At 48.3% G+C, this 57,671-nt stretch carries 54 protein-coding genes and 2 pseudogenes (2 of these 56 running past the window's edge); 14 read left to right on the top strand and 42 right to left on the bottom strand.

Annotated elements, in window-relative coordinates:
• From frr to I8U19_RS08895, 12 genes are all read right to left on the bottom strand, one after another.
• Positions 1 to 417, bottom strand: partial view of a ribosome recycling factor gene (frr, locus tag I8U19_RS08950; protein ID WP_052154455.1) — the 5' portion only. The gene continues 105 nt to the left of window position 1, outside the view; only the first 417 of its 522 coding nucleotides appear in the window; the start codon lies at positions 415 to 417; the stop codon falls past the left edge of the window.
• A gap of 37 nt (positions 418 to 454) precedes the next feature.
• On the bottom strand, positions 455 to 1,180 hold the full coding sequence (pyrH, locus tag I8U19_RS08945; protein ID WP_033102347.1) for a UMP kinase: 726 nt from the start codon (positions 1,178 to 1,180) through the stop codon (positions 455 to 457).
• 70 nt (positions 1,181 to 1,250) lie between these two features.
• Positions 1,251 to 1,904 (bottom strand): translation elongation factor Ts, encoded by a 654-nt coding sequence (tsf, locus tag I8U19_RS08940; RefSeq protein WP_033102346.1) that lies wholly within the window; start codon positions 1,902 to 1,904, stop codon positions 1,251 to 1,253.
• Between the two features lie 92 nt (positions 1,905 to 1,996).
• A complete protein-coding gene (gene rpsB, locus I8U19_RS08935; RefSeq protein ID WP_033102345.1) occupies positions 1,997 to 2,704 on the bottom strand; it encodes a 30S ribosomal protein S2 in 708 nt (235 codons plus the stop codon).
• 164 nt (positions 2,705 to 2,868) lie between these two features.
• Positions 2,869 to 4,278 carry an ATP-dependent protease ATPase subunit HslU gene (gene hslU, locus I8U19_RS08930; RefSeq protein ID WP_198055721.1) on the bottom strand — a complete coding sequence of 470 codons (1,410 nt, stop codon included), beginning with the start codon at positions 4,276 to 4,278 and terminating at the stop codon, positions 2,869 to 2,871.
• A gap of 1 nt (position 4,279) precedes the next feature.
• Positions 4,280 to 4,819 carry an ATP-dependent protease subunit HslV gene (gene hslV, locus I8U19_RS08925; RefSeq protein ID WP_033102343.1) on the bottom strand — a complete coding sequence of 180 codons (540 nt, stop codon included), beginning with the start codon at positions 4,817 to 4,819 and terminating at the stop codon, positions 4,280 to 4,282.
• Between the two features lie 135 nt (positions 4,820 to 4,954).
• Positions 4,955 to 6,265, bottom strand: coding sequence for an FADH(2)-oxidizing methylenetetrahydrofolate--tRNA-(uracil(54)-C(5))-methyltransferase TrmFO (trmFO, locus tag I8U19_RS08920; protein WP_033102342.1), 1,311 nt, complete (start codon positions 6,263 to 6,265; stop codon positions 4,955 to 4,957).
• 21 nt (positions 6,266 to 6,286) lie between these two features.
• A complete protein-coding gene (topA, locus tag I8U19_RS08915; RefSeq protein ID WP_198055720.1) occupies positions 6,287 to 8,359 on the bottom strand; it encodes a type I DNA topoisomerase in 2,073 nt (690 codons plus the stop codon).
• A gap of 125 nt (positions 8,360 to 8,484) precedes the next feature.
• Positions 8,485 to 9,603, bottom strand: coding sequence for a DNA-processing protein DprA (dprA, locus tag I8U19_RS08910; protein ID WP_198055719.1), 1,119 nt, complete (start codon positions 9,601 to 9,603; stop codon positions 8,485 to 8,487).
• Positions 9,604 to 9,681: 78 nt separating this feature from the next.
• Positions 9,682 to 10,587: a succinate--CoA ligase subunit alpha gene (gene sucD / locus I8U19_RS08905; protein ID WP_198055718.1), complete on the bottom strand. Its 906-nt coding sequence runs from the start codon at positions 10,585 to 10,587 to the stop codon at positions 9,682 to 9,684.
• 43 nt (positions 10,588 to 10,630) lie between these two features.
• Entirely contained in the window at positions 10,631 to 11,791 is a 1,161-nt protein-coding gene (sucC, locus tag I8U19_RS08900; protein WP_198055717.1) for an ADP-forming succinate--CoA ligase subunit beta, read from the bottom strand.
• 305 nt (positions 11,792 to 12,096) lie between these two features.
• On the bottom strand, positions 12,097 to 12,228 hold the full coding sequence (locus I8U19_RS08895) for a YqzM family protein (RefSeq protein WP_160173936.1): 132 nt from the start codon (positions 12,226 to 12,228) through the stop codon (positions 12,097 to 12,099).
• 263 nt (positions 12,229 to 12,491) lie between these two features.
• On the opposite strand from I8U19_RS08895, the gene I8U19_RS08890 reads away from it, so the two are divergent.
• Positions 12,492 to 12,971: a cupredoxin domain-containing protein gene (locus I8U19_RS08890; RefSeq protein WP_052154452.1), complete on the top strand. Its 480-nt coding sequence runs from the start codon at positions 12,492 to 12,494 to the stop codon at positions 12,969 to 12,971.
• 230 nt (positions 12,972 to 13,201) lie between these two features.
• A complete protein-coding gene (locus I8U19_RS08885; protein WP_033102337.1) occupies positions 13,202 to 13,624 on the top strand; it encodes a hypothetical protein in 423 nt (140 codons plus the stop codon).
• A 611-nt stretch (positions 13,625 to 14,235) separates the two neighbouring features.
• On the opposite strand, the gene I8U19_RS08880 is transcribed toward I8U19_RS08885, so the two are convergent.
• Positions 14,236 to 14,412, bottom strand: coding sequence for a hypothetical protein (locus I8U19_RS08880; protein WP_198055716.1), 177 nt, complete (start codon positions 14,410 to 14,412; stop codon positions 14,236 to 14,238).
• Positions 14,413 to 14,601: 189 nt separating this feature from the next.
• Here I8U19_RS08880 and I8U19_RS08875 point away from each other — a divergent pair, with 189 nt between their 5' ends.
• Positions 14,602 to 14,964: a hypothetical protein gene (locus I8U19_RS08875; protein WP_033102335.1), complete on the top strand. Its 363-nt coding sequence runs from the start codon at positions 14,602 to 14,604 to the stop codon at positions 14,962 to 14,964.
• A gap of 520 nt (positions 14,965 to 15,484) precedes the next feature.
• The gene (locus I8U19_RS08870) at positions 15,485 to 15,853 is read left to right on the top strand and encodes a hypothetical protein (protein ID WP_033102334.1); all 369 of its coding nucleotides are present in this window, start codon (positions 15,485 to 15,487) and stop codon (positions 15,851 to 15,853) included.
• A 418-nt stretch (positions 15,854 to 16,271) separates the two neighbouring features.
• Here I8U19_RS08870 and I8U19_RS08865 read toward each other — a convergent pair whose 3' ends face one another.
• Entirely contained in the window at positions 16,272 to 17,777 is a 1,506-nt protein-coding gene (locus I8U19_RS08865; RefSeq protein WP_198055731.1) for a coproporphyrinogen III oxidase, read from the bottom strand.
• 228 nt (positions 17,778 to 18,005) lie between these two features.
• On the opposite strand from I8U19_RS08865, the gene I8U19_RS08860 reads away from it, so the two are divergent.
• Complete coding sequence (locus I8U19_RS08860) at positions 18,006 to 18,965, top strand: TolB family protein (protein ID WP_198055715.1); 960 nt, start codon at positions 18,006 to 18,008, stop codon at positions 18,963 to 18,965.
• A gap of 41 nt (positions 18,966 to 19,006) precedes the next feature.
• Here I8U19_RS08860 and I8U19_RS08855 read toward each other — a convergent pair whose 3' ends face one another.
• Entirely contained in the window at positions 19,007 to 19,759 is a 753-nt protein-coding gene (locus I8U19_RS08855) for a hypothetical protein (RefSeq protein ID WP_033102332.1), read from the bottom strand.
• Positions 19,760 to 20,088: 329 nt separating this feature from the next.
• Between I8U19_RS08855 and I8U19_RS08850 the strand changes: the two genes are divergently transcribed.
• On the top strand, positions 20,089 to 24,390 hold the full coding sequence (locus tag I8U19_RS08850) for a PolC-type DNA polymerase III (protein ID WP_198055714.1): 4,302 nt from the start codon (positions 20,089 to 20,091) through the stop codon (positions 24,388 to 24,390).
• A 24-nt stretch (positions 24,391 to 24,414) separates the two neighbouring features.
• Here I8U19_RS08850 and I8U19_RS08845 read toward each other — a convergent pair whose 3' ends face one another.
• Complete coding sequence (locus I8U19_RS08845) at positions 24,415 to 25,035, bottom strand: trimeric intracellular cation channel family protein (protein WP_033102330.1); 621 nt, start codon at positions 25,033 to 25,035, stop codon at positions 24,415 to 24,417.
• Between the two features lie 191 nt (positions 25,036 to 25,226).
• Between I8U19_RS08845 and I8U19_RS08840 the strand changes: the two genes are divergently transcribed.
• Together I8U19_RS08840 and I8U19_RS08835 are read left to right on the top strand one after the other, a co-directional pair.
• Positions 25,227 to 25,796: a YkoP family protein gene (locus tag I8U19_RS08840; RefSeq protein WP_033102329.1), complete on the top strand. Its 570-nt coding sequence runs from the start codon at positions 25,227 to 25,229 to the stop codon at positions 25,794 to 25,796.
• Between the two features lie 2 nt (positions 25,797 to 25,798).
• Positions 25,799 to 26,914 (top strand): MGDG synthase family glycosyltransferase, encoded by a 1,116-nt coding sequence (locus tag I8U19_RS08835; RefSeq protein ID WP_198055713.1) that lies wholly within the window; start codon positions 25,799 to 25,801, stop codon positions 26,912 to 26,914.
• Positions 26,915 to 27,272: 358 nt separating this feature from the next.
• Here I8U19_RS08835 and I8U19_RS08830 read toward each other — a convergent pair whose 3' ends face one another.
• The 10 genes from I8U19_RS08830 to I8U19_RS08785 all read right to left on the bottom strand — a co-directional run bounded on the left by I8U19_RS08830 (position 27,273) and on the right by I8U19_RS08785 (position 37,367).
• Positions 27,273 to 28,070: a UTP--glucose-1-phosphate uridylyltransferase gene (locus I8U19_RS08830; protein WP_033102326.1), complete on the bottom strand. Its 798-nt coding sequence runs from the start codon at positions 28,068 to 28,070 to the stop codon at positions 27,273 to 27,275.
• Positions 28,071 to 28,118: 48 nt separating this feature from the next.
• On the bottom strand, positions 28,119 to 29,816 hold the full coding sequence (locus tag I8U19_RS08825) for a phospho-sugar mutase (RefSeq protein ID WP_198055712.1): 1,698 nt from the start codon (positions 29,814 to 29,816) through the stop codon (positions 28,119 to 28,121).
• Positions 29,817 to 30,013: 197 nt separating this feature from the next.
• Entirely contained in the window at positions 30,014 to 30,223 is a 210-nt protein-coding gene (locus I8U19_RS08820) for a hypothetical protein (RefSeq protein WP_033102080.1), read from the bottom strand.
• Positions 30,224 to 30,240: 17 nt separating this feature from the next.
• Positions 30,241 to 31,857 (bottom strand): sodium:solute symporter family protein, encoded by a 1,617-nt coding sequence (locus I8U19_RS08815; protein ID WP_198055711.1) that lies wholly within the window; start codon positions 31,855 to 31,857, stop codon positions 30,241 to 30,243.
• Between the two features lie 442 nt (positions 31,858 to 32,299).
• Complete coding sequence (locus I8U19_RS08810; protein ID WP_033102078.1) at positions 32,300 to 33,397, bottom strand: M24 family metallopeptidase; 1,098 nt, start codon at positions 33,395 to 33,397, stop codon at positions 32,300 to 32,302.
• A 19-nt stretch (positions 33,398 to 33,416) separates the two neighbouring features.
• Positions 33,417 to 34,406 (bottom strand): UDP-glucose 4-epimerase GalE, encoded by a 990-nt coding sequence (galE, locus tag I8U19_RS08805; RefSeq protein ID WP_033102077.1) that lies wholly within the window; start codon positions 34,404 to 34,406, stop codon positions 33,417 to 33,419.
• On the bottom strand, positions 34,391 to 35,593 hold the full coding sequence (locus I8U19_RS08800) for a galactokinase (RefSeq protein WP_198055710.1): 1,203 nt from the start codon (positions 35,591 to 35,593) through the stop codon (positions 34,391 to 34,393). The genes galE and I8U19_RS08800 overlap by 16 nt, the downstream gene beginning before the upstream one ends.
• A complete protein-coding gene (gene galT / locus I8U19_RS08795) occupies positions 35,590 to 36,570 on the bottom strand; it encodes a galactose-1-phosphate uridylyltransferase (RefSeq protein WP_033102075.1) in 981 nt (326 codons plus the stop codon). Before galT ends, I8U19_RS08800 begins: the two co-directional genes overlap by 4 nt.
• 266 nt (positions 36,571 to 36,836) lie before the next feature.
• Positions 36,837 to 37,010 carry a twin-arginine translocase TatA/TatE family subunit gene (locus I8U19_RS08790; protein WP_081943984.1) on the bottom strand — a complete coding sequence of 58 codons (174 nt, stop codon included), beginning with the start codon at positions 37,008 to 37,010 and terminating at the stop codon, positions 36,837 to 36,839.
• A gap of 75 nt (positions 37,011 to 37,085) precedes the next feature.
• A complete protein-coding gene (locus tag I8U19_RS08785) occupies positions 37,086 to 37,367 on the bottom strand; it encodes a coiled-coil domain-containing protein (protein ID WP_198055709.1) in 282 nt (93 codons plus the stop codon).
• A 281-nt stretch (positions 37,368 to 37,648) separates the two neighbouring features.
• On the opposite strand from I8U19_RS08785, the gene I8U19_RS08780 reads away from it, so the two are divergent.
• Positions 37,649 to 37,999 (top strand): DUF1904 family protein, encoded by a 351-nt coding sequence (locus I8U19_RS08780; RefSeq protein WP_033102072.1) that lies wholly within the window; start codon positions 37,649 to 37,651, stop codon positions 37,997 to 37,999.
• Positions 38,000 to 38,039: 40 nt separating this feature from the next.
• On the opposite strand, the gene I8U19_RS08775 is transcribed toward I8U19_RS08780, so the two are convergent.
• The 5 genes from I8U19_RS08775 to treR form a co-directional block, all read right to left on the bottom strand.
• Positions 38,040 to 38,225, bottom strand: a complete 186-nt coding sequence (locus tag I8U19_RS08775) for a hypothetical protein (protein ID WP_033102071.1) — start codon at positions 38,223 to 38,225, stop codon at positions 38,040 to 38,042.
• A 175-nt stretch (positions 38,226 to 38,400) separates the two neighbouring features.
• The gene (locus I8U19_RS08770; protein ID WP_052154399.1) at positions 38,401 to 39,021 is read right to left on the bottom strand and encodes a tetratricopeptide repeat protein; all 621 of its coding nucleotides are present in this window, start codon (positions 39,019 to 39,021) and stop codon (positions 38,401 to 38,403) included.
• 255 nt (positions 39,022 to 39,276) lie between these two features.
• The gene (gene treC / locus I8U19_RS08765) at positions 39,277 to 40,956 is read right to left on the bottom strand and encodes an alpha,alpha-phosphotrehalase (RefSeq protein WP_033102070.1); all 1,680 of its coding nucleotides are present in this window, start codon (positions 40,954 to 40,956) and stop codon (positions 39,277 to 39,279) included.
• Between the two features lie 18 nt (positions 40,957 to 40,974).
• Entirely contained in the window at positions 40,975 to 42,384 is a 1,410-nt protein-coding gene (treP, locus tag I8U19_RS08760; RefSeq protein ID WP_033102069.1) for a PTS system trehalose-specific EIIBC component, read from the bottom strand.
• 441 nt (positions 42,385 to 42,825) lie between these two features.
• Positions 42,826 to 43,536: a trehalose operon repressor gene (treR, locus tag I8U19_RS08755; protein WP_033102068.1), complete on the bottom strand. Its 711-nt coding sequence runs from the start codon at positions 43,534 to 43,536 to the stop codon at positions 42,826 to 42,828.
• A 229-nt stretch (positions 43,537 to 43,765) separates the two neighbouring features.
• Here treR and I8U19_RS08750 point away from each other — a divergent pair, with 229 nt between their 5' ends.
• The 3 genes from I8U19_RS08750 to I8U19_RS08740 all read left to right on the top strand — a co-directional run bounded on the left by I8U19_RS08750 (position 43,766) and on the right by I8U19_RS08740 (position 47,647).
• On the top strand, positions 43,766 to 45,271 hold the full coding sequence (locus tag I8U19_RS08750) for a class I adenylate-forming enzyme family protein (RefSeq protein WP_370589767.1): 1,506 nt from the start codon (positions 43,766 to 43,768) through the stop codon (positions 45,269 to 45,271).
• A 160-nt stretch (positions 45,272 to 45,431) separates the two neighbouring features.
• Positions 45,432 to 47,009 (top strand): copper resistance CopC/CopD family protein, encoded by a 1,578-nt coding sequence (locus I8U19_RS08745; RefSeq protein WP_198055708.1) that lies wholly within the window; start codon positions 45,432 to 45,434, stop codon positions 47,007 to 47,009.
• Positions 47,006 to 47,647, top strand: coding sequence for a YcnI family copper-binding membrane protein (locus I8U19_RS08740; protein WP_033102065.1), 642 nt, complete (start codon positions 47,006 to 47,008; stop codon positions 47,645 to 47,647). The genes I8U19_RS08745 and I8U19_RS08740 overlap by 4 nt, the downstream gene beginning before the upstream one ends.
• A gap of 361 nt (positions 47,648 to 48,008) precedes the next feature.
• Here the strand turns inward: I8U19_RS08740 and I8U19_RS08735 are convergent, their stop codons facing one another.
• Both I8U19_RS08735 and I8U19_RS08730 read right to left on the bottom strand, forming a co-directional pair.
• Positions 48,009 to 48,326: a hypothetical protein gene (locus I8U19_RS08735; protein WP_033102064.1), complete on the bottom strand. Its 318-nt coding sequence runs from the start codon at positions 48,324 to 48,326 to the stop codon at positions 48,009 to 48,011.
• Between the two features lie 100 nt (positions 48,327 to 48,426).
• Positions 48,427 to 49,287: a YitT family protein gene (locus I8U19_RS08730; RefSeq protein ID WP_232331100.1), complete on the bottom strand. Its 861-nt coding sequence runs from the start codon at positions 49,285 to 49,287 to the stop codon at positions 48,427 to 48,429.
• 581 nt (positions 49,288 to 49,868) lie between these two features.
• Here I8U19_RS08730 and I8U19_RS08725 point away from each other — a divergent pair.
• Positions 49,869 to 50,747, top strand: coding sequence for a cation diffusion facilitator family transporter (locus I8U19_RS08725; protein WP_198055707.1), 879 nt, complete (start codon positions 49,869 to 49,871; stop codon positions 50,745 to 50,747).
• A 26-nt stretch (positions 50,748 to 50,773) separates the two neighbouring features.
• On the opposite strand, the pseudogene I8U19_RS17640 reads toward I8U19_RS08725, so the two are convergent.
• The 9 genes and pseudogenes from I8U19_RS17640 to I8U19_RS08670 form a co-directional block, all read right to left on the bottom strand.
• Positions 50,774 to 50,901: pseudogene (locus I8U19_RS17640) on the bottom strand (ATP-binding protein); the annotation flags it as partial.
• Positions 50,902 to 51,232: 331 nt separating this feature from the next.
• Positions 51,233 to 51,409, bottom strand: coding sequence for an Imm6 family immunity protein (locus I8U19_RS17635; protein WP_370589363.1), 177 nt, complete (start codon positions 51,407 to 51,409; stop codon positions 51,233 to 51,235).
• Between the two features lie 326 nt (positions 51,410 to 51,735).
• Positions 51,736 to 52,110: an immunity 22 family protein gene (locus tag I8U19_RS08710; protein ID WP_198055705.1), complete on the bottom strand. Its 375-nt coding sequence runs from the start codon at positions 52,108 to 52,110 to the stop codon at positions 51,736 to 51,738.
• Positions 52,111 to 52,194: 84 nt separating this feature from the next.
• Positions 52,195 to 52,665: a hypothetical protein gene (locus I8U19_RS08705; RefSeq protein ID WP_198055704.1), complete on the bottom strand. Its 471-nt coding sequence runs from the start codon at positions 52,663 to 52,665 to the stop codon at positions 52,195 to 52,197.
• A gap of 121 nt (positions 52,666 to 52,786) precedes the next feature.
• Positions 52,787 to 53,624, bottom strand: a pseudogene (locus I8U19_RS17260) (transposase); the annotation flags it as partial.
• 117 nt (positions 53,625 to 53,741) lie between these two features.
• Positions 53,742 to 53,996, bottom strand: a complete 255-nt coding sequence (locus tag I8U19_RS08685; protein WP_181735452.1) for a DUF7660 family protein — start codon at positions 53,994 to 53,996, stop codon at positions 53,742 to 53,744.
• 275 nt (positions 53,997 to 54,271) lie between these two features.
• On the bottom strand, positions 54,272 to 54,556 hold the full coding sequence (locus tag I8U19_RS08680) for a hypothetical protein (protein WP_198055702.1): 285 nt from the start codon (positions 54,554 to 54,556) through the stop codon (positions 54,272 to 54,274).
• An 11-nt stretch (positions 54,557 to 54,567) separates the two neighbouring features.
• Positions 54,568 to 55,443 carry a hypothetical protein gene (locus I8U19_RS08675; protein WP_198055701.1) on the bottom strand — a complete coding sequence of 292 codons (876 nt, stop codon included), beginning with the start codon at positions 55,441 to 55,443 and terminating at the stop codon, positions 54,568 to 54,570.
• A 514-nt stretch (positions 55,444 to 55,957) separates the two neighbouring features.
• Positions 55,958 to 57,487, bottom strand: a complete 1,530-nt coding sequence (locus tag I8U19_RS08670; RefSeq protein ID WP_198055700.1) for a YifB family Mg chelatase-like AAA ATPase — start codon at positions 57,485 to 57,487, stop codon at positions 55,958 to 55,960.
• Positions 57,488 to 57,656: 169 nt separating this feature from the next.
• Here I8U19_RS08670 and ilvA point away from each other — a divergent pair, with 169 nt between their 5' ends.
• Positions 57,657 to 57,671: the 5' end (the start) of a threonine ammonia-lyase IlvA gene (ilvA, locus tag I8U19_RS08665; RefSeq protein WP_198055699.1), read on the top strand. It continues 1,233 nt past the right edge of the window; only the first 15 of its 1,248 coding nucleotides appear in the window; it begins with the start codon at positions 57,657 to 57,659; its stop codon lies off the right edge, out of view.

The raw sequence follows: 57,671 nt of genomic DNA, 5'->3' as shown, positions 1-57,671 counted from the left end.
ATCTTCGGGAATTTCCCCATTTTTCTCTAATTTCTTGATTTCATCATTTGCATCGCGGCGCACGTTGCGAATTGCCACTTTGGCCTCTTCTCCCATTTTACGTGCCACTTTCACCAATTCATTGCGCCGTTCCTCGGTCAACGGAGGAATCGTGATGCGGATCACGCTTCCATCGTTGGTCGGAGTCAACCCCAAATCCGATTTCAAAATGGCCCGTTCAATTTCGCCCAAAGCGGACTTGTCCCAAGGCTGAATGGCAAGTGTGCGCGGATCCGGCGTGGAGATATTGGCCATTTGGTTGATCGGCATTTCGGTACCGTAGTATTCGACGGTCACTTTGTCCAAAAGAGCCGGATTGGCCCGACCGGCCCGAATCGTGAGCAAATCTTTTTTAAGCACTTGGATGGCTTTTTCCATTTTCGATTCTGCTTGCGATTTTACCTGGTTCACGAAATCACACGCTCCCTTTTACCAGTGTACCAATATGTTCACCCAAAATGACACGGCGAATATTGCCTTCTTCGGAGATGTTAAATACGATCAAAGGAATGTTATTGTCCATGCAAAGCGAGGAGGCAGTGGAATCCATCACTTTCAGGCCTTTGTTCAAAATCTCCAGATAGGTGAGCGAATCATATTTTTGGGCAGCCGGATCTTTGAGGGGATCCGCCGTGTACACGCCATCCACCCCATTTTTGGCCATGAGGATCACATCTGCTTCAATCTCGGCAGCACGCAGAGCGGCGGTTGTGTCGGTGGAAAAGAAAGGATTTCCGTTGCCGGCGGCAAAAATGACCACCCGTCCTTTCTCCAAATGGCGGATTGCCCGCCGGCGAATATAGGGCTCGGCCACTTGCCTCATTTCAATCGAAGTCTGGACGCGGGTGGGAACCTCCATACTTTCGAGCGCATCCTGCAATGCCAAGGAGTTCATCACAGTGGCCAACATTCCCATATAATCAGCGGTGGCACGGTCAATTCCGTGAGCGGAACCGCTGATCCCCCGCCAAATATTTCCTCCTCCCACGACTACGGCAACTTCGACGCCGAGCTCGACAACTTCCTGGATCTGACGGGCCAAAGAGCGGATCACTCGCGACTCGATGCCGTATCCTTGATCCCCGGCCAACGCTTCACCGCTCAATTTCAAAACAATGCGTTTATACTTGGGAGTACTCATTCGCTTCCTCCAATCAACCGCAGTTCTTAAAAAAAAAGGAACACAATGGCCGTGTTCCCTATATATCTTCTTAGCCTTGTTTAACTTGGGACATAACTTCCTCTACGAAGTTGTCTTCTTTCTTCTCAAGGCCTTCGCCCATTTCATAGCGTACAAAACGGCGAATGTTGATGTTTTCACCCAGTTTGGCGATCGTTTCTTTCAACAGTTGATCGATCGTTTTGTCCGGGTCTTTCACGTAAGCCTGGTTGAGCAGGCAAATTTCTTGGAAATGTTTTTTCAGGCGGCCTTCCACCATTTTGTCAACGATGTTTTCCGGTTTTCCTTCTTGCAGTGCTTGTTGTCTCAGGATTTCCCGTTCTTTTTGCACTTCTTCTTCCGGAATTTCTTCACTGCGGACATATTTCGGGTTCATTGCGGCGATTTGCATAGCCACATCTTTTACGAAGCTTTTGAAGTCATCGGTTTTGGCCACGAAATCGGTTTCGCAGTTCACCTCTACGAGAACGCCGATCCGTCCGCCGGCATGTATGTAGGATTCAACCACACCTTCGGCAGCGATGCGTCCAGCTTTTTTGGCCGCTTTTGCAATCCCTTTTTCACGCAGGTATTCTATCGCTTTTTCCATGTCACCATTGGTTTCGGTAAGCGCTTTTTTGCAATCCATCATGCCTGCGCCCGTTTTTTCGCGCAGCTCTTTTACCATTGCAGCTGTAATTGCCATGAATGGTCCTCCTTCATCTGATTCCAGTTCACTTTTTCGTATAAAAAGGGGTGGGCATGCATAACTCCATGCCACCCTCTTTTACTTTCTCATCAGGAAGCTGTGGTGCTTTGTTGTTCGCCCTGGCGTCCTTCCAAAATCGCATCGGCAATTTTTCCGGTGAAGAGACGAACAGCACGGATGGCATCATCGTTACCCGGGATTACATAATCGACTTCGTCCGGATCACAGTTGGTATCCACGATGGCCACGATCGGAATGTTCAGCTTGCGTGCTTCTGCAACCGCAATGCGCTCTTTGCGTGGATCGATGACGAAAATCGCATCAGGCAGTTTTTTCATGTGTTTAATACCGCCCAGGAATTTCTCCAATTTGGCTTGTTCTTTTTTAAGAAGGATCACTTCTTTTTTCGGCAGTACGTCAAATGTGCCGTCTTCTTCCATGCGCTCCAGTTCATGAAGGCGCTCGATGCGTTTGCGGATCGTTTGGAAGTTGGTCAGCGTGCCGCCGAGCCAACGATGGTTCACATAGAACATGTCACAGCGCTCAGCTTCTTCCTTAACTGCTTCCTGCGCTTGTTTTTTGGTTCCGACAAAAAGGATGTTGCCGCCGTTTGCAGCCAGTTCACGTACGAAGTTGTACGCTTGCTCCATCATTTTGACGGTTTTTTGCAAATCGATGATGTAAATTCCATTACGCTCTGTAAAAATGTATTTTCCCATTTTCGGGTTCCAACGGCGAGTTTGGTGACCGAAGTGAACCCCTGCTTCCAGCAGTTGTTTCATGGATACAACAGCCATTTTAAAATCCTCCTTGTTGGTTGGTCCTCCGCCGAAATCATCGAAGGCAGAAACCGCAACCCGCGGCACCGCTGCCCGCTTCTTCGGCGTGTGTGTTTACACCATTGTTGAATATACCATACCCCATATCTGATCGCAAGGGAAAACTTTGCGCGAAAAGCTTCCTACAAAATATACTGGCTCAAATCCCGGTCCGTTACGACATCAGCCAAACGCTCCTGCACATATTGCGGTGTAATCGTGATTTCCCCCATCCCGATCTCCGGAGCTTCAAAAGAGAGCTCCTCCAGCAACCGCTCGAGAATCGTATGCAGGCGACGGGCTCCGATATTCTCGGTGGAGCTGTTCACTTCCTGCGCCAGCCGGGCGATTTCTTCCACTGCTTCTTTGGTAAAGGTAATCTTGATGCCTTCCGTTTCCAAGAGGGCGATGTATTGTTTGATTAAAGCGCCTTTCGGCTCGGTTAAAATCCGCACGAAATCATCGGCGCTCAAATCGTCCAGTTCGACGCGTATGGGGAAACGCCCCTGCAGTTCCGGGATCAGGTCGGACGGTTTGGAAACGTGGAACGCACCGGCGGCGATAAACAAAATGTGATCCGTTTTCACCGGCCCGTATTTGGTGATGACAGTGGAACCTTCCACGATCGGCAAAATGTCGCGCTGCACACCCTCACGGGAAACATCGGGGCCGCGCTGGTCCTTGCCGGCGATTTTATCAATCTCATCAAGGAAAATAATGCCCGACTGCTCCACACGGGAAAGCGCCTCCCCGATCACGTGATCCATGTCGATCAGCTTTTGCCCTTCCTGCTGAGTCAGGACTTCTCTCGCTTCCTTGACGGTTAGTCTGCGCCGCTTGGTTCTTTTCGGCATCAGCTGCCCCAGCATTTCCTGCATGTTCATTCCCATCTGCTCGACGCCGGTTCCGGCGAACATGTCAAACATGGAGGGCATCTGCTCTTCCACCTCAATCTCGATCATCTGCTCCTCCAATTCGCCGCGTAACAATTTTTCTTTTACCAACGCCCGTTCTTCCCTGATCCGCCTTTTCTCCTGCTGTTCCTGAGGTCCCGGGTTTCCCTCGCTCTTTTGCTGGAACAGGAATTCGAAGGGGTTTTTAAAAGCGGGAGACTCCTTCTGATCAGGAACCAGGATGCTGACGATCCGATCGTTGGCCATGGCCCGGGCCTCGTCTTTCACACTTTCCAGTTTTTCTGCCTTGACCATGCGAATCCCCGTTTCCACCAGATCGCGCACCATCGATTCCACATCACGCCCGACATAGCCCACTTCGGTAAATTTGGTCGCTTCCAGTTTGACGAAAGGGGCACCGACCAATTTTGCCAGACGCCGGGCGATTTCCGTTTTCCCCACCCCGGTGGGACCGATCATCAAAATATTTTTGGGAACGACTTCGTCCCTCAGTTCTTCCGGCAGCAGCATCCGGCGGTAGCGGTTGCGAAGGGCGATCGCCACCGCTCTTTTCGCTTGCGTCTGGCCGACGATGTATTTATCCAATTCGGCGACAATCTGTCTGGGTGTCCATTTTGCTTGCGGACTTAACTCGGGCATGTTATACCTCCTCCACAATGATGTGGTCATTGGTAAAGACACAAACCTCACTGGCGATTTTCAGGGCCGCCTCGGCGATCTCACTGGCTGACAGATGCGGTGCATACCGTTTTAACGCCCTGCCGGCAGACAGCGCGAAACTGCCGCCCGACCCGATGGCCAGAACCTCATCATCCGGCTCGATCACTTCGCCGGTTCCGGAGATCAAAAAGAGATGATCGTTGTTCATTACGATCAACATCGCTTCAAGACGACGCAACACTTTATCGGAACGCCACTCTTTCGCCAGTTCAACTGCGGCGCGAGGCAGATTGCCGTGATACTCTTCCAGCTTCCCCTCAAATTTTTCAAAGAGCGTCACTGCATCGGCAACGGAACCGGCAAAACCGGCAACAACCTGACCTTTATACAGACGGCGGACTTTTTTGGCCCCGTGTTTCATAATCAGTTGGTTGCCAAAAGTGACTTGGCCATCGCCCGCCATTGCGGCAGAACCTTTATGGCGAACAGCAAAAATGGTCGTGGCATGAAAATCTCCCAAACTCTGTTTCCCCCTTCATTCAAAATATCCTATGTATGAAGAAACGGCTCTTTGCCATGAACCCGTTTCTTCATTTATATTTTTAAAGCTTCCTTACTATACTCTACTGCTTATAAAAATCCCTGTGCAAGGGGATCAGAAAAGTTCCCGGCGAAACGCTTCAATATCTGCCAGGGCCCGCTCCGCATATTTTTCCGCCCGCTCCTTCTTGCTCTTGATCCGTTCGGGCAACTCTTCAAACAGGCCGAAATTGGCATTCATCGGCTGAAAATGAGCAGGGTCTGCGCTGGTGATATAGTGGGCCATGCTTCCGATCGCCGTTGTTCTGGGCGGTACGACCAACTTGCGTCCCTGCACCAGACGGGCGGCATTAATCCCGGCGAGAAGCCCGGCTGCTGCGGATTCGACATAGCCTTCAACCCCTGTCATCTGCCCGGCAAAAAAGAGATCGTCGCGCATGCGGATCTGGTAGGTGGGGCGCAACAGCTTCGGAGAGTTGATAAAGGTGTTGCGGTGCATCACCCCGTAACGGACAATTTCCGCATTCTCCAGACCGGGAATGAGCTGGATCACTTCTTTTTGCGGCCCCCATTTCAAGTGCGTTTGAAAGCCGACTATGTTATACAAGGTCCCCGCGCTGTTGTCCTGGCGCAATTGAACCACTGCATGCGGCCGTTTTCCCGTACGGGGGTCAACAAGCCCCACCGGTTTCATCGGGCCGAAGAGCAGCGTTTTCTTCCCGCGTTTGGCCAGCACTTCAATCGGCATGCAGCCTTCAAAGTAAATTTCTTTTTCAAAGTCCTTTAAAGGCGCCACATCTGCATGAATCAACGCATCATAAAACCGGTCGAACTCCTCTTCGGTCATCGGGCAATTGAGATAGGCTGCTTCCCCCTTGTCATAGCGCGAAGCGACAAAAACCTTGTCCATGTCAATACTGTCCTTTTCCACGATCGGAGCCGCCGCATCATAAAAATAGAGATAATCCTCACCAGTCAGACGCTTCAGCTTGTCCGACAAGGAAGCAGACGTGAGCGGGCCTGTGGCAATCACAGTCGGTCCGTCCGGGATATCCGTCACTTCCTCCTTGCACACTTCAATATTGGGATGCTGGGATAAGATCCGGGTAATTTCCCCCGAAAACGCCTCACGGTCGACCGCCAAAGCGCCGCCGGCCGGAACCGCATGTTGGTCCGCGCATTTCATGATCAGCGAATTTAAACGGCGCATTTCCTCTTTCAAAATGCCGACCGCATTGGTCAGGGAGGCGGCCCGCAGCGAATTGCTGCATACCAACTCCGCAAACTGGCCGCCTCGATGGGCAGGCGTCATCTTGACCGGGCGCATCTCATACAGCTTGACCCGAACACCGCTCTCCGCAATCTGCCAAGCGGCTTCGCTTCCGGCCAGTCCGGCCCCTACGACGGTAACATATCTGTCTGTCATTTTCCTTCTCTCTCCCTTTTTTCAGGAATTCGGTTCTTCATAATCGCAAACACTGCAACGAATCACTTTCTCTTTTTTTGTCTTTTTCTCAATCATGTAATTTCCGCACTTCGGACAAGGACGCGGTACCGGGCGGTCCCAGGAAACAAAATCGCAATCTGGGTAACGTTCACAGCCATAGAAGGTGCGCTGTTTTTTGCTTTTCCGCTCCACGATCTCCCCTTTTTTGCATTTGGGGCAGGTGACTCCCGTCGACTTTAAAATCGCTTTGGTGTTACGGCATTCGGGAAATGCAGAACAGGCCAGGAACTTCCCGTAACGCCCGAACTTGTAAACCATCGGGCTTCCGCATTTCTCACATACTTCGTCGGAGACTTCATCCTGCAACTCCACTTCCGCCATCTCTTTTTCCGCTGTGACCAGGCGTTCGCGGAACGGACGATAAAACTGATCCAGGATCTCAATCCAGTTCGCCTTCCCGGCTTCCACCTGATCCAGATCATTCTCCATATGCGCGGTAAACTCCACATTTAACACTTCGGGGAAAAACTCGCCAATCAGCCCGATGACAATTTCACCGAGCTCGGAAGGCACAAAGCGTTTGTCTTCCATCAGCACATAGCCCCGTTTTTTAATCGTTTCCAACGTCGGGGCATAAGTGCTGGGACGGCCAATCCCTTTCTCCTCCAGCTCTTTTACCAAAGTGGCTTCGGTGTAGCGCGGCGGAGGCTGGGTAAAATGTTGTTTCGGCGTAATCGATTTTCTCTTTAAAGACTGTCCTTTTTCAAGCGGCGGCAGCCATTTGTTTTCTTCATTTTTATTATCGTCCTTTCCCTCGACGTATACCTTCATAAAACCGGGAAATTTCATTTTGGATCCGGTCGCCCGAAATAAAGCCTCCCCGACCCGGATATCGGCGGTAACGGCATCGAAAACGGCCGACGCCATTTGTGAAGCGACGAAACGCTCCCAAATCAGTTTATAAAGGCGAAATTGATCCCGGGACAAGTATTCTTTCATCTTGTCAGGAGTACGGTGCACGGAGGTTGGACGGATCGCTTCGTGAGCATCCTGGGCTCCGGCTTTTTTCTTGTGCGTGCGCGGCGCGTTGGTTAAGTACTCGCAACCGAACGTTTCCTTAATATAATTGCGGGCTTCTGCCGTGGCCGTCTCCGAGACACGGGTGGAATCAGTTCGCATGTAGGTAATAAGGCCGACCGTCCCCTCCTTGCCCAGATCCGCCCCCTCATAGAGTTGCTGGGCGATTGCCATCGTCTTTTGCGCCCGGAAATTCAACTTGCGGGCCGCTTCCTGCTGCATGGTGCTGGTGATAAACGGAGGCGCGGGATTTCGGCGCCGCTCGCTCGTTTTGATCTCTTCGACGACAAATCGTTTTCCTTTGATTTTATCCAACAGTTGCTCAACATCGGCTTCCGATTTTAACTCCGTTTTTTGCCGTCCATACCCAAAAAATTTCGCCTCCAGCTCCTCATCCCCGCTCAACAGCACGGCGGTAACCGTCCAATACTCTTCCGGGGCAAAGCGGCGAATTTCGTTTTCGCGGTCGATAATCAATTTGACGGCAACCGATTGAACCCGGCCAGCGCTTAATCCTTTTTTTACTTTTTTCCAGAGAATCGGGCTGATTCCGTAACCGACTAGACGGTCGAGAATCCGCCGGGCCTGCTGGGCATTGACCAAATCCATGTTGATCCTGCGCGGGTGCTTAAAGGCATCTTTTACGGCCGTCTTGGTGATTTCGTTAAAAACCACCCGGCATTCCTCATTCAAGGGAAGCTTTAAAATTTGCGCCAGATGCCAGGCAATCGCTTCCCCTTCCCGGTCAGGGTCCGCTGCCAGGTACACGCGCTTCACTTTTTTTCCGGCATCGCGCAGCTCCTTGAGAATATCCCCTTTGCCCCGCACCGTAATATATTTGGGTTCAAATTGATTTTCCACATCAACGCCCATCTGGCTTTTCGGCAAATCACGCACATGCCCCATCGAAGCCTTGACAATATATTTGCTCCCCAGATATTTTTTTATGGTTTTCGCTTTTGCGGGCGATTCGACGATCACTAGCGAATCGGCCATAAGATGGCCCTCCCCTCAACATTGGTAGAACTTTTATTTTCAAACGAATTGACCATTTTCCAGTTTGAAACAACATCCCCGAAGTCAATCGTAATGGATACAATATCAAATTTAAACGGGAAAGTTCAACTTCTGTCAAATGAATTCCGGACAAAACGGGCACCGGGCAGCTGCAAAACCGCTTTTTTCAATTCAAGTTGCAACAAAATCCGCTGAATCTCCCCGGGCGGAAACTCCCGTCCTCCTTTTTCCAATAAGAGAGGAAGCGGAACCGGCTCATCGGTATCAAAATAAGACAAGATTTTTTCTTCCTTTTCGTCAAAATCCTGCTTCTGACGGTCATGCGCTTCCGCCTGTTTCTGTTTGCCCGGGGTCCAGTCGTAAAATTCCTCCAAAATATCATTGCCGCAAACAACGCATTTGGCTCCCTGCCGGATCAATTGCAGGGTCCCCCGACTCTGCACGGAGGTAATCGGGCCGGGAACGGCAAATACCTCACGCCCCTGTTCCAGGCTGAAATCGGCGGTAATCAGCGAACCGGACCGCTCAGCCGCTTCAATCACTAATGTTCCCCGGGAAAGGCCGCTTATGATTCGATTGCGCGCCGGAAACAGTCCCGGATGGGGAGTGGTTCCCGGAATCGATTCCGATACCACGGCTCCGGTCCGTACGATTTCATCGTAGAGCGCGCGATGATTTTTCGGATATACCACGTCCGCTCCGCATCCCAAGACGGCAACCGTTTTTCCCCGATGTTCCAAAGCCGTTCGGTGAGCTGCTCCATCTATGCCATTGGCCATTCCGCTGGCAATCACAAATCCGGCCTCCACCATTTCCCGGACGAGCTGTTTCGTCACCTTCAGCCCGTAAGGAGTGGGGCGCCTCGTTCCCACTACGGCAAGGCTCGTTTCCCTGAGCAGCCCGGCATTTCCCTTTATGTACAAAACCCAGGGCGGCATGGCAATTTCTTTTAATAATAACGGATATTCATCACAAAAATAGGTAATTACCTCAATTTTCTTATTTTTCAACCCCTCCTTCACCTGCTTGATCCACGCCGGATTCCACTTTTGTTTGAGCAACTTCACCATTTTCGGCGAAATCCCATTATGCCGCAAAGCATCGATGACGGACGGGGTTAAATCCTGATCAGGCAGAAAGCCCGCTTTCAGAAGCCGAGCCATGGTGTTCCAACCAACCCCCGGTATATGATGGATCGCCGCCAATCCGTCCCGTAAGTCCAAAAACAACATCTCCTTTCAGTTGAAAAGTAAAAAGCGGAAACCTCGCTCAGAGGTTCCCGCTTGTTTTCTGCAGGATGTTTACGACTTAGTGATGCACTCGCCCAGCAAACCCCTTTCTTCCAAGACCTTCACCAATGTTTCCCCGATCACGGCCGGTGTGGGTGCAACAGTAACCCCTGCGGCGGTCAACGTCGCGATTTTTTCCGCAGCCGTCCCTTTTCCGCCGGAGATAATCGCTCCCGCATGTCCCATCCGTTTTCCCGGAGGTGCAGTTTGACCACCGACAAAGCCGACAACCGGTTTCGTCATATTGGCCTTGATCCATTCGGCAGCCTCTTCTTCCGCGGTACCGCCGATTTCCCCGATCATGATCACCGCTTTTGTATCCGGATCTTCTTCAAACGCTTTCAAGCAGTCGATAAAGTTGGTTCCGTTGACCGGGTCGCCTCCAATTCCGACTGCGGTGGATTGTCCGATGCCGCGGGTGGTCAACTGATGAACAGCTTCATAGGTCAGCGTCCCGCTGCGGGAGACAATTCCCACATGTCCCGGGGTATGAATATAGCCCGGCATAATACCGATTTTACACTCGCCCGGAGTGATGACGCCGGGGCAGTTCGGACCGATCAGTCGCGTTTTCTTGCCTTCCATGTAGCGTTTCACTTTCACCATGTCCAGCACCGGAATCCCTTCCGTGATACAAACCACCAAATCGAGCTCCGCATCGACAGCTTCCATAATCGCATCAGCGGCAAAGGCCGGCGGAACATAAATCACGGAAGCGTTCGCACCGGTCGCATCAACGGCATCCGCCAGTGTGTTAAAAACGGGAACCCCTTCAATTTCGGTTCCTCCTTTGCCCGGGGTGACTCCCCCAACCACTTTTGTACCGTATTCCAGCGCTTGTTTTGTATGAAATAATCCGGTTGCACCAGTAATTCCCTGTGTGATTACTTTAGTATCCTTATTTACGAAAATACTCACCGTTAATTACCCACCTTTCTCAGGCGTACTCTCTATCCGTTCATTACTTTACGAGTTCGACGATTTTCTTCGCTCCGTCTTCCATCGAATCAGCAGCAACAATTGCGAGGCCGGATTCATTCAAAATCTTCTTGCCGAGCTCCACGTTGGTTCCCTCAAGACGAACCACCAGCGGACGATCAAGGCCAATTTGTTTGGCCGCTTCGACTACACCGTTGGCAATAACATCGCATTTCATGATTCCACCGAAAATATTGACAAAAATTCCTTTTACATTGGGGTCGGACAAAATGATTTTGAAAGCTTCACGCACTTTGTCCGTGGTTGCGCCGCCGCCCACATCGAGGAAGTTGGCAGGTTCACCGTCAAAATGCTTGATAATGTCCATCGTTGCCATGGCCAAACCCGCACCGTTCACCATACAGCCGATATTTCCATCGAGAGCGATATAGTTGAGATCAAATTTGGAAGCTTCCACTTCTTTTGGATCTTCTTCATCCAAGTCGCGCATTTCCAAAATATCTTTATGGCGGAACAAGGCATTTGAATCAAAATTCAATTTCGCATCGAGTGCCATCACCCGACCGTCTTTGGTGGTGATAAGCGGGTTGATTTCCGCCAGGGAGCAGTCATTTTCGACAAAAGCCTGATACAGGCCGAGCATGAATTTCGCAGCAAGATTGATTTTATCTTGCGGGATGCCGATGCGATAAGCCAGACGGCGGGCTTGGAACGGCAACATGCCTGTCGCCGGATCGATTACTTCTTTGAAGATTTTTTCCGGCGTTTTTGCCGCCACTTCCTCAATCTCGGTTCCGCCTTCTTCTGACGCCATCATGACGACGCGGCTGGTCGAGCGATCGATCACCATGCCGACATAATATTCTTTCTCGATCGGCAGTCCCTCTTCAATCAACAGCCGTTTTACCTCTTTCCCTTCCGGTCCCGTTTGATGGGTTACCAGCACTTTCCCCAAGAGTTCTTGCGCATGCTGTCGCACTTCATCCAGGCTTTTGGCCAGCTTCACGCCACCTGCTTTACCGCGGCCGCCGGTATGAATTTGCGCTTTCACCACCCAGAGATCACCGCCCAGGCTCTCTGCCGCTTTCACTGCTTCATCCGGTGAAAACGCAACATGCCCGTTGGGTACAACAACACCATATTTCTTCAGGATTTGCTTCCCTTGATACTCATGAACGTTCATTCGCGATCCTCCAATCACAAGTACAATCCGATGACTTTGCTTGCCGCCTTGGCGCTTTCGATCAGAGTATTCCCCGTCAGACTAGGCCAAACTGCTGCTTTTTTTCTATGTATCTGCCATTTCCTGCCTGAATCCCCTTTCAAAAAAAGGCGCTTGGCCTGGCAAGGACAGAAAACCATTCAAGTTTGGCTCATATGAAGTATAGCTCAGGCACACTTTTTTGCCAACCACCCGTGGTAAGAACATTCCATTCATAACACGAAAAAACGAGAGGATTTTTGCTGCTATCCTCTCGCCATCCCAAATCACTTCACAAAATCGATAACAATGGCAATAATGAAGATGAGAAAGAAAATCCCGGAAGACACTCCGGCCGCTTTCACAAAATCGATGAAATCGTTTTCCTGGTTTTGCGGCGTATGCTCTTGTGCCGACATGCCACTCTCCTCCTCATGCCTTATTTCCCAATATGAAAAGTATAGCACGCTTTGAACAAACATAAAACGAATCGATTGGCAAAAATTCAAGATACCGGAATAATTCAGTCGTTTTATTGATCTTACCCATCCATCCTCAGTTTACCCGTTTCGGGAGCAAAATTTGCACACAATAACATGATTAAATCTTCCGGGGATGGATTGGAGGAAAATGAGGATTTATGTAAAAATTACCATTATTAGACCGAGAGGAGGTTAACCGAATGAATATCCCCCGCCCTTGGGCCTATGCATTTGTTGCCGTCGTGGTAATCATCGCGGTAATCGGCTTGATCCACCCCTCTCTGGATTGGCTCAAGTCCGCCTGGCCGGAAGCAAAATCAGCCAACACCAAAGCCGACCCATCGCCGGTCAACGCCAAAACGCGCGATATCCATCTGTTCACTGTCGAATACAAAACGCTCCTGTCCGGGAAAGAAAAAGAAGTATACCGCTTTGATCCCGGCACCGTCATTGTGATGAAAGGGGAAAAAATCCGCTTGCATATCCACGGTCTAAACGGAAAAGTCCATCATTTTTCCATTCCGGAATTAAAAGTGGCCGGCTCGGTTGAAAAAGGAAAAATCGCCACACTTGAATTTACTGCTGACCGAACGGGGACTTTTGAACTCATCTGTCACGATCATATAACCGAAACCCATGAAGGCCCCATGATCGGATATGTGACGGTCGTCCATCCTTGATCTTTTCCGGACAAAGAAATCTGTGGAAGCCGGTTTGCCGAAAAGCCGGCTTATTTTTTGCACAAGTTTGTTGCAAATATGTCTGTCCCCCGCCCCTCCCCGCAAGCCAAATGATCCCTCAGTGATTCCTCCAAATCTCACTTCATGCGTGATGAGTCTTTTTTATTCCTCCGCTTGCCGGGCTGTGATAAGATGCAATCATACAATAAATCAAAATGGAGGGAAACGGAGTGTCAATCCGCTTTCAAACCCCCTACCAATATGTTTTCATCCATAATAACGTCAAACATTTGCTGCTGTTGTGGGAAAAGGAACACAAGCGGCAGTTATATATTGTTGAGGAGGAGGCAGATGAGATGCTCCTCCTCTTTCCCGGCGATTCCTACACCGAAACGGTTCTTGATCAGATCGAGCCCATCCTTTTTCAGCGGCTGGAAACGGATGCAGGGCCGTTTCTCGCCGTTCTCGGGGCGACATTTACCTATGACGAGCGAAAAATGGTCATGTATTATCATCCGGAGCATCCAGACCGGGAAATTTACTTTTTCGAATGGTCAGGAGACGGGATTGCCGAGTTGGACGAGGAAGAATATGAAGCCGTCACTCGTGCTTTTATCAATGAATTTCCGGAATTTTTCCCCGACGAAACCTGACGATGGATCCGCAAAAACGGGCAACTGTCATCATTGCCCGTCCCCCCTTTTCAGGCTCTGCTCCCGTCTGCATCCGAAGCTTTCTCCAACTCTTTCAACCACCTGCCCCACAAAAATCCCTTCTAGCCGCCTTGCCTTTAAAAATATATGAACTCCCTGGTTGGAACGCCGCTATCACTCTTTACCTAAATGAATATGAAAAAAGTATCCACCTATTTAAGAGGGTTTTAGCCATCCGTCTTCTGAAACCCCCGGCTCACAGGTTATAAATCTATTTTATCCAAGAATATTCACCAAATGGTTATCAAGGAATATCTTATAGTAACCGTTTCTTTTCGTAGTTATGCATAAGGGAGGTGCAGACCTCTTGAACCAGGGAAAGCAAGAACAACAACAGAAAAATCAGTTTGATGAATTATCGAAACAATTGCAAAGGGCAATCAAACTGAAGATTTACGACCTTTGTCTTCAAGTATTGAATTCGGAGGAAACGGAATCAAAAGTAAAAAAATTATTTGATTATACGGAACTTTTGAGCCCCGGAACAAAAGAATTAATTAAGCAAAACATCGAAAAAGGGTTGATGGAAGAAGAGAAAAATCAGGAACCCGTTAAAAACAAAAAACGGAAGAAAAAAAGAAAGGGGTAATCGGACATGCGCTGTTGCAAGCGAAAAAGATGGCGTTTTCGAAGGCGATTTCTGTGTAAACGCTGCCGTCGATTTCTCCTTCGACGACGCCGGCACCGCAGATGCCGTGATCATCCACACCGGCATCCCTTCCCAGCACTGCCGGGTGCCCATGTCAACAATGAGGCAAGGGTGGACGGCCCGGTCAGCGGCTTGATCAATATCATCGTTCAAGTCCCGGTCAATACAGGTGATGCAACCTCCTTGCACAACAGTCACCAAAACGCGCTTTCCAATGCCCTTTAGAAAGCGGTCAAGCATTTTTTCAAAAAAAGGAGGCGAAACATCATTGAACCATTTTCTGACTCCCGAACAGGAAAAACAGATCCGTGCTTTGATCGATGAATTGCTTCCCCCCAAAAATAATCCCGTATCCGTTCAGGTTCAGATGCCTTCCCGGGTCAATTCAGTGCTTGCCGAGCTAACCAACAACATACCTGGACCTGGATCTTCATCCGGTATTCTTGGCGTCATAACCAACGGGTTCAACTCATTTCTGAATCATTTAGCCAAACTTTTCTCCAATTTGGTCGAAATTCTCGGCCCTGATGCGGTCAATCAACTTTTTCCCGGATTAGTGAACGTGATCTACAAAGAGGTGCCGATCGAGCAAATGAAAAAAGCAGCCCAACCACCATCCCAAACTGAGTAAATCCTCGCGATTCCGTGAAAGGAGGTGAAGCTGATGCAATGCTGCTCAAAAAAGAAAAAGAGAAGGAAAAAACACTGTTTCAAATTTTGCTGTCCCCGTCGGAAAAAGCACTGTCACGACAGACACCATCACGATCGGCACCGTCACAATCGGCACCGTTGCGACCATGATGGGGCCCGCGCAACGGTAAATAACAAGGCTAACACAGGCCCGCAAAGCGCTGGCTTAGCAAACATCAACATTCAAGTGCCCATTAACTTGGGTGATGCCACTGCAATCAACCGCAGCTGCAACAACTCAATCTCAAATACACTTTAATGAGAGGGGCCGTTTCGGCCCTCCCTTTTCCTCCTCCACGCCCGCTCTTTACATAAAGCGCAACACGTAAAAGCCTTCTTTTTAGGAAGACAACCATTTCTTTCTCCGCCCACACGCAAGCAGATCAAGCAGAATATAGTATAACAAATGAAAGATTTGCAGATCTTTCCCGGGTTCGCACATTCGAAAGGAGGTGAGATGAATGAACTTTTCGTTTACGCAAGAACAACTTAATGAGTTGCGCTCTCAACTTGAAGAGATCATTCAAAAAAAAGTCAGTGAAAACGAATCCGTTGAAATCCAGGAACAAGAACAACAACAACTGATTTCAGGCTTACCCTCATTGATTTCAAGTGTGTCAGGAACCGTTCCCTTGATTTTAAACAGTGTGATTTCAGGCGCTGTTGGTTCTCTTAATATACTTGCCGGCGGGTTAATCAATGTTCTCAACAGCTTACTGGGTATAGTCGGAGGATCGGTCTTGAACGAGACAAACAATGAACTTTCTCCGGCGCTTGCCAACCTGATTCAAAAAACCGTTCCAACAGGGCAAAACAAACTGACCAAATAATCTGGACCCATTCTCTTGAAAGGGGGTGAAGCTGATGCATTGCTGCTCGAAAAGAAGAAGAAAGCATAGACACTGTTTCAGAATTTGCTGCCCTCGCCGGAGAAGGCACCGTCACGATCGGCACCATCACGATCGGCACCGTTGCGAAGACGGAGCTCACGCAACGGTTAACAATACCGCCAGAACAGGTGCTCAAAGCGCAGGTTTGATCAACCTGAACGTCCAAGTACCCATTAACCTGGGTGATGCCACTGCAATCAACCACAGCTCCGGTAACTCTGTATCCAACCTGTTGTAATCCTCTGCGGGGCCATCGTGCCCCTTTTTTTCATATTTATGTCATCCTCCCTGTTTTGGATCGGGCGATACAGCAAAACAAAAAGCTTTGCCCCGAACTTAAAGGCAAAGCTTCGCTTCATCAATGACCGACAGGCGTGATCCCGTATGCTTCATCCAATTTAGCCAATTTTTCTTTGATATGACGCCGGTACGTATCGATGTAGGCTTTTGGCTCCTTGGGATTGGGGAGGCGGGACAGGCGGCCGCTGACCGGGGAGATGATCTTGCTGACGGCACCGCAGCCCAAACCGATGATCGTCTGTCGTTCTTCCATGATGATGATGTTGTACAGGCTCTCTTCTCCGGGAAAAGCATAACCGACATTTTCCTGGTTGCCCAAAATATTTTTCTGCCGGTAGAGATAGTAGGGTACATACCCCTGATCCCGGGCCCACTCCCGCGCCATCCGCACCATCTCCCGCGTCTCTTCCCGGCCGGCGACGCGGTATTTCTCTTTATTTTGCGTCATCACGGAACCGCTTTTAAAGGACAGGGTGTGTACCGTGAGCGATTCGGGACGCAGCTCGCGCATGACATCCAGCGTTTCGGCAAACGTCTCGAGCCCTTCGCCCGGAAGGCCGATAATCAGGTCCATATTGATATTGTTTAAGCCCATCTGCCGCGCCAATTGATATTTTCTCAACGTTTCTTCCACTGTGTGGTGCCGGCCGATCACTTTGAGCGTTTCTTCCTTAAAGCTCTGCGGATTAATACTGATCCGGTCCACATTCCAGCGCTTCATCAGCGCCAATTTTTCCTCATCCAGTGTATCGGGGCGCCCTGCTTCAACCGTCCATTCCCGGACTTGGCCGAAATCGGGAATATGGCTCTTTAATTGCTGAAACAACGACTCCATCTGCTCAGCCGAAATCGAGGTCGGGGTGCCACCGCCAAAATAGATGGTCGTGACCGGCAACCCCCGCGTTCTCAGCCATGCACCAACAGCGGCAATCTCTTCATGAAGTCCAGCCAAAAAGCCTTCCACCGACCCCGTACGCCCCCCGATCGCATACGCGGGAAACGTGCAGTAGGCGCATTTGGTCGGGCAAAACGGAATCCCGATATAGAGGCTTACTTCCTTGTCCAGCTCATAAAAATCGGGAAGCACGGTAAGCTGCCGCCGGATGATTTCTTCCAGAATCTGCGTCTTCTCCGGATGAAGCAGATACTCCTGCTCCAGCAAGCGTTTTGCCTCTTGCAGGGAATTTCCCTTTTGCAGCAGCGTGTGAAACAGCTTCGTCGGGCGGACTCCGGTCAAAATCCCCCAAGGCTGCTCAATCCCTGTTGCTCTTTCCAAAACCTGGACAAGCACATAGCTGATCGCCTGCTTCATCCGTTTCCGAATCTCTTTTTCGCCTGTGCATCCTTCGATGGAACGCACATGTTCCGCCGACCACTGCACTTTGTCTGCGGTCAGCGTCACCCGAACTTCAATCGCTTCGGATTCGTCAAGAGTAAATTCAAGCTGAAAATCAGCCCAGTCATCCGTTTCCGTCAGCTGAACCTCTTCAAAAAAAAGACGGGCGATCAATTCCACATCCCGAAATAAGACCGGATCAATCCCTTTAATTGCAAATCGCGTCATGATCTCACTGATGCCGAAACCGGCATGTTCCTCCTTTTCCACTTCCATCTACTTCCCACAGTCTAGCAATAGCCGCATGGGAAATCAATGAAAGAGAATGGGAATATAAGAACGATCTTTCCAATCTATTCCAGAAATAAAATGTTTGTAAATTTTGCAACAACGGCCCCCATCAGCACGGAAATCCGCTATAATAAAGGTGCATCTTCAACAGAGAGGAGAGAAGAAATGAAAAAGACCACAGCCGCAGTCGGCGCACTTGTACTGTCTATATCACTGACCATACCGGCCTATGCAAAAGACGATGTGAAACCGGTTCTTTTCAACGGCGGTCCTTTGTACAATCAAGCCATTTACAAATTTAATCCTGACACACTCGAAGTTTCCAAAATCACATCCGGCAATTCTGTCGATGTTTCACCAAACGGGGAAAAACTAGCTTTCATCAAAAACGACAGCCTTTACATATCAGATCTTGACGGAAAAAATCAAGTTCGCTTAACCAACAGTCATTTCCCCGATTTCGATGCCTCTCCTCGCTGGTCACCTGATGGCAACAAAATTGTTTTCTCCCGCGGAAACGGGAACCTCTACGTGATCGATGTCAAAAGCAAGGAAGTTCGACAAATCACCCACGCGGAGAAAGGCGTCTATTATTCCCAACCGGACTTCTCACCGGACGGGTCCAAAATCATCTGCCACGCATCCGATGCAACCGGGTTCAGCCACATTTATGAGATGAATGCGGATGGCAGCAATCTGAAGAAACTGACAGGGAAAACAGGGGAATCGTCCGAATACGACGCCCATTTCTCACCGGACGGGTCCAAAATTTTGTTCGGCAGGTCGAAAAACGGCAATGCCGATATCTATGTGATGGATGCTGATGGCAGCCACATGAAAAACCTGACCGCTGACACCACCAAAGCAGTCGGCAGTGCAATCTGGTCGGATGACGGCTCCAAAATCCTTTATTCCCTCAATCATTCCGGCATAAAAGGAAATAATGAATCCAGTGATGACAATAGCACATTTTATGAAATGAATGCAAACGGGACCGATAAGCAAATCATCAAGCTGAATGTTCCAAACGCAATGCCGACCGCCTGGAAAGCGCTCAATCTGGGCGAGGCACAGTCAAAAATCGGCTCAACGTTAAACAAAATCAAAAGTTTCTTATTTGATTAAATTGAACAAAAAAGAACTCCCGGGCGACGGGGAGTTCTTTTTTATTGCGTTGCTTTGGATTTCAACCCCAGCAACTTTTTCAAAAGATCGCCAACTTCATGGAGAAGTCCCTTGTTGTGATTCCTGCCGCCATCCGGTGGTGGAGGTGACGGTTGGTCAGGAGGCGGATTTTGCGATCCGTCATCTTCCGGCGGATTTGTCGGGTTTGTCGGGTTAGTTGGGTTTGTTGGATTTGTCGGGTTTGTCGGATCAGTCGGTTTCTCATTTCCAGGTTTTGGCCGGGCCGGTGGTTTTGACACCGGAGGAGGGGGCGATTGGGGTCTGTCCACCTTTTCTTCGGAACGTCCGGCGGGATGCGTTCGCTCCCGTTTCTCTGTTTTTCCTGTTTTCCTTTCATGCAGATACTTGGGCTGCTCAGTCTTTTCCCTGCTTACCTTTACCTCCTGAAACGGCGGCGGGGAAATTCTTCTGGCGATCTCCGGCTCTTTTGCCTCCGCATGGGCCTGGTCACCCGTCCAATCTTCTATTTTTTTCAGGACAAAGGCTCCAAAATCATCTTCCGAATCCGGCGCTCCATTCCCGACAAACCTGCTCTTGCTTCCATCATTACCAACCGATTTAAGCGCTTCATTTTCAAACCAAGCGTAGGCAGCCGTTCCCAAAAGGAGGAGGAGCACCGAAGCAGCACCGGAAAGCTTCCAAATCAAAAACGTTTTGCCTTTTTTTCTATTCAACATCTGTTCGTATTGTTCCGAAGAAATCTTCGTTCTCCGCGTCGTCACTCTTATGTTCAACTCGAATCCTCCTTTTACGCTCGCCTGCTACGCCTACAATAGTAGAACGCTCTTCGCAGTGTGCAGAGATCATTTCTATTCAAAGAAATGATATTAAACGAAAATGAAAAAACTCCTTTTTTTAAAAAATCAAATTGCAAAATTATTTTCCTGTCGGTAATTGTGTATACCGGGTTTGCCGGAACCGGCTTCCAAGAGAAGTACATTGTCCTTTATCTGACGCTGTGATAGGATAAGAGACACACAGAACCCGGGTCTGATCCGGAAGTTCTATTTTCCTTGCAATCCACGGAGCGCAAGTTTCTCTAAAAAACAGGAGGGAATTTGGCTTGGTTTATCCAAAAGCAAACGTCAAGCATCTCTTTGATGAGGTAAAGCTTCCTCCGAAATGGCTGGAAGAATTCTTCAACCAGGCCATCATTCAACAAGTCAATGTTTACCCGGATCGGCGTGCCTGGAACATTCACCTTCGACTGCCGGAAATACTCCCTGCAGACGTTTGGCACACCTTCCAACAACGAGTGAAAAAACATTTCTATCCACAAATTCACGTATCGATCCAGTTTCATTATGACCACGTGGAAATGGAAACGTTTCTGCAAAATTACAGACAACTGATCGAGCGGCAGCTTCAGGAACAGATCACCCCGGCGGCGGCTACCTGGTTTGCCGGGGCCGACTGGCAGGCGGAGGCAGATAAAATCACCATTGTCTTTAAAAATCCCGCCGCCCGGCAAATGGCCAAACAGCGAAATCTTGAGCAAATTTTGGCCAAATATTGCCGGCGCATTCTCGGCCGGGAGGTTTCTGTTTTCCTGGAATGCGCATCGTCCGAAGAAGAACGAGACCACCTGAAAGAATTTCATGACCGTCGCGCCCAGGAAGAACAGACGCTGATGCAGGAACTGCTTGCCCAACAGGCAAAAGAGGCAGCAGAACGCGAATCGGAAAAAGCGGAAAAACCGGTCGAGAAGAAAATCGGTTACCAGATCACGAGCGATCCGGTGCCGATCAAGGAAATCACCGAAGAGGAAAAAAGCATCGTCGTACAGGGAAAAGTGTTCAAAAGCGAACTGCGTGAACTAAAAAGCGGTCGCAAACTGTTGACCTTTAACCTGACCGATTTTACCAGTTCGATCGCTTGCAAACTGTTTGCCAGAGACAAAGAGCAAGCGGAAATCCTCGCCGTCATCAAGGATGGCGACTGGCTGAAAGTCCGGGGTTCCGTTCAATTTGACACCTTCTCCCGCGATTTGGTTCTGATGGTAAATGATTTGACCGAGACGGCTGCCGAAGAACGCCAGGATACAGCCGAAGAAAAGCGCGTTGAACTCCATCTCCATACATCGATGTCAGCCATGGACGGAATCTGCGATGCCGGAGAAGTGATCAAACGGGCAGCAAAATGGGGACATCCGGCTGTGGCCATTACCGATCACGGAGTGGCGCAGGCTTTTCCCGAAGCCTATGAAGCCGGAAAAAAACACGGAATCAAAGTCCTTTTCGGCATGGAAGCCAACATTGTCGATGATGGTGTTCCGATCGTCCTCAATCCGTCAGACCGCCCGCTGCTGGAGGATACTTATGTCGTATTTGACGTTGAAACCACCGGACTGTCAGCCGTTCATGATGTAATTATCGAGTTGGCGGCAGTCAAGGTCAAAAACGGCGAAATCATCGACCGCTTTTCCGAGTTTGCCAATCCGCACAGACCGCTGACCCAGCAGATCATTGAATTGACGCACATTACCGATGACATGCTGAAAGATGCACCGGAAATCGATGACGTGATCACCCGTTTCCTCGACTTTATTGACGGCTGTGTCCTCGTCGCCCATAATGCCCGCTTTGACATGGGCTTTTTGCAGGAAGCGGTCAAACGGCTGGGAAAAGAGCCGGTGCGAAATCCGGTGATCGATACCCTGGAACTCGGACGCTTTCTGTATCCGGGGATGAAAAACTACCGGCTAAATACTCTGGCCGATAAATTGAATGTAAAATTGGAACAACATCACCGGGCAATTTATGACGCAGAAGCCACCGGACACATCCTGTGGAAGATGATTCTCGATGCGGCCGAAAAAGAGGTTAAAAACCTCAGCCAACTCAATGAAAAAACCGGAGACCGCGACCTTACCCGTTTGCGTCCTTTCCATGCGATCTTGCTCGTGCGCAATCAAACCGGTCTCAAAAATTTATACAAACTGATTTCAATGTCTCATCTGAACTATTTTTTCCGCGTTCCGCGGATCCCGCGCAGTGAGTTGCTCAAACACCGCGAAGGGCTCATCATCGGTTCGGGTTGCGAGAGAGGTGAATTGTTTGAAGCCGCATTGACCAAAGCGCCGGCACAGGTTGAAGAAATCGCGCGCTTTTACGATTACCTGGAAATCCAGCCGGTTGACATCAATCTGCATCTGGTTGAAAAAGGGATTGTCGAAAGCCCGGAACGACTGCGGGAAGCCAACCGCCTACTGGTGGAAATCGGTGAAAAGCTGGGGAAACCGGTCGTCGCGACGAGCAATGTGCATTATCTGGATGAAACGGATGCGATTTTCCGCGATATCCTCGTTTCCAACCAAAACGGATTTCGCGTCAATGTTCCGTTGCCAAAAGCGCATTTCCGCACTACGGATGAAATGCTGAGTGAATTCAGCTATCTGGGAAGCGAAAAAGCGCGGGAAGTGGTCATTTCCAATCCACGGAAAATCGCTGAACAAATCGAAGAGATTCAACTGTTGCCGGAAGGAACCGCGACCCCTGTGATCGAAGGTGCGGAAAAAGAGCTGGAAGAGATGTGCTACAAAAGAGCGCACGAGTGGTATGGCGATCCGTTGCCCGAGGTTGTGCAAAAACGGCTCGAGCGCGAGTTAACCAGTATTATCAAACACGGATTTGCCGTGATTTATCTGATTTCCCAGCGCCTGGTGACCAAATCGCTGGCAGATGGTTATCTGGTCGGTTCCCGCGGTTCGGTCGGATCATCCTTTGTAGCCACAATGAGTGAGATTACAGAGGTCAATCCACTTCCGCCACACTGGCGCTGCCCGAAATGCAAACACAGCGAATTTATTCTCGATGGTTCCTACGAATCGGGCTTTGACCTGCCCGACAAAGAATGTCCCAACTGCCATCAGGTGATGAAAAAAGACGGGCACGACATCCCGTTTGAAACCTTCCTGGGCTTTGAAGCGGATAAAACACCGGATATCGATCTGAACTTCGGTTCAGATTATCAGCCACGGGCCCACGCCTATACAGAGGAATTATTCGGAAAGGATTATATCTACCGCGCGGGCACGATCGCCAAGGTTCAGGAGAAAACGGCATATGGGTATGTGAAAAAATACCAGGAACATCATAATCTGCAACTCAGACAGGCGGAAATTGACCGACTTGTCGCCGGGTGCACCGGTGTGAAGAGAACGACAGGGCAACATCCGGGCGGGCTCATGGTTATTCCGCAGTACAAGGATGTTTTCGACTTCACCCCGATTCAGCATCCGGCCGACGATGTCAAATCCGGCACGCGGACGACCCATTTCGATTACCGCTCCATCAGCGGAAAATTGTTGAAGCTGGATATTCTGGGACACCAGGATCCGACTACCATTCGGATGCTGCAGGATCTGACCGGCGTAAACCCGCGGGAAATTCCCATGGACGACCCGGAAGTTTTAAAACTGTTCAGCGGGACGGAATCCCTTGGTGTCACCCCGGAAGAAATCGGCGGGGTCAAAACGGGCACATTGGGGATTCCCGAATTTGGCACCCAGTTTGTACGGCAAATGCTCGAAGACACCAAACCGACCAGCTTCTCGGAACTGGTGCGCATCTCCGGTCTGTCGCACGGAACAGACGTTTGGCTCGGCAACGCTCAGGAATTGATCCGCAGCGGTACGGCAACGCTGTCGGAAACGATCTGTTGCCGTGACGATATCATGCTCTATCTGATCTTAAAAGGATGTCCGCCGAAGGCATCATTTAAGATCATGGAAAAAGTGCGGAAGGGAAAAGGGCTGACCGATGAAGAAGCAGAACTGATGCGTGAACATGGCGTGCCCGATTGGTATATCAACTCCTGCCGGAAGATCAAATATATGTTTCCCCGGGCCCACGCGGCCGCCTATGTTATGATGGCCGTCCGCATCGCCTGGTTCAAAGTGCATTACCCCATTCAGTATTATGCGACTTATTTCTTCCGGCTATTAGATGATTTCGATTGTGAAGTCGTTTTGAAAGGGCCTGAATTTGTCAAACGTCGGATGAAAGAAATTGCCGAAAAAGGCAACGCGGCATCTCCCAAAGAAAAAGGGCTGTTTACTGCTTTGGAGTCCGTTCTGGAATTTTTTGCACGCGGCTTCAAATTTAAAAACGTTGATTTATATCGATCACACGCCACCCAATTTGTTATCGACGGAGATGACCAGTTGATTCTCCCCTTTGCCTCCATCCCGGGCGTCGGGGAAAATGCCGCCAAAAATATCATGGAAGCCAGGAAAGACGGGGAATTCCTTTCGATCGAGGATTTCCAGACCCGTTCACGCGTGTCGAGTACCGTCGTGGAGTTGCTGAAAAGCATGGGCTGCCTTGACGGGCTGCCGGAAAGCAACCAACTGGTATTGTTCTAAAAAAACAAAGCTAGCCGGATGTCGTTAACGGCTAGCTTTGTTTTTTAAAATGACCAGGCGGCCGGGCAAATGCCATTTCAACGCTGTGGACATCATCCGCAAAGTGACAATGACCGCACAGAGGAAATAAAATTCCCAGGGGGTATCGACCCACTTCAGGCCTACCGCAACCCCGCTGACAATCGCCCAAAAAGCGTAAACTTCCCTTTGAAAAACCAATGGCTTTCTTCCAGCCAGCACATCGCGAATAATACCGCCGCCGATCCCCGTCATGACGGCCGCGAAAATGACGGCCACCAAAGGAAGGTGTTTGCCCGTCGCAAAGAGAGCTCCCTGAATGGAGAAAGCCGACAGACCGATCGCGTCGAAAAAGTTCAGCCATTTGCGGCAAAACTTAAGCCAGAGGGACGGACTCATCGAAACGAAGGTAATCGCGATCAGCGCTGCATAAATCAACATCTCCTGTTTCCACAAATCCCCAACCGGCAATCCGATACAGGCATTGCGAATGATTCCTCCGCCGAAAGCGGTAACCAGCCCCAATACATAGAGACCGAATATATCATATCTTTCTTCAATCGCCACCAGCGCCCCGCTGACCGCAAAAGCGACGATTCCGACAAAATTCAACCATTCCCAGGACATTCTCAACGCTCACTTTCCGTCTGAATTACATCAAGACTTTATTATAGCGGCATCAAAAGAAAAGAAAAATAGGATCGGCAAAAAATGTTCAGCGTTTCACCACCAACCATTACCAATCATTCATCCGTTTGGAACAAAATAATCCGCCTCTCCGCAGGCAACAATACAAAAAACGGAAAGAGGAGGCACCGATGTTCCGTCAGACGATAATCAACCTGTGGCAATTGTGGGATATCATCTATTTTTTATTTACTCGCCTGAACTATGTCGATAAGGGGAAGAACATTTTTCGCGTGTCAGTCAAGAAATACCGGGGGGAACTCATTCAAACGGCAGACGGGGCCATCCTCGAACGCGGCGATTGGTATGTACAATTGCATTTACATAATGTGCTTCTCGCCCGGTTGCTGCTTCAATCGTCAGCGCGCGAATTCGGATGGGCCATTATGTTGCGCCGCTTAATCTCCTCCTCGTTGCCGGCATTGATCCGGTTTATCAACCATCACCCTCAACATAATGAGATTCAGGTGATCCTCGGCACAACTCTTCTGTATCGCAATGCCAACCGGCTCGGTTTTGAGGTGTCCGACATTTCCAATCCAAAAACGCGATGGATCAAATCACTTACCGCAAAGTGTATTTTTCTCCTGTGCCATCCCAACGGCCTCCGGGAAATGTCCGGCAGAAAAAATGATCTTATTCCGAAGCGGGTATTTATCTCGAAGAAACGATTAAATCAATTTTACGGATCGGGGAGTTGAAAATGGACAAAATCTTGATCTTAACGGAGACGGTTGCCGGTTACGGACATTACAGCGCGGCAAACTCGTTAAAAAAGGCAATCCGCATGCGTTATCCCTCGCTTGAGGTTCATATCGTCTGCATGCTCCCGTTAATCAGCAAACCATTGGAGACTCTGATCGGCAAATTTTATACTCAGACGCTGCGCTTCGCTCCCTCTCTCTGGGGAGCGGCCTATTCCCAGGACCGCGAATGGGATCGTTTCTTTCGCGAGCCGCTCGGCAAACTTGTTTCCGGTAAATTGAAAGAAATCATTGACAGCCTCTCTCCAAAGCTGATTGTCTGCACGCATGCATTTTGTTTGAGCGCTTGCACCCACTTAAAGCAAAAAAAAGCAGGAAGCTTTCGACTCGGGGCAGTGGTTACCGATTTTGACGCGCACAGTTTTTGGATTCACCCTGATGTCGATTTTTACATCATCGCCCATGAAGAAATAGGAAACAAAATAAGAATGAAAACCCCGCTCCCTCGTCTTTATCCGACCGGCATCCCGATCGATCCGTCTTTTTCCCTGAATCAAAAAGATGCGCGCAGGGCCCGCCAGCAACTCGGAGTTGATCTGGACCGCTTCACCATTTTGCTCATGGGTGGAGGAGAAGGAATGGGACCGATCAAGAAAAGTCTTGATTCCTTTCGAAAATCCTTTTGCCATCAGCCTTTCCAGCTTTTGATCATCACAGGAAACAATCAGGCCCTGTACGAATCCCTGCATATGGAAACCCGTACGGATCCGCATATTTACACATTCCCTTTCGTCCATAACATGGTTGATTTCATGTGCGCTTCCGACTTCATCATTACGAAACCGGGCGGAATGACTTGCTCCGAAGCAATGGCGACCGGTTTGCCAATGGTGATCTGCAAACCGATTCCTGGCCAGGAAGAGAACAACAGCGATTTTCTGTTGAACCGCGGGGCCGCCATTCGTCAGGATAAGCCAAAACGGCTTCCCCAAGATCTTTCCGGGCTGCTGCAACAACCTCAGCAGCTGGCTTTGATGCGCAAACAAGCATCCTCCATCGGCAAGCCGTACTCCTCCTTTCACGGAGCCGAAATTATAGCTGATCATCTTCATTAGTCCCATTCAATGCAAAACGGTCTGTCCAGAGAAAAAGACAGACCGTTTTTGGCGGAAGGGTTAACTTTCCCCCTGATCCGCAGGGCGATACAGCCCGCATGCATCCCATGACGGATAATGACGCCCGTTGTGATGTTGACAACGAAAACTCTTTTCCGTTTGCACGAGAAATTTGCATGTCTCACATTTGTAGAGCGTCCAGGTAATTCCATATTTTTTGACCATTGGATTTTTGCTGCGCTCTTCAATCTTGTCCAAATTCACTTCGCGTGATCCAACCTTAATTTCACTCACACTTTCTACATTCATTTTCGTGTCAAAAATACACTAATTCTTTTCATAAATCAAGGAATGAAACTTATTCCCCAACGGGATTCGCCAGCTTTTCCAGCGCTGACCACAAATCCTCACTGTATTGCTCCCTTTTCAGGGCAAATTCCAAATTGGCCATGACATAATCCCGTTTGTCCCCTATATCAAAGCGCTTTCCCTTGTAAAACAGGCCAATTCCCCGCTCCCTTTGCAACAGGGTATTGATCGCATCCGTCAATTGAATCTCCCCGTCGAAACCCGGCCGTGTCTTCGAAAGAACAGGGAAAATTCCGGGCGGAAAAATATATCTTCCAATTGCGGTCACAGCTGAGGGGACATTCTCTTGCGGTTTTTCCACAATATGACGTATGAGCACCTCGTTCTCATCGATCGGTTGATACTCGATGGCATTATGTTGGGACAATAATTCATATTTCAGCGTTTCAACCGCCAGCACGGGAGATTTATGCCGCTGAAAAGCATCGATCAATTGTCCGGTGCAAGGCGGGTCACTGTCAATCACGATGTCGCCCAACAAGACGGCGAAAGGCTCATCCCCCACAAAGGAACGGGCCATGAAGACCGCATGCCCTGATCCTTTTGGTTCAGGTTGGTCAATCAGCGTCACCTGGGGATCTCCGGCGAAGTACGTTTGAATCACTTGGCGGCCATATCCCACAATGATCGCAATTTGTTCGATTCCCGACCGTTTGGCCTCATCGACGAGATAGTGCAATGCCGGACGATCGACGATCGGCAGCATCGGCTTGGGAATCGCCCTGGTAATGGGCAAAAATCTCCGTCCCATCCCCGCTGCCGGAATCACCGCCTTCCGTACGCGCATTGTCTCACCTCCTTCAATAAAGAAAAGGGGCAGGTCAGCCCCCTTTTGCTAAGCGATTTCCTCCGATTGGACGATTTTCATCACATCGCGTTTCAAATTTTCCAGCCGGGTTCGCGCTTCTTCACCATTCTCTCCGACGGAAGCAAAGTAAAACTTGATCTTCGGCTCGGTTCCCGAAGGCCGGATGGCAAACCAAGAACCGTCCTCAAACAGATATTTTAACACATCTGCTTTCGGCAACCCTTCAATGCCCCGGCTGTAATCTTTTTGCTCCCGCACGGTGATGCCTCCTGCTTCCCGAAGCGGAAACCTGCGCAGACGCTCCATGATCGCCCGCATCCGCTTGATTCCGTCAACACCTTTTAACGTGAGGGAAACCAACTCCTCCTGATGGGTTCCGTACCGGTCAAACAGTCGCCGTAAGGCCTGGTAGAGCGTCAACCCCTGCCGTTTGTAATATGCGGCCATTTCCGCGGCAACCATGCATGCCTGAACAGCATCCTTATCCCGGCAAAAATCGCCGATCAGGTAACCGTAACTTTCTTCATAGCCAAACAGGAATGTTTTTTCCCCGCTTTCGGCATATTGCTTGATCCGATCCGCTATGAACTTGAAACCGGTCAGCGTGTTGATCGTTTCCACTCCGTAGCGGGCCGCAATCTTCGCTCCCAGCTCCGAGGTGACAATCGTTTTGATCATCACTCCGTTTTCCGGCAGGTTCCCCCGTTCTTTACGCCGGGCCAAAAGGTAATCCAACAAAAGCGCTCCCAGTTGATTCCCAGTCAAAACGGAAAATTTCCCCGTCTCATCCCGGGCAACAACCCCGACACGATCGGCATCCGGGTCGGTTCCCATGATGATGTCGGCTCCCGTCCGTTCCGCAATTTCAATCGCCTGCGCAAACGCTTCATGCTCCTCCGGATTGGGAGAACGAACCGTGGAGAAATCGGGGTCGGGCTTTTCCTGCTGTTCAACCACCTGTACCTGCCCGAATCCTAAATCCCGCAATATACGACGCACCGGCTTGTTTCCCGTTCCGTGCAGCGGCGTGTAGACAATTTTGAGATCGCGGTTGTTTTGCACCGGCTGCATCGCCAAACTCCGCAGCCGCTCTTGATAAGCATCGTCAATCTCCTCCCCGATCACTTCAAACAGTCCCGCAGCCCGGGCCTCTTCCAGCGGCATAATCGGAACGGTCAATTCATCGGGAACGCGCCCGATCTCCTCCAACACAGCGTTCGCCAAATCGGTGGCGATCTGCGCCCCGTCCGAGCCATATACCTTATATCCGTTATATTCCGGGGGATTATGACTCGCCGTAATCATAATGCCGGCTGCAGTACCCAAATGACGGACGGCAAAGGATAACTCCGGTGTCGGCCGCAATTCAGCGAAGACATAGGCTTTTATGCCGTTTTGCGCCAGCACCAGCCCTGCTTCCCGGGCAAACTCCGGCGACTGATGGCGGCAATCATAAGCGATGACCACCCCTTTTTTCTTCGCCTCTTCTCCCTGATTAAGAATAAACCTGGCCAATCCCTGCGTCGCTTTACGCACGGTATAGCGATTCATTCGATTGGTGCCGGCGCCGATGATTCCGCGCATTCCTGCGGTACCAAAGGTGAGCGAGGTGTAAAAGCGGTCTTCCAATTCTTTTTCATCCGTGATCTCTTCCAATTCCCTCCTTAAATCCCGATCCAAATCCTGAAATTTCAACCATCGGTCAACCGCTTGGCGATAATCCATCCTCCGTCTCCTTTCTTACATAAAACATCATCTCTCTTGAGCATAACCCAGGGATGGGAACTTAAGGGAAAGCCCCTCTAACCGGCCATCGGAAAATCCGGCAGGTCAGGGGGACACCTGTTCCGACCTGCAATGTCCCCTACAGAAAGACCCTTTTTCTCACAAACGGAGGAGAGAAAAAGGGTTCCTTGATTCTGCTAAGAATTCTTTTTCACACCGCGCAAAGGACCCTGGGCAAAGAGAACACCGATGACCAGAGTGACAACCCCCCACCACAGATCTATATTCAAGCCGTGCAAATAAGGAGTCTGGGGGTTTACAGCCAATCCGTAGACGATGAGAATCGCCCCGTAAACGATGAACATCAAGCCTGTCAGCCAACGCAGGTCTAACCACAGTTTAGCCATGGTCATCGGTCCTCCTTTTACAAGAATACTATATTTAAACCGATCAGGATAACCAAAACAACAACTGCCATTACTCCCGGCCGTTTATACCATCGTTCTCCACGATAAGACGGCAATTGCAAGAACCCGTATACCAGCCCTTTCAACTCCGCTTCATCTTTCGGCTTGGTGACAAAGCTGACCAGCACGGTCACAGCAGCAGCGATCACCCACGCCCACCAGGCCCGCCAGAAATTGCCGGCCTGTGCGCTGGCAAAATAATCGGCCGGGATCAGATAGTACAGCAGGAAGGCACCAACTGTCCCGGAGATCAGTCCCCAGAATCCGCCCCAAGGGGTGGCCCGCTTCCAGAACATGCCCAGCAAAAACGTGGCAAACAACGGTGCGTTAAAGAAGGAGAACAAGGTTTGCATATAGTCCATCACACTGGGGAAATCGGCGGCGATATAGGCAGTGCCGATACTGATCAAAATCCCGATGACAACGGTCCAACGTCCAACTCTCACGTAGTGCCGGTCAGGAGCATCCTTTTTGAAATAAGCCTGGTAAATGTCATAGGTCCAAATCGTGGTAAAAGCGGTTACATTTCCGGCCATTCCGCTCATGAAGCTGGCCAGCATCGCGGTCAAACCGAGCCCCATCAGCCCAGGTGGGAAATAACGCTGAATCAGAAGCGGCAAGGCCAGGTTGTAACTGGGGCCTCCGGGATGGCCGATTTTCGGATAAAGAACGGCCGCGATCAAACCGGGGATAATGACCAGGAACGGTACGACCATTTTAAAGAACGAAGCATAGATTGGGGTGTTTTGCGCCGAACGCATGTCTCGAGCCGCAAACGCGCGCTGCACCACCAAAAAGTCGGTGGTCCAGTAGCCAAATGACAAGACAAATCCAAGTCCCAGCACAACCCCAAGCCAGCTGATTCCCATCGCATTATCGGAGGAATGGCCCAGATTGGACCACATGTGGCCGAACGCTTCCGGCAACCGGTCCATCATCGCCTGCCATCCACCCAACTCATGCAGGCCAAATACGGGAATGAGGAAAAGTCCAAGCCAGATGAGGAAGAATTGGATCACTTCAGTATAGATCGAAGACGTTAAGCCGCCCAAAGCGACATAGATCAACACAACCACAGCCGAGATCAGGATACTGGTATTGAAAGACCAGCCGATCAGAACCTGAAAAATGAGCGCCATCGAATACAAGCTGATTCCGGAGACCAATACGGTCATCACGGCGAATGAGATGGCATTGACCGCACGGGTCGCTTCATTGAAGCGGAATTTCAGGTATTCCGGAACCGAACGCACCTTTGAGGCATAATAAAATGGCATCATGTACAAGCCGAGAAACAACATGGCCGGAATGGCACCAATCCAATAGAAGTGGGTGGTCAACAAACCGTATTCGGCTCCGTTTGCCGCCATGCCCAGCACTTCGAGCGCTCCCAGATTAGCTGACAGAAAAGCCAAACTGGTGATCCAGCTGGGAATCGAACGGCCGGACAAGAAGAAATCGTCTCCGGTTTTCATCTTGTTTTTCAATAAGAAACCGATTCCAAGAACCACGACAAAATAAATGGCAATCATCACATAATCAATCAATCCGGCATGTAATAACGAATGTCCCATGATGAACCCCACCCTGATCATTGAGTGAATAAGATTTGTGAAGCAGCAAAATAACTTAATTAAAATAATTAATAATTGTTAAGATAATATTAAATGAAGTCAACCTTTTTGTCAACGCTTTCATAATGAGGAAGAGTATTGTTGTTCAGACTGAATCAAAAAGTCCGCAGTCTCTTCAAAACAGGAAGAGAATCGCGGACATAAAGCACTCCACCGTTTGGAAACCCCCATGATGGATAACACCTTTTAATGTTTTCCGGCCCAGTTAAATCCCGCCGACACCTGATCTTCTTCGCGTGCCCCGCTTCAAATACCGGCTGCGGCCATAAATCTTGCTTCAATCTGTCAACCGGCCGCATAAGTTGAAACTGCACTTGTTTTACGTTTCAAAAATTGGCATCAGACATGATCCCGATGGCCAGCTCACACCATTTTTCTTTTATCAACTGCGCACCAGAATATCAGGACGCAAATAGGTTTTTCCATCATGTTTCACTTCAAGATAGACCCATTCTCCGGTATGGGTTAAAAATTCATTTTCATGCTCTTTTACCAGGATTGTGTCTTCCGATTTTATCCCGCGAATGGCTGGATTCCATGCAAATGCCTGATGGAGGAGAACCCGTCCTTTGGCATCCGGAGTGGCGAGAAACTCCCGGGACGCATATCCCGTTGGTCCACCCTGATGCAACAGCTTCCAGTCTTCGGGGAATCCCATCCGGACATACATTTCAATGCCCGTCTCGATCACTTTGCAAATCGGCGTGCCCGGTCTGGTGGCTGCGTTCATGGCCGCATCGATTTGCGCCAGTTTTCGTTTGTTTTCCTCCAATTCCGGCGAGAGAGGACCAAAGTGGACAAAACGTGTCACATTGCTCACCAGTCCTCCCTTTTCCGCGCAGAGGACGAGCATCGCATACCGTTCCAGCTTTTTATCCGTAGGAATGGGATGACGGTAACGAAAGATTCGCTCATCTGTCGCCACCAGGATGACCTGCGGATTCATTCCCTCCTTTAACACTTTATAAGCGAGGTTGGCGGCGATCTCATGCTCGCTCTGCCCCGGAACCAATTCACGGCAGGCCGATTCCACTGCGCGCGCCGCCAGTTGCGACAAGGAACGGTAATCCTCGATTTCACTTTCCGTCAACACATACCGCAGCGCCCTCAACTCTTCTTCCACGTACAAAAGCCCGTCAATTGGAGTGTCACTGCCAATCCTTTTTCCTGCACAAATCCGCTGAATCGTCTCAATCTCTCCTTCATACCATTCCGGGGTGATCCAGTCATATCCCTGACCGTACAGCTCCTCCTCACGAATGCGGGCCGCTTCCATTTTTGATGCCAGGCATATTTTTCGATCACGCAGGATGAGCAAAGGGGCTACACCGAGCTCGGTCGTATTGACAATGTGATTATCCTTCCCCCCTGTAAGCCACGAGAAAAAATCGCGTCTGCGAAACAAAACGCCGTCCAGCTTTTTATCATCCATAAACGTTCTGACCCGCTCCAACGCTGTATTGACCGAAATATCGCCCATCATTTCCCCTCCTCACAGATCAGCGGTCACCATAGCCGTCGGGGTGATTTTTATGCCAATTCCAGGCGCTTTCCATAATTGTTTCCAACTGATGATAGCGCGGCTTCCAGTTCAGAATCCGCTTCGCCTTATCTGATGAGGCGATTAAAACGGCCGGATCGCCGGCGCGTTTGGAGACGACTCGCTCTGGAATCCGCTGCCCGGTCACGCGACGGGCTGTTTCAATCACCTCTCTGACGGAAAAACCGGTTCCATTCCCCAGGTTGAACACATCGCTTTGTCCGTGTTGGCGCAAATGTTCCAACGCGAGGAAGTGGGCGCTCGCCAGGTCCATTACGTGAATGTAGTCTCGGATGCAGGTGCCGTCCTCCGTCGGGTAATCATCCCCGAAAATGCGTATCTCTTCTCTCTGTCCCAGGGCAACCTGCAAAATAATCGGAATCAAGTGGGTTTCCGGATGGTGATCTTCGCCGATCAGCCCGTCCGGATGGGCACCGGCTGCATTGAAATAACGCAGGGAAATCGATTTTAGCCCGTGAGCTTCGTCAGCCCAGCGAAACATTTTTTCCATGGCCAGTTTGGTTTCCCCATATGGATTGGCCGGTTCTGCCCGGTCCTCTTCCCGGATCGGCACCCGCTCCGGCTCCCCGTAAACTGCTGCCGTCGAGGAAAATACGATTTTTTTCACTCCATGGTCAAGCATCGCCGAAATGAGTACATGGGAAGCCACCAAATTATTTTCATAATAAGAGAGCGGAATCTGCACACTTTCGCCGACCAGGGAGCTGGCTGCAAAATGGATCACCGCTTCAATCTGATGCTTACGGAAAAGATCGTCCAAAAAATCCCGATCCCGAATATCTCCCTGATAAAAAGTTCCTCCGAGAACCGATTTTCGATGTCCGGTCGTTAAATTGTCAACGACGACCACTTCTTCCTGATGCGCGAGCAATTCTGCCACAGTATGGCTGCCGATATAGCCGGCTCCTCCCGTCACCAAAATGGCCATGCAATCTCCTCTCCTTTCACCTCTCGTGCCCCGTCGCCGATCTCACAGACGTAGAAAGTCGGTGTCAAACCGGTTTTCTCCGCATAAATACGGGTAACCGTTTCTTTAAAATCCTCCACTTCCCCTTCGGCAACCAGACTGATGCTGCACCCGCCAAAACCGGCTCCGGTCATGCGGCTGCCTATACATCCCGGCACCTGGCATGCCGCTTCAAACAAGATGTCCAGCTCTTTTCCGGTCACTTCGTACAAGTCTCTGAGCGATTCATGTGATTTTTTCATCCATTCGCCAAACTCCGGCAAATCTTTTTTCTCCAGGCACTTTGTCGCTAAAATCACACGTTCGTTTTCACTGACCACATGTTCAACACGATTGCGGATAACCGGGTCAGCGATCGATGAACGCAGCCGGCTCCAATCGTCATAATCCAGATCTCCCAAAGTCTGAACATCGGGTTTCACCCGTTGAATGAAGCGCAATCCCTCCTCGCATTCCCGGCGCCGCTCATTATATTTGGAATCGGCCAGCCCTCTCCTCTTGTTGGAATTGGTGATCACCAACCTATATCCATCCATCCGGATGGGAAAATACTCGTATTGTAAGGTATCGCATTTCAATTTGATCGCATGGCCGCTTTTCCCCATACCGATCGCAAATTGATCCATGATCCCGCAGTTGACGCCCAAAAATTCATTCTCCGCTTTTTGCGCCAATTTCACCAACTCAAGCATCGGGATCTCCGTTTGCGCAAGTCTTGTGAAAGCCAGAGCGGACACCAGGAGAATTGAAGCGGAGGAGGAAAGCCCCGCTCCATTGGGAATGTTTCCGTGAAATAAAAGGTCAACCCCTTTCAATGTACCGGCCAGCGAAGGAAAGGCCTGGAGCAATGCAGATAACATCCCTTTTGGATAATTGGCCCAATCATCTTCTTTCCGATACTGAATATCTCTCTGATCCAGATCAACCTTTAAAGTGAATTGAGTCGAGCGAAGCCGGATCTTTCCGTCCGTGCGCGGCGCTGCTGCGGCCCATGTGCCGAGGGTCAGCGCTGCCGGGAATACATAACCGCCGTTATAATCGGTATGCTCCCCGATCAAGTTGACACGCCCGGGGGCAAAGAAAAAGCGGACACCCTGACTGTAGCCGAACTCCTCCTGAAATCGCAGCAGCAGCTGGTTTTGTCTCATGATCTCCCTTCTTTCGCCAAAAAACGTTTTAAGGCCTCTCTCAGCTCCGGCGCCGTTTCTTCGACTGCCCTCGGATTCGCCGCAGCCCAAGCGCCCATTTCCGATGAAGCATAATACTTGATCTTGTCCCGGGCACGAAGCGGGGGATAAAACTCGATATGGAAGTGATAATAGTCCTCCACATCCTCGCCATTAACCGGACGCTGGTGAACCACCATCATATAAGGGAATAAGCGATCGTACAGAAAATCCATCGCACCGGTCACTTCTTTGAGAATTGCAGCCAGGCTCCTCTTTTCTTCTGAAGAAAAATCAGTCAATGCGGTCTTGTGGGATTTGCTCACGATAAACACACCATAAGGATAATCCGTAAAATAAGGGATGTAAGCGAGAAAATGCTCATTTTCCGTCACAATTCTCCGGGCAAATGCTTTCTCTTCTTCGTTCATATCACAAATGAGACAGTGCCCGGTCTCCTTGTAATGCAGCTTGCAACTGTCCAATTCCGTCTTGATCTTCAACGGCAAATAAGAGTAGGCGTAAATTTGCCCGTGCGGATGCGGCATCGTCACCCCGCACTCTTCCCCGCGATTTTCAAAGATCATCACATACTCATGCCGTGGATCTTCCGCCAACTCGCGAAAGCGATCCGTCCACAGCCGGACGAGTTCGGTGATATGGTCAACGGACAACTGGGGCAAGGTTTGGTAATGATCCGGTGAATACAGGATCACTTCACATTTACCATATGCTTTTTTCGCTTTGTACAGCGATGTCTCAACCGGATCAGGTTCAGACGGATTGGGGCTTAACGCCGGGAAATCGTTATCATACTTCCAAACGGTGTAATGATCCGGCACTTTTCCTGAACCCGGACAAAACGGACAGTAATCTTTTGGCAGGTGCGGACGATGCTGCCGGTTGGAGGCAACGATCGTCCAATCTCTCAGCAAAGGGTTAAAACGAAGTTCCGACATATCAAAACCTCCTGCTGTCCGATTCTAAACGCTTTCAATTAAACGATGCAAGAAATCTCCTTTTATTAATTAATTTAATTAAATAATAATCCAGACTGGCCAAACCGGCAACCCCTTTTTTCGCTGACATCGATTTTGATAAGGGAGAAAGTTCCGAATAAATGACTGCCTGCACCATCCGGGTGTGCAGGAGTGGCCTTCTTCTCCACTGCTCTTCCCAACGCACTGCCAGCGAAGGCCCCACACCTGCTGATCACGCTTCCCCTTTATTTTTCCTGCTTTTCCTCTTTCCGCTCCACTTGGTCCGCGTTCATCCCCCGCTTGAATTCACGCAGTGTTTTTCCCACCGCTTGCCCGAGTTCCGGCAATTTTTTGGGCCCGAATAAAAGCAACGCTATGACCAGGATAAAAATCCATCCTGCCAGACTGGGAACATGCATCTCGTTGCCTCCTCCACACCTGTGATCAACTGCCATACTCCGCAGTCTGTTCCGGACAAACTGCGCCTCTGCTGTTTATCTCGCCCTGTTCTTTAACATATAGACATCCTTGACGAGAAAAGCATTGGTTGTTGCCACTTCATCCATTTTGTCGGTCAACCGGTTCACGTCCTGACGAAGCTCCTTCACTTCATCTCCCAATTGATCCATCCGGGATTCGAGATTGTCCATCCGGGATTCGAGACTGTCCATCCGGCTTGCAACATTGGCCAACTCGCTTTTCAGTTCCAAAAGATCCGGTTTTAAGCTCTCCCGTACCGCCTCGGCCAATTGTGCTGCCAACTCTCTTTGATCCATCCAACTACCCTCCTTATTATGCATATTCTATCAGATCTTTGCCCATGCGTGTGAAAAATTTCTGGTCTTCGGGAAAAAGACCGGATTAAATCAACAAACTCTATCTTTTTCCACCACTTTTTGTTAGGATAGACAAGAAAATATTTCGTAACTCCAAATAATGATGAGTGGAGAACTACCAACGTGTTTTAGTTTAACCAATCATGTTAAACTAAAATTGCTTTCCCGACTTCGTTCGACTGCCCGCTCAATGATTTTGATGATAGAAAGGATATCGGATTATGCCATTTCTGCGTTTTAAAGGTTTTGATAAACAATTGGTGCAGAAAATTTCCCCTGCCGTGGTCAAAAACTTTGCCCGGATCGCCGAAATTCCGGAAGAAATCGTTAAAATTGAACTGCTTCAAATTGACTCGATCCAAAACTCCCCGCCTTCGCTGGAAATTATGATGTTTGAAAGGGAAAAGGAAAAGCATGATGCCATCGCCCGCTCTCTCTATCAATGTTTAAGCGAAGCCGGTTATGAAAACACCCATATCTTTTTTATCCTGCTGACCCCTTCCTTATATTACAAAAACGGACAGCCCCTCAAAGAAATCCCGAAAATGAAACAACCCATCCCCCATACTTAAAGCCCGCTCATATGCGAAGCGGGCTTGCTTTTTCGTTCCTTTAGTCATTCAAAATGTTTACTGTGCCATTTCCTTCACTCGGCTTGGCTGCTGTTTCGGTATCGTGGTCATCTTCAGCTGAATGATTTTTCATAAGCAAATGGTTCTCCCTTTTTTTTCGTCTTTTGGCCGCCTTGCCCCCGTTCTGGCGCAATCGCTTGCGCCGGCCGCGTTTCAGCTTGCTCATGTTCTCAACCCCCACTTTCCTGTTCGATTACAATCACATTACTCTCTTTTCAGCAAAAGGCAACGGCATTTGCACTCCATCAAAAATAAAAAAAGGCCAAGTTCCCTGGCCGGTGCGCTAATCCCAATTAAAAAGCCGATAACCAACGATGAGCGGCTTATCGGCTTTCAGCATGCTAACTATTTCGTTTCAAACCATTAACCAAGTAGTTGCCCCATTCTCGCATGGCAATCGTTTCTCCGGCTTCCGCTGCTTTCTTCAGCCATTTTTCCCCTTCTTCCACGTTTTGCTGCAGCTTTTGACCGGTCAGCAATTGCATTCCCATAATCCGCATGGCAATTCGTTCGCCGGCCTGGGCTGCTTTTCTCAGCCACAGCTCTCCTTCTTCCACGTCTTGCGACAGTCCTTCCCCTTCCAGCAAACGATAGCCGAGAACCCGCATGGCAACAGGATCCTGGGTTTCTGCGGCCTTTCTCAACCATTTTTCCCCTTCCACCGGGTCTTTGGGCAACCCCTCTCCCACGATCAAACGGTAGCCCAGCTCGGTCAAGGCCCAGCTGTCTCCAGCTTCCGCCGCTCTTCTCAGCCACTTTTCTCCTTCAGCCAGATCAGCCGGAACTTTCTTGCCCGTCAATAATTGATAGGCCAATTCAGACATGGACCAGATATCCCCGGCCTCGGCAGCCATTTTTAGCCATTTCATGCCCTCTTCAATTTTTTGACGTTCCTTTTCCATGTGAACTTCCTGAAGGTGAACGACTTCTCCTGTTGTCTTCTCTTTCTCTGCATCGCTCATCGAAAATCCCTCCGACAATTCAAACATCATGTACTTCTGAACACTTGCGGCATCTAATAAGAATACTAGTTTTAAAACATTCTATCATTACTCATTTTAATATGATAGTTATTTCTTGTCACAATAATTAATTTTAAATACGAAAACAGCCGCATCTCTCGCCCCCCAACCGGCAAACCTCTTTTCACAGAAAAGAAGCTATCCTCGAAATCCGTTCAAGGATAGCTTCTCCCCATCTCCGCCCGGACATGCAAGTCAATGCAGATAAAAGGCAACTGATTCATAGGGACGCAAAGCAAATGCGTAAACCTCTTGCGGCGGATCAGGATAATTGGCGATTAAAACGGAAGATTGACCGGGCAAGTGAACCCCCTCCGGCAGAGAGAAAGTCGTCTCTTGCGCCGAAAAATTGTTTACGACCAACAGGGCCCGGTCTCCATCCCGACGTACATAAGCAAAAATTTGCGGATGATCCTCAAGCAGCAGGGTAAAATCGCCCGTCACGATCAGATCGACTTCCTTGCGCAGACGAATCAGTTTTTGGTAGTGATAAAACACGGAATCGGGATCCTGAAGGGCCTCTTCCACGTTAATCTGCTCATAATTGGGCGCAACGCCGATCCAAGGAGTCCCCGTGCTGAAACCGGCATGTTTCCCGCTGTTCCACTGCATCGGCGTTCGTGAATTATCCCGCGATTTTTGCTTCAGAACAGCAATCGCCTCTTGATCCGTTTTCCCTTGCGCCCGAAGCGCCCTGTAAGCATTTAATGATTCGACGTCCCGATACTCCTCAATCCGGGAAAAACCGGGATTGGTCATGCCAATCTCTTCACCCTGATAAATATACGGCGTTCCCTGCATCAAATGAATGGCTGTTGCCAGCATTTTGGCGGATTCTTTCCGGTATTTTCCATCATCTCCAAAGCGGGAAACCACCCGGGGCTGATCGTGGTTACACCAAAAAAGCGCATTCCATCCTCCTCCCTTGTGCATTCCGATTTGCCAATCGCGGAAAATCTTTTTCAAACAGAGAAAATCAAACTCCCCCAGAGCCCATTTCTCCCCGCCCGGATAATCTACTTTGAGATGATGAAAGTTAAAAGTCATATTGAGCTCTTTTTCCTGCGGATTGGTATACCGCACGCAATTTTCGATCGTGGTGGAAGACATCTCCCCCACTGTCATCATCTCCGGATTGTCAGCAAACACTTCCCGGTTCATCTCTTTGAGAAATTCATGCACCCGCGGGCCATCCGTATAAAAGCGGCGCCCGTCATCCATGGGTGTCTCCAGGGTGTCATCCCGGAAACTCTGGTCTTTGGATATCAAATTGATCACATCGAGCCGAAACCCGTCAACGCCCTTATTTACCCAAAAGCGCATCATCTCGTAAATCCTTCGGCGCAACTCTTCATTTTCCCAGTTCAAGTCAGCTTGGGTGACATCATACAGATGCAGATAGTACTGTCCCGTCTCTTCGGAGAATTGCCAAGCGCTTCCCCCGAATTTCGATCTCCAGTTGTTCGGCGCGCCGCCGTCTTTTCCATCTTTCCAGATATAAAAATGACGGCAGGCATTATCCTTGGAGCGGACTGCTTCTTTAAACCAGGGATGCTCCGTGGAAGTGTGATTCACAACCATATCCAAAATCACTTTCATCCCTTTTTCATGGGCCAAACGCAACAATCTCTCAAAAGTCTCCATGGTTCCGTACGCAGGGTTGATCTTGAAATAATCGCTGATATCATATCCGTTATCCCGCTGCGGCGATTCATAGATGGGGGTCAGCCAGATGACGTCAACCCCCAGCGTGTGCAAATAATCCAGTTTTTCAATAATTCCCTGCAAATCGCCGATTCCATCCCCGTTTGAATCATAAAAGCTTTTGGGGTAAATCTGGTAAACCACTGCTTGTTTCCACCAAGGTTGTTTCATTGCAGAGTCTCTCCTTCACTATGCTCTTTTCAATTTTCCCCATACTAGAGTGAGCACAAATGGGATGACGAGCGCAACCCCCATTCCGATGAAAAATGCCCCCCAATTCTGCGGAAGGATGGAGAGAAAACCGGGAATGCCCCCGACTCCGATTGAAGACGCTTTCACTTTGTTGATGGTGATAAACACCCCGGCGATTGCCGAACCAATCATCGCTGAAATAAAGGGATAGCGAAAACGGAGATTTACCCCGAACATCGCCGGTTCGGTAATTCCCAGGTAAGCTGAAATCGCCGAAGTAACGGACATCCCTTTGAGTTTTTCATCCTTGGAAACGAGAGTCATCGCCAAGGCGGCCGATCCCTGGGAAATATTGGACAACGCGAGGATCGGCCACAGGAAGGTGGCACCCGTGCTGGCAATCAGCTGCAAGTCGACGGCCAGGAAGGTGTGGTGCATTCCCGTAACCACAAGCAACGCGTACAGCCCGCCGTAAATGAGCCCTCCCAGCGCCGGAAAATGGTCAAAGATCGCCACAAAGGCGGCTGTAATCGCTTTCCCGATTGAAAACGTCAACGGCCCGATGATGACAAAAGACAGGAAACCGGTAACCAAAAGGGTAATGGGTGCAACCAATAAAAGTTTAAAAGCATCGGGAATGCGTTTGCTCAGGAAAATCTCGATTTTGGCCAATACATAGGAAGAAAGCAAAACAGGCAAAACCTGTCCTTGATAACCGATTTTGGCAATATGAAGACCGAACAGATCCCAATACGGAACCGTACCGCTGCTGACCGCCTTACCATAATCCCATGCATTTAACAAAGCTGGATGAATCAACATCAGTCCGAGCACGATCCCCAGCAGCTCGCTGCCGCCAAATCTGCGGACCGCCGACCAGCCGATCAGACCGGGCAGAAAGGTAAAAGCGGTATTGGCAATCAAATTAATCACATCGGCAAAATCTTTCCAATTGGTATAGACATCGACAAACGCGCGGTCGGGAAAGAAAATGCCTTTTCCGGTCAGGACATTGTTGATCCCCATCAATAAACCCGCGGTCACAATCGCCGGCAACAGGGGGATGAAAATATCCGCCAAGGTTTTCACCGCTCGCTGCAACGGGTTCAGTTTCTTTTCCGCCGCATCCTTGATATCCTGCTTGGTAGCACGCTTTATGCCGGTCATTTCCACCAATTGGTCATATACCTTATTAACCAGGCCTGGCCCGATCACTATCTGGAATTGACCGTTCACTGAGAAAAAGCCTTTGACAACATCGATTTTCTCCAGATCTTTTTCGTCCACCTTACTTTCATCTTTCAACGCCAAGCGCAACCGTGTGACGCAATGCGTGGCTGCTGCGATATTTCCTTTTCCGCCGACTGCTTGAATAATTTGCTCGACAGATTGTTTATTCACTGGCAATCTCCCCTCGTAATCGCTTACATTAGAAATATAACTTGTTTATACAAGTTAGTCAACGCTTGTTTATACAAGTTGGGCATGTCAATATTCTTAAAAAGCAGTATTTTACTAGAAAAACCGATATAAAAATTTCAAACAAAAAGTACGATATTGTTTTTATAAAAACGCGAAAAACAAGGGAATCGCGCCCCTGCGCCGCTGCAAATATCGCGCAATCGATTTCCATGCATTTTTCTGCCCTTCGTACCTCTTCCGGAGACGGTTTCCGATCCACTCCTTTTGTGATCACAAAGAAGTTTCTTCTTTCAACCGTCTCCGTCGCATCTCTCATGTGGCAACCAAATGCGCTGCGTGCTTTTTGAAATCACTTTGAATAAAAGAGGAGATATGAAGCGGAATACCGGCGGGGAATAATGACGGTGAAAAAAAGAATCACTCCCGTCAGCGGCGGCGTACAAAGTCGGTAAACACAAACCGGTCCGGCCGATGGCGGGATTCGGTGTATTCAAATTGCGTTCCGTCTTGCAAGTGGACAAAATTTTTTACAACGGCGACAACGGGGTGCGATTTGACATCGAGAAAGTGCCGATCCTTTGCCGTGACAGGTTCTACCTGAATCACCCGCTGCGCAAACCCGATTTTCAATCCCAACTTTTCCTCGATATATTCATAAATCGACCCTTCAGCCTGATTGATGGTTAAACCGGATACAATCTCTGTCAGAAAATAGTTGATGTCCAGGATGACTCGTTCTTGGTCCAGCTTGCGGATCCGATAAATTTTATATGCCTCTTTATCGACGGGGAGTTTGGTTTTTTCATGCAAAGAATCATCAATCCGGATTTTTTCAAACAGAGGAACCAAGGTGGTAAAAAACTGTCCGCTGCTTTCGGCTGCTTCTTTAAAGCTGGCGAGCCCGCCGAATGAAAAGGAAATCAGATGATGGTCCAACACATACATGCCTTTTCCGTGTTGGCGATGAACGAATCCCTCTTCAACCAAAAGATCCAACGCTTTGCGAATCGTACCCCGGCTCGCCCCGTAAATTTTGCAGTATGTATTTTCCGAAGGCAATTTCTCACCCGCACGAATCTTTTGTTCCAAAATCTCCTTTTTAATTTCCTCGTAAATTTCTATATATCTGCTGTTCATCCCGATTCCTCCAACTGATTTGCTCACCTCTTAGTATTCATTTTAAAACAGAATCTTTCAACCCTGGGTTCGTCACATACCGCCTGCGATTAAAACCGCCTGCTGCCGTGAAACCTAAAACGACAACATTTATTAATGATTTTTTAGACAAATCGTGCTATAATATTTGACCTAAAGTATTTCGTATTACGAAATAATAGCTGACTCTGATTATTGGAGGAAATGAACTGTGGGTACGATTGATCTTTTCCTTAAACAACGCGCTGCCGACACTCCTGACCTCGAAGCATTGGTCGGGGGCGGAAGGCGATTTACCTTTCGAGAGTTTAACGAGCGGGTAAACCAATTGGCTCATTACTTGCGGGAAATTGGGTTGCAAAAAGGGGATCGCGTAGCCATCCTCTGCAAAAACAATCATCCCTTTCCCACCATTGCATTGGCCGCCATCAAATCAGGAGGAATCGCGGTTCCTTTAAACTGGCGTTTAACTGCCTATGAAATCGAAGAGATTATTAAAAACTGCAGACCCAAAGCTTTGTTCTATGATGAAGAATTTGCCCCATCTCTCACTCTGGCGAAAGAGGCGGGGATCGTCGGTGAGTTCATCCCGGTCGGGACGGGGATGGAAACAACCCCGTTTTTTGAATCGATTTTTGAAAACCGCCCTGTGGACGAGCCGGTTGTCGAGATCAGCAAAGATGATCCGGCTTACATTTTGTTTACCTCCGGCAGCACCGGCACACCAAAAGGATGTGTGATTTCGCACGGAGGATTTTATGCCTATCTCAAAGCAGATAAAGCACAGAGTGCACCAGGATACCGCTCCCTGGCTGTTCACCCGTTATTTCACATGAGCAGTACTCTTGCCTGCATTCGTTCAATCTATTTTGGCGGGGCAACCGTTTTTCTGTCTGACGATACTCCGGCAAAAATTTGGGAGATGATTGAACAGGAAAAAATCAACTATATGTTTGGCTTCCCTTCCCTTTACACCTACATGCTGGAGGAACTGAAACGGCATCCACGGAAAATCGATTCCCTCAAAGGCGTTTCCGCCGGTGGTGTAAAAGTCCCGGTCAGTCTGATCAAACAATATATGGAGATTGGAATTCCGATGAGTCAAGGCTACGGCAGCACGGAAGCATGGACTGTCAGCCGTTGGTCACCGGAGATGGGGCTCGATAAAGCTGAATCTGTCGGAAAGCTTTATCCCAATGTAGAAGTGAAGATCGTCGATCCGGAAACCGATAACCCCCTCCCCACCGGAGAAGTGGGGGAGATCGTCGTCAAAAGCCCTTATCTGTTCAAGGGATACTGGCAAAATCCACAGGCGACCGATGAAGTATTAAGGGATGGCTGGTTTCACATGGGCGATGCCGGCTATCTCGATGCAGACGGCTTTTTGTATGTGATCGGCCGTTACAAAGATGTCATTGTTTACGGCGGTGACAACATTTATCCTGCGGAAATCGAAAAAGTGCTGCAAGCGGTTGACGGTGTCCTGGAAGCAGCCGTTGTCGGCATTCCCGATCCATTTTGGGGCGAAGTGCCACGTGCCTTTGTAGTCAAAAGCCCGGACAGCCCGCTTACTGAAGAAGCACTTACCCGGGTCTGCAAGGAAAAGCTGGCCGCCTATAAAGTGCCGCAGATCTCGTTTGCCCGTTCACTTCCGAAAAGCGGTACGGGCAAAGTGCTGAAACATGTATTAAAAGAAAAGGCAGCTGCCTTGCAATAGCTGATGAGACAACCCGTCCTGCACAGATACTGGACGGGTTGTTTTATTTTGACTGCTTCTTATGACAAATAGCCCGATCGGGCTATAGGTTCCCCACGTACGATTCGCTATCATAGAAGAGCAGCCAATACACCAAATTCACAGATAACGGATGATAACCATGAAAAGACAACAACAGCACAAGATCACCTTTGGGATTGTGGCAATCTTGCTCTTTGCCCTGTCCCTTCTGCCGGGAAATACGGTTCTGGCACATGCCTCGTTATTAGATTCCAGTCCGGGAGACCACCAGATTCTCTCCCATTCCCCTTCCTTTCTCCGGTTGCACTTCAGTGAACCTTTGCAGGAAGGATTGTATCAAGTCCGCCTCTTAGATGCCCAGGGAAAACAAATCCCTTTATCACCGCGGACGGATCGGCGCGATGCCTCCCGGATCATCACACCGCTCCCTTCCTTGCCGAAAGGAACCTACACTGTCAGTTGGAACGTAGTTTCCGGAGACGGCCATTCTGTGGCGGGTGCCCTTACTTTTTCGGTTGGACATCCTTCCCCGGACCAAAGTGCCCCCTTGCCCACACAGAAATCTGCTTCAGTAAACTGGTTATCCACCGGTTGGCATTTTATTTCTGAAACCGCCGTGCTTCTGTTGGGCGGGCTCAATTGGGCCGTCTTCCTGTTTTCTCTGCATACTCCCTCCGTAAAAAATCGACTTGGCAAAAAGAAGAGCTGGCTCTGGCTCTTGTTCCTGGTCATCCTGGCGGACGGGATTCTTTACATGCAAACGTTGGCTGCCGGAGTCGGAACCGAAGTCGCCTGGCTCACGCTTCTCAAATCCCACTACATACAGATGATCGCAGGCCAGCTCTTGCTCCTTCTGCTGCTTGCTCTGCCAAACATGGTGGAAGGATGGTATCTGGCAGTTTGGCTGCTCCTCATTTGTTCCTTCGCCTTTGGCGGTCATGTCTGGAGCGTTCCCGATTTTTGGCCGGCTTTATTCCTGCGCATCATTCATACGGGTGCCATCGCTCTCTGGTTGGGGATTCTTGCCTATCTGATTCTTTTGTACCGCCTGAAGCGAACCGAAAACATCACTTTGAATGAAAGAGTGCTCCATTCCGAGGTTTTTCACTTGGCATCCACTTCCGCACTGTCCATTTTGATCACTGGTGTGTGGATGGTAACCGTACAAAGCGATTGGCGGCTGGTTCCTCACGGTGGATTGTGGAGTGCTCTGCTCTGGAGCAAGCTGACACTGTTCGGCCTGATGTTGCTGATCGGCCTCGTTCAAACCATCAACGGCCGCAAAAAAGGAACTTATCGGCGCTCACTGCTTTGGCTGGAGTGGCTGGCCGGTGTCACCGTCCTCTTTCTCGGAGTCTGGTTGAGCCATTCTGCTTATCCCGCTCCGATCCAGCGGTATGACAAAATTTTGCTCAGCCAGGAGCAAAAAGCACAGGTGACCATTGCCCGGCTGCAAACCGGGCGGCAGCCGATTGCGGTCAAGCTGCCCCCGAACAGTCCTGAACCCGAACGCGTAACCGTCCAGGTTTCCGTCACGGACAGGCAAGTGAAATTCGCTCCGGTCCTTTTGCAGAAAAAAGGTTCAAATGAATATTCGGGTACTGTCTCTTTTACCTTTAACGGCAAATGGAGAATTTATATTGAAGCAGAATATCCGGATGGAACTTACGGAGAATGGAAAGATGAAGTGGAAGTTCAAGGAGGAGAAAGATCATGAGAAAATATGCCAAATGGATCGCAGCCCTTCTATTTGCATTCTCGGTTCTCACGAATGTGGTTGTGGCTGAGGCGCATGTTACGGTCTGGCCCAAGCAATCGACCGCCGGCACTTGGGAAAAATACACGGTTCGCGTACCCGTTGAAAAAAATGTAAATACCACCAAAGTGCGGGTGGAGTTTCCAAAAGGAGTGGAAGTTCATTCAGTGATGCCGGTTCCGGGTTGGGAATATGAATTCGAAAAAGGAAAAGACGGCAAAACCACCGCCTTGTCTTGGAAAGCAACCAACGGTGGAATAAAGCCAAATGAATTCGCCGAGTTCTCCTTTGTCGCAGAAAATCCCAAACAAGCCGGGGCCATTGCCTGGAGAGCAGAACAGAGCTACGCCGATGGTTCCGTTGTTTACTGGACAGGTGCTCCTGACTCGGATACTCCTGCATCAGTGACAAGCATCACTGCATCGGCCCGGCCAACCAATGAAAGTGCGCAACATCCCGCTTCAACTGTAACGCCGAAAACAAACGCCGCTTCTGCCAGTGTTTCCAAACTCAACTTCCTTTCACTCGGGTTGGCGGGACTGGCTTTGCTTCTTTCACTCATTTCACTGTTTCGGAAACAACAGAATACGAACGAATAGGGGCATACGTTTCTGTATGTCCCTGAAGTTTGTTAACAAAGCCCGAAACAGGAATCCGTCATGTCTTGATGCGCCTCTTTTGCTTCCAGCTCCTTCGCCTGCAAAAAAGAGAATCAATCCCTTCCTGCATCCCAAACCGCTTACTTCCGTGATGTGTTTCAGCGTAAATTTTAAAGAAAAAAGGCCCCGAGATCGAGGCCCCTAGGTTGACTGGGAATTTGACCAAGAAAAAGGATTAACATTGCGGCGGCTCGCCACCGATCATCCCGGCAGGCGGTTCTCCGATGAAAAAGCGTCTCATCATTTTCACCTCCTATCTTGACATCTTTTTTAGACACATTTTTTAAAATTCCTGCTCTATTCAGAATTTTATTTGCGTTCCTTTTTTGATTCTGATCTTTGCTTCTGTCATGGCTTCATATTCAATGGCTTTTTGATTACTCAGCACCTTAAGATCATACTTTTCAATGCAATCTAAACATGCTCTGATCCCGTTGTCATCCATGTCTTTGAAGTCGTCAACAATCCGGATATATATTCGGTTCATACGCAGGCAACAGACATCACAAAAATCATCCATATCCGTGTAGACCGGATGCGGGTCTGTTGCTATCACCTTTCTCAATTTATATTCCTCGATATCAGCCTGCCTTCTGATCTTCTCTGCTCTTTCCTCCATTAATATCCCCCCCTTCAAAGATATCATATAAAGCGATTTCAATTTAGGCAATAGATCAGGGGCCGGATTTGGCCCCTTTTTTTCTCTCAACCAAGAAATGTTAATGAATATCCCGCTTTTTAAACCGTCCCCCACTTACTTCATGAATGTTCCCGATAGCCAAAAATGCCTCAGGGTCGATGTCGTCAACAATCGCTTTCAATTTAGCTTCCTCCAAGCGTGTAACCACACAAAAGATTACTTTTTTATCGTCCCCTGTATATGCCCCTTCCCCACTCATATAAGTGACTCCGCGGCCCAAACGGTTTAAGATACATTGCCCCAATTTTTCCCATTTTTCACTGATGATCCAAACCGATTTTGTTTCGTCAAATCCTTCGATCGTCGTATCAATCATTTTGAAAGCGATGAAGTATGCAATCAACGAGTACATTGCACGGTCCCAGCCAAACACAAATCCTGCGCTTCCGAGAATGAAAATATTAAAGAACATCACCGTTTGTCCCACAGAGAACGGGAGTTTTTTGTTAAACATGACGGCCAATATTTCGGTTCCATCCAATGATCCGCCATATCTGATCACCAAGCCGATCCCAATTCCAATAATAATTCCGCCAAATACGGCAGCCAATAAAGGATCATCGGTCAAAGGTTTAACCGAATGCAACAAAGCTGTTCCAATTGACATCACAACGACACCGAACAAAGTAGAGATCGCAAAAGTCTTCCCGATCTGTTTATAACCGAGAAAGAAAAAAGGCATGTTTAAAACGAATAAAAAAACCCCCAAACTCAGTCCGGTAAAGTGGGATAATATAATTGAAATCCCAGTGATTCCTCCGTCAATAACCTGATTGGGAACCAAAAAAATTTCCAAACCAACCGCTACAAGCACTGCGCCAAGTAATATTAGAATTCCGCGCTTCAGTAATTTGGTTGTTGTCAGTTTCTGATGATCCATTTTTTCGATTTCAGGTGCATCTGTTCTCAAATCCATACCTCCATTTTAAGCTTCAAAGTGTGTAAATGGCTATCAAATAATGGATGGTCATATATTATTTCACAAATTCACGTAACAAACAGTCTGATCATAAAAGATCCGTCTACATGAAAGCCTCCAACCGGCATTCCTAAAATGATCATCCGTTAGAAAAAGATCAAGAAAATGAAAACCGGAAAGAATCTTCCCACCGTTAAAAAAGGCGATTGTCAGCTATATTAAAAGCCAAAGTCGCCATTAAGTCAAATCTTTAACAACTCGCACTGCCACTTCCCGACAACCGGATCCCATAATCGTCAATTCAGAAATTATTTCTTTAAATATGTTCTGTTAAAAATTAAATAATTATAAGATATTGTTCACTATTCATAGATAACTTGATTTTACCTCGCTCAAATTTGTTAAACGAATAAATAATTGTTGCTCAACTTCCAGATCCCTAACCAAGGGAAAAAACATTTCTCTAGACCCACTCGTCTTATCATTGTTATTTTAAAAACATCATCGAAATTGACATGGAACTGCTGAAGAAAGGATGGAAAATGAAATCTGGAATTTTTGCACTATGGGTTAGCTTTATCAGTAATTTAATCCTTACTCTTTTAAAATTAATCATCGGTCTGCTCTTTCAAAGCCAAGTATTAATCGCCGATGGTTTCCACAATGCAGGGGATGTCATTGCCACATTGGCTGCCCTGATTTCATCCAAAGTTGCCAAAAAACCGGCGGATGACGAACATCCTTACGGACACGGCAAAGCGGAAGTGATCGCCTCCGGAATCGTCGCGATTATCCTTGCATTCGCAGCTGTATTCATGGCTTATCAATCAATTGCAGCGTTTTTTTTGCCTCCTGTGGAAGCCAGTCTGATCGCTCTCATCACTGCTCTTATCTCCCTTGTTTGGAAACAGGCTCTCTATTTTTACTGCATTCGCCTGGGAAAAGCACAGCACAGTAAAAGCCTGATTTCCACAGCGATCGATCATCTGGCAGATGTGTATGCCACAATCGCCGCAATCATCGGCATTAGTATCGCACTGCTCGGGGATGAATACAATCTTGCCTTTGCAAAATATGGAGATCCGATTGCCGGCATCATTGTTTCTTTATTTGTGATGAAACTGGCCTATGAAATGGGCAAAGAGTCCGTTGATATTCTGATGGAAAGAAACATTTCTTTTAATGATTTAAACGAGCTGCGGAAAATTGTGAACGAATTTCCGGAAGTGAAGCGAATCGACAAAATCAGGGGAAGAGAACACGGTCACTATATCATAGTAGACATTCGGATCAGCATTCCCAACGAACTGTCCATCCAGGAGGGACATGATCTGGGCAGAAAAATTAAAACAAGAATCATGTCAAAGAATCCACGTGTTGAAGAAGTCTTAATCCATTTAAACCCCTGGCACAATGAATAACAGACGGATTTCCCCGATTGTAGTTCACACGGACTCATCAAAGCGGCCGTCATAAACTCCGCTGGAAATGCATCCTCCAGCGGCAGACTTCAAAAAACTCGGGCCGCTTGTCCAGAAACAGCACACCGCGATGGGCAAGACTGACTTCACCCGGTATTATGACACTGCACCAGCTTGCCGGAACAAGCCTTTTTTAATGCCGGACACCCATTTTCCTGATAAACCTTTCAAAATGACCCCAAAAGCAAAGACAGGTTCTGTCCCGATGCTTTTGGGGTCATGACCGAAATTAAATCTGACTCAAAATCTCCGACCGGTTGATATTTTTGTCACTGCTTGCCGGCGAATAGCGGGTCAGTAAATACTCCCTTAACGCCCTCGCCCAGTTTTCATCATAACCGTGGATTTCTCCCTTTTTTCTTACGATTTCATCAATCGTACTATCATCTATCATCTCAATGGGCTGTGGGACACATTCTTCTTTTTCATATTGATAGGCCTGTATAGGCAATGGCATAGACGACACAAAGCCATATTGTCTCCTGCTGTGGATCATCCGTAAACTGAATATAAATTCCCACTTCTGAATCGTCTTCATTCACTAACTTATCATAAAGCGCATCTCCACCTTGTTTCTTCTCTTCTACCCAATCCCAGCACATGTCCATTGTTTTCCTCGTTTGTCTATCCCCTTCTTCATTCTCGATTTGATCAATTTTTTTCGGTCAATGCCAATAAATAAGCGACCCGGGCATCGGCATTCACATTCTCGTACCACTTCATGGTGTTATCCTCATTTTCGTCAGATAAAAGTTGGCAATTCGTATCCCACCAGGAAAATTGTTAAAACAAATGGCCTTCATCCAAGGATTTAACCGCCTATTGGACTCCTTCCCATGTGGGGTGATCAATTGCTCCGGTCTTGGCTTTATATATTTTTTCAACTGGATTACAATACTTTAAGTTCATCGTTTGGATCATTATACATTTACTTATATTGTAACGTTCCTAAAAATCGAAACTGCTTTGTTTCTTTTACGTTTCCATCATAGTCAAAGTTATAAAGTAAAATAACTGAATTCGCTTCCTGGTCCAGATGCTCACCGCAAATCCCGATAAATTCAGGAATTATTTTTTCATCATATGAAAAACTCTTAAGAATAACTCGCAAATCCCTCGATGGTTCATTGTGAAACTCTACTTCTCTAAAATCGTCATCGTAATATTCAATGTTAAAATCCTTCCCGAATTCCGAATTGACCAAATTCCCGTCTTCCGTATAACTTTGCATCACATAGTTTTCGAGTTCTTCAAACGAACTTAAGTTACCAATAAACAATGATACATATCCTTCCTTCTCCAAAGAATGTTCCTCCTTGGCTTTCCTGCTATTTGAAATAAATGCCAAAACAAAAAAAGGGCGATATGGGTCGCCCGGGGAATATAATTATTCAGAATCAGTGGTTTCCAGCAACACCCGTTTGAAATCCTCATACATATCAAACGCTTCTTTCAATACTTCCCTTAAATCATCGTAATTGCGGAATCCGGCTGCTCTGAAACGTTCGTCTGTACCATCCAATAACTGCTTTAACCAGTTCCATGGATCACCAATCAGTAACTCTCCATTCTTCCAAACTGCCCAGATAAACTCCAAAAGTGCATATCTGAGAGAAATATTGAATTTAAATTGAAAAGGAGGGTATTCCTCTACAATTTGAAAGAAATTTTCCCTTTTGTCATATCGGGCCGGATAACCTAATTCAGTAAATATCCTCAAAGCTTTATCATTATCATAATCAAATTCTTCGTCAAAGTCATATTTCGCAGAAATGTTTTTGTACCTGTTAATAAAATCAATCTTCTCCAATGCTACTCTGATCTCCGGTGGTAATTGCATTTCTGGTGAGACCTGCACGACTTATTCCTCCCTGAACCTTATTTCAATGCCATATTTACTTTTGGCCAAATCACAAGCAGTCTCTTGGCGGCTTTCCTTCTTTTGATTTACGCGCGAGATTTTTTTCATATGCCGACTAAGGAGTTTTATAACCAGCATCATCAGCAACAGCTGTTCGCTGAGTAACAGTTGTTTTGATCCGTTCATAAAGAGATGGAAAACCCCGGATATCATGGACATTACCTGCTCTACAATGGCTCCCGAGACAAAGCAATTCCGATCAAAGCCAGTATGAAAGGAATAAGTAAAAATTCGCTGTCGTTCATTTTTGACAAAATACCCGCTTTCCGGATCAGTTGTGCTTTCCTTAACCTCTTTAATTTCAATGTCCGTTTTGGGAGTCAATATCTTTTTTCCATAAACCAATCAATTCTGGATGATTTCATCCTCAAGTTGCTCTTGGTAGGTTCGGGCCTGCGCTCGAACCAGCTTCTTAACATATTTCTTTTTATTTGCATTGGCTTTCACATGTATTGAATCAATAAAGATGACTTCTGGATTGACAAAACCATGATTCATAGCTTCTTGTAAAATGTGATTAAAAATCATTTCAAATAGATCCGTGTCTTGAAAGCGAACGGACTTAATTCTTTCCGAACTGAAAAATGGGGGATTTTTTCTGTGAGTCCATAACCAAGAAACCAACGATAAGCCACATTGGTTTCAATCTCCTTAATGGTTTGGCTCATGGATCGAATGCCAAATAAATATTGGATCAATGCCATTTTAATTAAGAAGACTGATCAACACTGGGTCTCCCATTGTCAAGGCAATAATAGTCTTCAACAAGGTCATAGATAAAGTCAAAATCAAGCTGTCTTCAATCTTTCGAACCTAATGGTCCGCAGGTACTAAAAATCATCTAATGTGATGATCTCAAGTTGGTTTCGACTGCCTTTTCCATGTTTAGATAACAAAAGGAATCCCCCATTTTATAATTTTCTACTAATATGATTCGAAAAAAAGCTTGTCGACCTGTCTGCGGTAACAGACTTCGCCGACAAACTTCTGTATTTTAATCTACCAAGAAGTCATTACTCATAACGACTTCCTGCAAATAAAATTGTAGCAACAAAATTCCAATCAATACCCTCTGTGAAATCTTCGCTTGGGTCAGTAATTAGTCCATCCACATCTTCAACCCATGATGCGATCCCATTTAAATAATCTTCAAGGCTTGTATTTACCCAATCATTTGAGTTTTGTTTTAAATCTTTTACCAAAAGAGAAATAAACTTTATAAAATCATCCTTATTCTCAACCTTCTCTAACATATCCTGAATCCCCAATGTTAACTCCTCCTATTTAATAACTTGCGTCGAGCCATCTCCAATTTTTAGTACAACAGATTTACCGTCCACTTTTGTAGTGAATTTCCATGCATCTTTGTAAACCTCGTCTTTTGAAACCCATTGAACTGGAATCTCTTTAATACCTGCAAGTCTTGCTGCCGCTAGCCTTCTATGGTCTAGTGTCCATATGTTACCTTTTCCATCTTGCCAAACCCTTATAGGTGGAAGTTCAAATATCTTAGAAGGGTCTTGAGAGAATGTCTTGGCGTTATTCAGTACTGTATAATCACCGGTTTTATTACTACAGTACTCTGCATAAATCTGATATCTCTTGGGTTAAGTATTGCTTTACTGTTTGCAACGTTCTCATTTACCCCACCAAACTCATCTTCAATTCTCTTAATTCCTTCTTTACGCGCTTTAGCAAAATCAAATTTAAATTTCGTAGGTTTACCCGTCCCCTTACCCTCTCCTTTAGAAGGAAACTTCTGCAACCACGCACCGAATTCAGTATCTCCAACGGTTATTTTACCAAAACCAATGGTCGGGATTTTCATTCCCGATGCGTCTATACGCCTACCTCAAGTTTCGGGATCGGAATTTCATTGATTTTGGAAAGGATCGGGCCTGTATGGTTAGAAATGGACCAGCCCGTAAGTGCAAAGAATCCACCAAAGACGGTCGCAACAAACGTATTTCGGAGATTCACCTTCCCGGTCTTAAACCAATCAAAAAGAGATTGACCTGCCCCGCCGCCTGCTGCTCCACCCAGAATTTTGGGAAAGGCTTCTCTTAACAAGGAAATCCTTGAACCAAGCCAGGAAACAAAGCCCGATCCGGCAACACTTGAGGATACCCAGGAGCCGATAGCTCCCCCAATGCCTCCGGACAAACCTCCAAAAAACATATCTGAGAGCATTTCTGTTCCAAAAAAATCATTTCCTGAAAGCCAGGAAAAAAGACCACTGATGACAATACCGGCCAGAATCCCTTCTCCCAGCGTTTCTCCTGAGATTACGAGCGCACCAAGCACGAATTCGCTACCAAAAACAATCAAGAGCACAGCCGCAATGGCCAACACGATGATCCCGACCGTTAATCCAATGGTGACGATATTATCCTTAATCCAATTCCATGCAGAAGACAACCCATCTACAACGACTTTTGTGATCTGGCCACAGACCTTACATATCCAGTCCCATGATTCGGAACAGAATTCTTTTGTTTTATTCCAGGCAATGGAGACGGTTTCCTTCGTCCAATTCCATGCTTTTGTAAACCAATTCCCGGATCCGTGCTCTTTTTCCTCTTGGGAAGTTGAAGTGTCGGGAGTCTCTTTCGTTGGTGGCGGCCCTTGCTTGACCTTGTCAAAATGATCATTTACGTGAGGAATGTTAAAACTGTTCCCATCGGCTAAAGCTGAGCCGCCCCCCAAAATACCCACACAAACAAATGCTAATAGAAAAATACTAAATAATATTTTTTAATTAAATAATTTTCTCAAGTCTATCCCTCCATTCGTTTTGTATTTTTGTATGGTAATTTTTTATGTCAATAGTTAAATAGTAGAAAGTAGTTGTTCCTGCAGCACCATAATCATTGACAGTCGTCCAAAACGTAACCAACGATTGATTAGCCAGCATCAACATGGTTGTGCTTATCCATATTCATTGAAGCTTCAAGTTAATCGCAAACACTTTTGTGTTCCTGGCTTGCATAGCTGAATCTCCATGATAATGAGGTGGCATCTGATCCGGCTTGAATTGCTTGAAAACTTGCTTTTTTATGGAGACGCTCTGATTAAAAAGCGGAAAGTGTGTTAAGATAGACTCACAACTCCGTTCTCCATCCCCCGCTCATCGAACTGAGGCTTGAGAAACTGTCATCATTCGTTGTTCATTTATAATACCAGGAAACAAGCTAAACCTCTTTTAGCCAATCTCTTTGTCTGAGACAAATCATTCCCAAAACTTCCGGTCCAGTGTCCGGTACTGAATCGCCTCGGCGATATGTTCCATTTGAATCATTTCGTTACCGGCCAAGTCAGCAATGGTACGGGCCACCTTGAGGATGCGGTCATGAGCCCGGGCGCTTAAGCCAAGGGTGTCGAATGCTTGCTTCAGGATCTGACGGGAGGGAGCATCCAGCCGGCAATAGCGGCTTATATCGTCCGGGCTCATGCTGCTGTTGGAGATCCCTCCCCTCCCTTTGTACCGTTCCCGTTGAATCTCGCGCGCCTGGTTTACACGTTTGCGTATTTCTGCCGAGGATTCTCCTCTGACCGGGGATGACAACGTCTTATAATCCACTTTGGGCACTTCGATGTGAATGTCGATGCGGTCAAGCAGCGGACCGGAAATTTTGGAGCGGTACCGGCCCACCTGATGCGGTGTACAGGTGCAGGAGCGGTCTTCTTCATAACCAAAGTAACCGCAAGGACACGGATTCATCGAAGCCACCAGCATGAACTCCGCAGGAAATGTAAAGACAGCACGGGCCCGCCCAACGGTTACTTCGTGATCCTCCAGCGGTTGGCGCAGCACCTCCAGCGCAGACTTCGAAAACTCGGGCAACTCGTCCAGAAACAGCACACCGCGATGGGCAAGGCTGACTTCACCCGGTTTCGGAATTGCCCCACCCCCGACCAGCCCTGCCTGGGATATGGTATGGTGAGGAGAGCGAAAAGGGCGTTCCCGGATCAATCGGCCCCGGTCAGCCGTAAGTCCGGCAATACTGCAAATTTTGGTGACTTCCAATGCCTCCTGCAAGCTCATATTGGGTAAAATGGAGGGAATTCTGCGTGCCAGCATCGTTTTTCCCGATCCCGGCGGTCCGATGAGTAACAGATTATGACCTCCGGCCGCCGCCACTTCCATCGCCCGTTTCACATGGGCTTGTCCCTGCACATCGGCAAAATCATGCGGAAACGAACTTTCTTCCTGCTCCTTGGTTTGCGGTTGCCAATCCGGCTGCCACTCCCCGCGGAAAAATCGGATCGCCTGCTGCAACGATTCAACCGGCAGTACCCTCATGCCGTCGACCAAAGCCCCTTCCTCGCTGTTGTCCAGCGGCAACATCACTTGTTCGATTCCCGCTTCCTTCGCCGCCATCACCATCGGCAAAATGCCGTTGAGCGGCCTCAATGAACCGTCCAAGGCCAATTCACCGACGAGCAACATGCGATCCATGGAAACTTCCGGTTTTAACTGTTCACTGGCGATCAGCACACCAATGGCAATCGCCAGATCAAAACCTGAACCTTCTTTCTTTATATCTGCAGGAGCCAAATTCGTAGTAATCCGTTGCAACGGGAAGCTGACACCGCTGTTTTTTACGGCTGCCCGAACGCGGTCCCTCGCTTCCCTGACTGCCGAATCCGGCAATCCGACAATTTCAAAAGCCGGCAGACCGTTGCTTATGTCGACTTCCACTTCCACGATCAGTCCGTCAATGCCAAATACACTGGCACTTACCATTTTTGCGTACATCTTTATTCCCCCGGAAATATTTGGATACTTCCTTTTTTCGTGCTCTCTCGACAATCTCCTTCTGCTTTTCCGGGATTGTTCAGCACCATCTCCAAAGAAACCCTTGCAATCAGAATTTCCTGTGCTAAAATTATCTATCAATTAGAAAAATAGCAAAGGATGTAGTCATATGGGAAAAGTAAAA

Origin of the sequence: Thermoactinomyces sp. CICC 10523, assembly GCF_016055105.1 — a bacterium.
GTDB lineage: Bacteria > Bacillota > Bacilli > Thermoactinomycetales > Thermoactinomycetaceae > Thermoactinomyces_A > Thermoactinomyces_A daqus.
This window is presented reverse-complemented; position numbering and strand designations above follow the sequence as displayed.

Bases quoted from the DNA above. Each gene is read 5' to 3' on its own strand.
- pyrH (WP_033102347.1), bottom strand. From the start codon at position 1,180: ATGAGTACTCCCAAGTATAAACGCATTGTTTTGAAATTGAGCGGTGAA.
- tsf (WP_033102346.1), bottom strand. From the start codon at position 1,904: ATGGCAATTACAGCTGCAATGGTAAAAGAGCTGCGCGAAAAAACGGGC.
- rpsB (WP_033102345.1), bottom strand. From the start codon at position 2,704: ATGGCTGTTGTATCCATGAAACAACTGCTGGAAGCAGGGGTTCACTTC.
- hslU (WP_198055721.1), bottom strand. From the start codon at position 4,278: ATGCCCGAGTTAAGTCCGCAAGCAAAATGGACACCCAGACAGATTGTC.
- trmFO (WP_033102342.1), bottom strand. From the start codon at position 6,265: ATGACAGACAGATATGTTACCGTCGTAGGGGCCGGACTGGCCGGAAGC.
- topA (WP_198055720.1), bottom strand. From the start codon at position 8,359: ATGGCCGATTCGCTAGTGATCGTCGAATCGCCCGCAAAAGCGAAAACC.
- sucC (WP_198055717.1), bottom strand. From the start codon at position 11,791: ATGAACGTTCATGAGTATCAAGGGAAGCAAATCCTGAAGAAATATGGT.
- I8U19_RS08895 (WP_160173936.1), bottom strand. From the start codon at position 12,228: ATGTCGGCACAAGAGCATACGCCGCAAAACCAGGAAAACGATTTCATC.
- I8U19_RS08890 (WP_052154452.1), top strand. From the start codon at position 12,492: ATGAATATCCCCCGCCCTTGGGCCTATGCATTTGTTGCCGTCGTGGTA.
- I8U19_RS08870 (WP_033102334.1), top strand. From the start codon at position 15,485: ATGAACTTTTCGTTTACGCAAGAACAACTTAATGAGTTGCGCTCTCAA.
- I8U19_RS08865 (WP_198055731.1), bottom strand. From the start codon at position 17,777: ATGACGCGATTTGCAATTAAAGGGATTGATCCGGTCTTATTTCGGGAT.
- I8U19_RS08860 (WP_198055715.1), top strand. From the start codon at position 18,006: ATGAAAAAGACCACAGCCGCAGTCGGCGCACTTGTACTGTCTATATCA.
- I8U19_RS08845 (WP_033102330.1), bottom strand. From the start codon at position 25,035: ATGTCCTGGGAATGGTTGAATTTTGTCGGAATCGTCGCTTTTGCGGTC.
- I8U19_RS08840 (WP_033102329.1), top strand. From the start codon at position 25,227: ATGTTCCGTCAGACGATAATCAACCTGTGGCAATTGTGGGATATCATC.
- I8U19_RS08835 (WP_198055713.1), top strand. From the start codon at position 25,799: ATGGACAAAATCTTGATCTTAACGGAGACGGTTGCCGGTTACGGACAT.
- I8U19_RS08830 (WP_033102326.1), bottom strand. From the start codon at position 28,070: ATGCGCGTACGGAAGGCGGTGATTCCGGCAGCGGGGATGGGACGGAGA.
- I8U19_RS08825 (WP_198055712.1), bottom strand. From the start codon at position 29,816: ATGGATTATCGCCAAGCGGTTGACCGATGGTTGAAATTTCAGGATTTG.
- I8U19_RS08820 (WP_033102080.1), bottom strand. From the start codon at position 30,223: ATGGCTAAACTGTGGTTAGACCTGCGTTGGCTGACAGGCTTGATGTTC.
- I8U19_RS08815 (WP_198055711.1), bottom strand. From the start codon at position 31,857: ATGGGACATTCGTTATTACATGCCGGATTGATTGATTATGTGATGATT.
- I8U19_RS08810 (WP_033102078.1), bottom strand. From the start codon at position 33,397: ATGGGCGATATTTCGGTCAATACAGCGTTGGAGCGGGTCAGAACGTTT.
- galE (WP_033102077.1), bottom strand. From the start codon at position 34,406: ATGGCCATTTTGGTGACGGGAGGAGCCGGCTATATCGGCAGCCATACT.
- I8U19_RS08800 (WP_198055710.1), bottom strand. From the start codon at position 35,593: ATGAGACAAAACCAGCTGCTGCTGCGATTTCAGGAGGAGTTCGGCTAC.
- galT (WP_033102075.1), bottom strand. From the start codon at position 36,570: ATGTCGGAACTTCGTTTTAACCCTTTGCTGAGAGATTGGACGATCGTT.
- I8U19_RS08790 (WP_081943984.1), bottom strand. From the start codon at position 37,010: ATGCATGTTCCCAGTCTGGCAGGATGGATTTTTATCCTGGTCATAGCG.
- I8U19_RS08785 (WP_198055709.1), bottom strand. From the start codon at position 37,367: ATGGATCAAAGAGAGTTGGCAGCACAATTGGCCGAGGCGGTACGGGAG.
- I8U19_RS08780 (WP_033102072.1), top strand. From the start codon at position 37,649: ATGCCATTTCTGCGTTTTAAAGGTTTTGATAAACAATTGGTGCAGAAA.
- I8U19_RS08775 (WP_033102071.1), bottom strand. From the start codon at position 38,225: ATGAGCAAGCTGAAACGCGGCCGGCGCAAGCGATTGCGCCAGAACGGG.
- I8U19_RS08770 (WP_052154399.1), bottom strand. From the start codon at position 39,021: ATGAGCGATGCAGAGAAAGAGAAGACAACAGGAGAAGTCGTTCACCTT.
- treC (WP_033102070.1), bottom strand. From the start codon at position 40,956: ATGAAACAACCTTGGTGGAAACAAGCAGTGGTTTACCAGATTTACCCC.
- treR (WP_033102068.1), bottom strand. From the start codon at position 43,536: ATGAACAGCAGATATATAGAAATTTACGAGGAAATTAAAAAGGAGATT.
- I8U19_RS08745 (WP_198055708.1), top strand. From the start codon at position 45,432: ATGAAAAGACAACAACAGCACAAGATCACCTTTGGGATTGTGGCAATC.
- I8U19_RS08740 (WP_033102065.1), top strand. From the start codon at position 47,006: ATGAGAAAATATGCCAAATGGATCGCAGCCCTTCTATTTGCATTCTCG.
- I8U19_RS08735 (WP_033102064.1), bottom strand. From the start codon at position 48,326: ATGGAGGAAAGAGCAGAGAAGATCAGAAGGCAGGCTGATATCGAGGAA.
- I8U19_RS08730 (WP_232331100.1), bottom strand. From the start codon at position 49,287: ATGGATCATCAGAAACTGACAACAACCAAATTACTGAAGCGCGGAATT.
- I8U19_RS08725 (WP_198055707.1), top strand. From the start codon at position 49,869: ATGAAATCTGGAATTTTTGCACTATGGGTTAGCTTTATCAGTAATTTA.
- I8U19_RS17635 (WP_370589363.1), bottom strand. From the start codon at position 51,409: ATGTGCTGGGATTGGGTAGAAGAGAAGAAACAAGGTGGAGATGCGCTT.
- I8U19_RS08680 (WP_198055702.1), bottom strand. From the start codon at position 54,556: ATGAAAATCCCGACCATTGGTTTTGGTAAAATAACCGTTGGAGATACT.
- I8U19_RS08670 (WP_198055700.1), bottom strand. From the start codon at position 57,487: ATGTACGCAAAAATGGTAAGTGCCAGTGTATTTGGCATTGACGGACTG.